Genomic DNA, 57,671 nt, shown 5'->3' on the forward strand with positions numbered 1-57,671 from the left:
TGTTAGGCCTGCCGCCAGCGTTCAATCTGAGCCATGATCAAACTCTTCAATTTAAAAGTTTGATGCTCAATGAATTAAACTTCGTAATGAATTACGTGTTCACTCGTTGAGACTTGGTATTCATTTAGTGTCCGAAGACATTAAGAATCCATGTCACTTTGAGTGCCCACACAGATTGTCTGATAAATTGTTAAAGAGCAGTGCAACGCGGCTTTCGCTCACCGTTGCGAGGTCCCGTATAATACGTTTTCCTCATTCAGAGTCAAGTGATTATTTTCACTTTTCTCTGTCGGCATCCATCTCTGAACCCCGCTAACCCGGCGGCTTGCAAGCCGTTGTTCCGTGTCAGTGGAGGCGCATTATAGGGAGTTCTCAGACGTTGACAACCCCTCTTTAAAAAAAAACGTTCAACCGTCTCTTTTTTGCTCAAAACCGTGCTACAGCGCGAGTTTTTCGAGCGTTTCAAACCCATAACGGCGCAAAACGGGTAAAAGTTGTTCAGTCTCGTTTGTTAGTGCCATACAAAACGCGATATTCGCATCGGCAGATTTGGCATCCGGCGCTTCATGTTCCAGCAGCCAGGCAGTACGACGGGCAATAGCCGCACCGGAATCCACCAGACGCGTTCCCTCCGGCAGTACTTCTAATAATTCTTCCTGTAAGAGCGGGAAATGAGTGCAGCCCAGAACGACGGTATCCGGCGGTTCCGGCATACGCAGCCACGGGCGAAGAATACGACGCAGCTCCTCAAGTGGCACCGTCTTGCCATGCAGCTTCGCTTCAGCCATCTCCACCAGCTCTGCCGAACCGAGCATCGCGATCTGACATTCATTGGCAAAACGATCGATCAATTCACGCGTATAAGGACGCTTCACCGTGCCGCGCGTAGCCAGCAGACCCACAATACCATTCGCAGTCAGGCGCGCAGCAGGCTTTATTGCGGGAACCACGCCCACAACCGGGAACTGAAATTTTGCGCGCAAGGCTGGCAGCGATACCGTGCTTGCCGTATTACAGGCGATGACCGCCAGCGCCAGAGGATAACGCTGCTGTACCGCGGTGACGATTTCAACGACACGCTCAACAATAAAGTCCTCGCTCTTCTCCCCATAAGGGAAAGCGACGTTATCGAAGGCGTAAATATAATGGAGATCCGGCAGGAGATGCCGAATCTCATCATAGACCGAAAGCCCACCGACGCCGGAATCAAATACCAGCACGGTGGGACGCGGATTAGAAGGTGTAGCTGCCAGACAAGGTGTATTCCCGTCCTGCAGTTTGGTAGCCATAAACTGTCTCGTAATCTTTATCGAACAGGTTGGCTATTTTACCACGAACTGTAAGGTGAGAGGTGACAGGATATGAAACTGCGACATCCCACAGGCTTACCCCGCCCATTTTCACGCGTTCTGACGCATACGTGTCTGGATCGATCGCGACATCATAGCGGGTGCCGAGGTAACGGTAAGCGAGGTTCCAGTCGAGATCCCATACCTGCCAGTCAAGCTGATACTTAACCTGCTGCTTAGAACGGCGGGCCAGCACTTCATGAGTTTTGGCGTTACGCGGGTCAACATAATCATAGGAGATCTGGTGTCCAACCGGTCCAGTTTCGAACTGTGCCGTCGCTTCCACACCTTTAATACGCGCTTCGTCAACGTTGTAGTACCGATACGTATGCGGATCGCTGCTGATCAGGTTATCAATATCATTACGATAACCGGTGATACGCCAGTTGACCGGTCCCGTCAGGCCTTCAAAGCCCCCTTCCCACTGTTTACTCTCCTCCGGTTTAAGGTCCGGATTGCCGTAAGAAGCGCTGTGGATCTGGCTCATCGTCGGTGCTTTAAAAGCGGTGCCGTAGGAGGCAATCACGCGATAGCCATCCACAAACTCCCACGCTGCGCTGGTTTGCCACGTGCCATGGTTGCCAAAGTTGGAGTTGTCGTCATTACGCGCCGCCGCTTCCAGCGTCACGCTGTTGAACTGCTGCATCGCAGACGCGAACACGCCGGTATTACGTTGCTCGTAACCTTTTTCCAGGTAACCGGTCCCGGCCTGCGTCTTCTGCTTTTGCCAGTCCAGGCCTGCACCGATATTGCCATGGCCAACTTCTATAATGTTGAGCCATTGGGTGGTGTACTGCTTCACGTCATCCATGGTTGCGGAATCAGCGTAGCGCCCTTTCTTCGGATCATAGTTCTGATCTTTACTGCGGCCGTAACCCGCCACCAGCTGTGACTGGAAAATCCCCTGGCTGTAACGCAAACCGGTATCCCAGTTCTGGCTGTAAAGCTGGCGAGTATCAGGTCGTCCATCCACCATAAAATTGGCGTCGTAATGATCGTAACCATCATACGCGGTGCGGTTGTCATAACCAAAGCCACGGAAGAACCCGCTCACGCTGTCGGTAATTTGCTGTTCCACGGAGCCGTACAGCGATTTACTCATAAAACCATCGCGGTCAGGCTGGCGCGGCGCATCCTGGGCAGCAATATCAAAGCCGCGGGTATAGGTGTAGTTACCCGCCATAGTGATTTTGGTTTTATTCAGCACCTGCTGGAAAGCGCCATCATAGGTCTGGTAGCCCTTAGAGCCGACGCCCGCTGAGATTTCCGCACCCGGCTTATCACGCCCTGTGATGATGTTAATCACGCCGCCAATCGCGTCGGAGCCATACAGCGCAGAACGCGGGCCACGGACGTATTCGATTCGCTGAATCAGCGAGGTTGGGATTTGGCTCAGATCGGGAACATTGCTAATCCCGGCGCTGTTCAACGGTACACCGTCAATCAGGACCAGAACATGACGGGATTCAGTGCCGCGGATAAAGGTAGAAGAGGTGGCACCCAGGCCACCGCTTTGCGCGATATCTACGCCCGGCAGACGTGACATAATCTCCACAACGCTCTTTGCCTGCCAGCGCTCAATATCTTCACGCGTCACCACGGACGTCGGTGCCAGAACTGTTTTTGCCGGTTGTTCAAAACGATTTGCTGTCACCACCAACGAGTCAGCGCTATCCTGCGCCCAGCCCGAAAATGCCGTAACGGACAACGCCGTTAACAGCGATACTTTTTTAATCATTGTTAAAGCATCCACAATATAAGAAGGATGCCGCAGGCCTCATCTATAGCACGCGATGATGAAACCAAATGCGACGTGATCCCGGCAGGTCTTCGGGCTGGGTGGCGTTTTGTGGATGAAGACTTCCCATTTTCACAGTGTCTGCAACTCTCATCCCGCCAGTCTTTACCGCTGCGCGTCAGCTCCAGATTTACACTGGATTCCCTTTTCACTCTCAGGAGACCGGAAACAGAATGCTACAATTAGACACGTATAGATGTCCAGATAGCTATTAGCCATTAAATCTGGACATCCACTGCACAATCCCTACAATCCCCGCGTAATTCTTTATCACTCAGGACGCATCATGACCCCCGAACACCTCCCGACAGAACAGTACGACGCACAGCTGGCAGAGAAAGTTGTCCGCCTGCAAAGTATGATGACGCCTTTCAACGCGCCCGTTCCTGAGGTGTTCCGTTCCCCCGTCAGCCACTACCGTATGCGCGCCGAGTTCCGCATCTGGCACGATGGCGACGACCTGTATCACATCATCTTCGATCAGCAGACTAAATCCCGTATCCGGGTTAACAGCTTCCCGGCGGCGAGTGAGCTGATTAACCAGCTCATGACTCTGATGATTGACGGTGTGCGCAACAACCCGGTGCTGCGCCATAAGCTGTTCCAGATTGACTACCTGACCACCCAAAGCAATCAGGCCATTGTCTCTCTGCTGTACCACAAGGCGCTTAACGACGAGTGGCGCGAGCAGGCAGAAGCGCTGCGCGATGCGCTACGGGCGCAAAACATCAACGTTCACCTGATTGGCCGCGCGACAAAAACCAAAATTATGCTGGATCAGGATTACATTGATGAGCGCCTGTCGGTGGCAGGAAAAGAGATGGTTTACCGTCAGGTAGAGAACAGCTTCACCCAACCTAACGCGGCGATGAACGTGCAAATGCTGGAGTGGGCGCTGAAAGCGACCGAAGGGTCAAAGGGCGATCTGCTTGAGCTGTACTGTGGGAATGGCAACTTCTCGCTGGCACTGGCGCGCAATTTCGAGCGCGTACTGGCGACGGAAATTGCCAAACCGTCCGTTGCGGCCGCGCAGTACAACATTGCCGCCAACCATATCGACAACGTGCAGATTATTCGTATGGCAGCAGAAGAATTTACGCAGGCCATGAACGGCGTGCGCGAATTTAACCGTCTTGAGGGGATCGATCTGAAGAGCTATCAGTGCGAGACGATTTTTGTCGATCCGCCGCGCAGTGGCCTGGACAGCGAAACCGAGAAGATGGTGCAGGCATACCCGCGTATTTTGTACATTTCCTGTAACCCGGAAACGCTGTGCAAAAACCTGGAAACATTAAGCCAGACGCACAAGGTTGAACGTCTGGCGCTGTTCGATCAGTTCCCGTATACGCACCATATGGAGTGCGGTGTTTTACTTACCGCACGGTAATCTGTAGGCCGGATAAGCGTAGCGCCATCCGGCGTTTTTGGCAGGTGGCGCTTCGCTTACCTGCCCTACAAATAATTCCTTACTCTGGTAACTGGCTCTTGCGGCTGCGCATGCGAGAGCCAATCCAGAACACCAGCGCCACAGACAGAACAGCAGGGAAGAAGTTAGAGCCGATATCCGGGTACTCTGCGCGCACCACCGTGCTGTACAGCAACACACCCAGAATAAAGCAGGCAGCGGCCAGACCCGGTAACCCCACCGGCATGGTGCGGTTCAGATAACGCTGGTGCAGGCAGTAAACCGTCAGCACCAGGGCGATAAGCGGGAAAATCGAGAAAGGTACGATGGAGCTAAAAATAGCGGCAAACGTACCATTAATGGATAAGCCAGCGATCAATGCCAGCAACAGCGTCCCTTTATCCTGACCTGACTGTTTCATTACTCACCTTCACTCTTCGGTTTGATGTGCCAGTTTCTCTTGTTCACGGCGATACCAGTAGTACGCTCCTTTGGAGATCATCCTGAGCTGCAATACCAGTCGCTCTTCGAGTTGCTTACGTTGTTCAATGCTGACATCCAGCGCTTCGGCACCTGCACTGAAAACAATCGTCACCATCGCTTCAGCCTGTGCTTCGGTGAACGCACGCGGCATATGGTTTTCGAGTTCAAGATAGTCGGCAAGTTCCGCAATGAAATGCTGAATTTCACGCGCGACAGCGGCACGAAATGCCGCTGACGTTCCTGAACGCTCGCGCAGCAACAGGCGAAACGCGTTGGGGTTATTGCCGATAAATTCCATAAAGGTCGACACGGAGGTACGGATAACGCTACCGCCTTTCGCGATACGCTGCCGCGCCTGGCGCATCAGCTGGCGCAGCATGAGCCCACTCTCGTCGACCATGGTCAGACCCAGTTCATCCACATCACGGAAATGGCGATAGAAGGACGTTGGCGCAATCCCGGCCTCGCGTGCGACTTCACGCAGGCTCAAACTGGCAAAACTCCGCTCAGCACTCAGTTGACTGAATGCAGCTTCCACCAGCGAACGCCGGGTTTTCTCTTTTTGTTGTGCTCTTACGCCCATCACGATAGTTGAATCCTTCCAAAGGTCTGATGGCACTATACCAGAGAATAAAATTAATCTGTTTACCTGGCTTTGTGAATGATTGTTTACGCGCGCTTTGTGCTCCACTGCCGGAAAAAAGCACAACGATAATTGGGTTACCCTGGCAATGATGTTATGATTCTGTTGCTTTTATGTATAAGAACAGGTAAGCCTTGCCATGCCACATTCCTACGATTACGACGCAATAGTTATTGGTTCCGGCCCCGGCGGCGAAGGCGCTGCTATGGGTCTGGTAAAACAGGGAGCCAGAGTAGCGGTCATTGAGCGCTACCATAATGTTGGCGGCGGTTGCACCCACTGGGGCACCATCCCTTCCAAAGCCCTCCGCCACGCCGTTAGCCGCATTATTGAATTTAACCAGAACCCTCTTTACAGCGACCACTCCCGACTTCTTCGTTCCTCTTTTGCCGATATCCTGAATCACGCAGATACCGTTATTAACCAGCAGACACGCATGCGTCAGGGTTTTTACGAGCGTAACCATTGCGAAATTCTTCAGGGTAACGCGCATTTTGTGGATGAACATACGCTGGCGCTGGAGTGTCACGACGGTTCGGTTGAAACCCTCACCGCTGAAAAATTTGTTATCGCCTGTGGTTCCCGCCCGTATCATCCGGCAGACGTGGATTTCTCACACCCACGCATTTACGACAGCGATTCCATCCTCAGCCTGCACCATGAACCACGCCATGTGATTATCTATGGCGCGGGGGTGATCGGGTGTGAATATGCGTCTATCTTCCGCGGAATGGATGTCAAAGTTGATCTGATTAACACCCGCGACCGCCTGCTGGCTTTCCTGGATCAGGAGATGTCAGACTCGCTCTCCTACCACTTCTGGAACAGCGGTGTGGTGATTCGCCACAACGAAGAGTACGAGAAGATCGAAGGCTGCGACGACGGCGTGATCATGCATCTGAAGTCTGGCAAAAAGCTGAAAGCCGACTGCCTGCTGTATGCTAACGGCCGTACCGGTAACACCGATTCACTGGCGCTGGAAAACATCGGTCTGGAGACGGACAGCCGTGGTCAGTTGAAGGTTAACAGCATGTACCAGACTGCCCTGCCGCACGTTTACGCGGTCGGTGACGTGATTGGTTACCCGAGCCTCGCTTCCGCGGCCTATGACCAGGGACGCATTGCGGCGCAGGCGCTGGTAAAAGGCGAAGCGACGGCGCATCTGATCGAAGACATTCCAACGGGGATTTACACCATTCCGGAAATCAGCTCCGTAGGGAAAACCGAGCAGCAGCTGACCTCCATGAAGGTGCCTTACGAGGTGGGTCGCGCCCAGTTTAAACATCTGGCACGGGCACAAATTGTTGGCATGAGCGTGGGAACGCTGAAGATCCTGTTCCATCGTGAGACGAAAGAGATCCTCGGTATTCACTGCTTTGGTGAACGCGCGGCGGAAATCATTCATATCGGCCAGGCGATAATGGAGCAAAAAGGTGGCGGTAACACCATTGAGTACTTCGTTAACACCACCTTTAACTACCCGACCATGGCGGAAGCCTATCGGGTTGCCGCGCTGAACGGTTTAAACCGCCTGTTTTAACGCGTTGTCAAAATGGCCATCCATCGCACCACGGATGGCCTCTGCCAGCTGCTCATAGCGGCTGCGCAGCGGTGACCCCGGACGATAAACCAGACCTATAGTACGACGTGGCTCTGGTTTAATGCACGGCAGGTAAACCACTCCGTCACGTTTACGCTCGCGCGGCACGGCCAGCGCAGGCAGCAACGTAATACCACTTCCCGCCGCCACCATATTACGCAGCGTTTCCAGGCTGGTTGCGCGGAAATGGGTATCTTCATCCGCTCCCGCTTCAAAACAGAAGCCCATCGCCTGATCGCGCAGGCAGTGACCGTCTTCCAGCATCAGCAGCTTTTCACCGGCCAGATCGGCCATCGGCACACGATCGCGGTTCGCCCACGGGTGATCTTCGTAGATCGCCAGCATCATCGGCTCGTCAAACAGCGGCACTTCGATAAAGGCTTCGCTCTCTTTTACCAGCGCCAGAATGGCGCAGTCGAGCTTGCCGCTATCTAACTGTGCCAGCAGCTGATGGGTTTGCGCTTCATGCAGATACATTTCGAGTTTCGGGAACGTCTGGTGCAGCATCGGAATGATGTGCGGCAGAAGGTACGGACCAACGGTTGGGATCAGGCCAATATGCAGCGGGCCGGACATGGTCTCCCCTTGCTGACTTGCCATTTCCTTGAGCACTTTGACCTCGCGCAGCACGGTGCGCGCCTGATCCACCAGCAGCAAACCCGCCTGAGTGAACAGCACTTTACGACTGGTGCGCTCCAGCAGCATCACGCCCAGCTCATCTTCCAGCTTGCGGATCTGACCGCTCAGCGTAGGCTGGCTGACGTGGCAGGAATCTGCCGCACGGCGAAAGTGGCGATGCTCGGCTAACGCTACCAGGTATTCAAGATCACGAATATTCATTATTCATCCTCCGTCGCCACGATAGTTCATGGCGATAGATAGCATAGCAACGAACGATTATCCCTATCAAGCATTCTGTTGAATAATACACCACATAGACGAGGCGGCACGTGTTTGACCCTTGACGTCCCCGCACCGTCAGCGAGTTTCTCTCAAAACTCGAACAACTAAAGCCAACGTGAACTTTTGCGGACCCCGTGGTCCGCTTTTTTTTGCGTAAAAAAGCCCGGCGTTACGCCAGGCTTCGCCTTTCCCCTCACCCTAACCCTCTCCCACGGGGAGAGGGAACCGATCGAGCCCCTCTCCTCGTGGGAGAGGGGTTGGGGTGAGGGCACCAGCCCGCACAAATCAAACCAACCGGTTTTTCGCGTCCGCAATCGCCTGCGCCACCTGCTTCGGCGACACACCGCCTTTCGCCGCACGCTTATCCAGGCATGACTGCAACGACAGAATCGGGTACACATCCTCCCCGATAACCGCACTGAATTTCTGCAGGTCGGCAAGCGCCAGCTCTTCCAGCGGTTTCCCCTGGCGAATCGCTTCCACTACCGCTTCGCCCACAATGTGGTGCGCTTCACGGAACGGTACGCCTTTCGCCACCAGGTAATCCGCCAGTTCGGTCGCGTTTGCATAACCCTGCTGCGCCGCTTCCTGGCAACGAGGACGTTTCACCTGAATGCCGTCCAGCACCAGCGCGCCCATATGCAGGCAGTCCAGCCAGGTGTCGAGCGCGTCGAACAGCCCTTCTTTGTCTTCCTGCATATCTTTGTTGTACGCCAGCGGCAGCCCTTTCAGGGTCATCATCATGCCGGTCAGCGCGCCCTGCACGCGGCCACACTTACCGCGGATCAGCTCCAGCGCATCCGGGTTTTTCTTCTGCGGCATCAGGGAAGAGCCGGATGTCACACGGTCAGACAGCTCAACAAACCCAGCTTCGCCAGAGTTAAAGAAGATCAGGTCTTCGGCAAAACGAGACAGGTGGACCATGCCGATAGAGGCATTCGACAGCAGTTCCAGCACGTGGTCACGGTCAGAGACGCTGTCCAGGCTGTTACGGGTGGCAGAGGCGAAGCCCAGCCAGCCTGCCAGCTGCTCGCGGTCAATTTCATATGCCGTACCCGCCAGCGCACCGCTGCCCAGCGGGCTGACGTCCAGGCGCTTCAGGGTATCCTGCAGGCGGCTTTCGTCACGCGCCAGCATCTCGACATAGGCCAGACACCAGTGCGCAAAGGTCACCGGCTGCGCACGCTGCAAATGGGTATAACCCGGCATCACCGCGTCCTGGTTGTTCTGTGCCGTTTCCACCAGCGCGCTCTGCAGCTGACGGTTAGCCGCCAGCAGCTCCGCGACGGTATCTTTACACCACAGTTTCAGATCGGTCGCGACCTGGTCGTTACGGCTACGGCCGGTGTGCAGCTTTTTACCCAGCTGGCCAACTTTGTCGATCAGTTTGCCTTCTACCCAGCTGTGAATATCTTCGGCATCGCTTTGCAGGATTTGCTGCGGATCCAGACGCACTTCTTCCAGCAGATTATTGAGCGCCTCTTCCAGTTGCAGCTGTTCCTCTGCGGTCAGCACGCCTACCGTCACCAGCGCTTTGGACCAGGCCACAGAGCCGACGATATCCTGTTCGGCCAGGCGATAGTCGAAGCGCAAAGAGTCGTTGAACTGTTTGAACCGTTGATCCGCTGCCTGTGTAAAACGCCCACCCCAAAGTGCCATAACATGCTTCCTTAATATCTTTGAATTTCATTGCCCGGTGGCGCTGCGCTTACCGGGCCTACAAAACATTAAATCGATTACGCAAGAATACGCGTGCCAATCGGCGTGCCGTTAAACAGCGCCGGAAGCTGCTCCGCGTGACGCCAGGAGGCGATATCCACCGGTCGACCGAGCGTACGGGCGGCATCCAGCGCGGCATTCACTTTGACGATCATCCCGTCGGTGATAATCCCCTGGGCGATCAGCTGTTCGGCTTTTGCCGCGGTCATTTCCGCAATGCGCTGGCCTTTGCCGTCCAGAATACCGCTCACATCGGAGAGCAGGATCAGGTCCGCGCCCAGCGTTGCCGCCAGTGCCGTTGCCGCCTGGTCCGCATTCACGTTCATCAGCTCACCCTCTTCGGTCACCCCGATAGAGCTCACTACCGGCAGGAAACCGCCTTCCAGCAGCGTGTTAATCAGCTTAGGCGAACCTGGCTGCGCCAGTCCAACGTGGCCGAGTTCTTCATCGAGCTGGGTCACTTTTACGCTGTCGCCGTCGCCCAGATAGAGGCCAACGGAGGCAATGTGGTGTTTCTTCGCCCAGGACAACAGAGTCTTATTCGCCGTACCTGCCAGCGCACCGGTGATGATGTCAATCTGGTCGGCAGGCGTCACGCGCAGGCCGTTTTTCTTTTTCACCGGCAGGTTGAGCCCTTTCATCAGCTCATCCACCACGCAGCCGCCGCCGTGCACAATCACCAGCGGACGCTGGTGTGATTCGCGATAGTTAACCAGCGCGGTAAACAGACGCTCCAGCGCTTCTTCGCTGTCCAGCAGTACACCACCGAGTTTGATAATTAATGGGTTCATCATCACACCTTAAATAAGAGCCTGCGTTTCCGGGAAACCGAAACGAATATTTGCACACTGCATTGCCTGAGCGGCAGCGCCTTTGAGTAAGTTATCTTCTGCTGCCACCACGATCAGATGCTCGCCCTGCACGGCATAGCCGATGTCGCAGAACGGCAGGCCAACCACGTTTTTCAGCGCGGGCACGCCTTTGTCGTAGAGACGCACCAGCGGTTTATCCGCATACGCCTGAGTAAAGGCCTCGCTCACCTGGTCTTTGGTCACGCCCGGTTTCAGGCGGCAGGTAATGGTTTCGAGGATCCCACGCGGGAAGCTGCCCAGGTGCGGTGTAAAGATGACATTGGCCCCCAGATGGGTAGTGATTTCCGGATGATGGCGGTGATTAAACACGCCATACGGCTGCAGGCTGACTTCACAGAAGCTGTTAGAAATAGCAGCCTTGCGTCCGGCACCGCTGACACCACTGGTGGCGTTGATCACCGGCCACTGGTTCAGATCCAGCAGGCCTGCGTCGATCAGCGGCTTCAAAGAAAGCTGTGCGGCCGTCGGGTAGCAGCCCGGCACAGCAATCAGATCCGCTTCTTTCAGCTTGTCTGCGCTCCACTCCGCCAGCCCATACACGGCTTTTGCAAGCAGGTCCGGGTGCTGATGGGTAAAGCCATAATATTTTTCGTAGAACGCGCCGTCGTTAACACGGAACGCGCCGGAGAGGTCGAACACCACGCAACCGGCCGCCAGGAATTGCGGCGCCAGGTCGTGACTGACCTCGTGCGCGGTGGCCAAAAACACCACGTCGACGCCGTCAGTGAACTCGCTGATGTCAGACATTGGCTGCAGTGGCAAGTCGACAATGCCCTTAAGCCACGGATGCAAATCGGAAATTAACTTTCCTGCATCATTGCTTTGCGCTGACACGGTCAAAGCGGTTATGGTCATATGTGGATGGCGATTCACGTAGCTTACAAGCTCTGCGCCCGCATAACCGCTAGCGCCTACAATCAGCGTATTCAACATCGGGTTCCTTTATGCTCAACGTTAATGTATTTTTATTCACATTTATTGCATGAATATTGATACTATCACGACCTAAGGTGTGTCAACAATGAAAATGAACTTACCGCCATTTATCGAGATTTACCGCGCCCTGATTGCCACACCCTCCATCAGCGCGACCGAAGAAGCGCTGGATCAGAGCAATGAGTCTTTAATCAATCTGCTGGCGGGTTGGTTTAGCGATCTTGGGTTTAACGTTGAGGTTCAGCCCGTACCTGGAACACGCCATAAATTTAACCTGCTCGCCAGTACCGGACACGGCGCAGGCGGACTGCTGCTGGCCGGTCATACCGACACGGTGCCCTTTGACGATGGCCGCTGGACCCGCGACCCGTTTACCCTGACCGAACATGACAACAAGCTTTACGGCCTTGGCACCGCCGACATGAAAGGCTTCTTCGCCTTTATCCTTGACGCGCTGCGTGACGTGGACGTGACAAAACTGAAAAAGCCGCTCTACATTCTGGCGACCGCCGATGAAGAGACCAGCATGGCGGGGGCACGTTACTTCTCAGAAAACACATCGATTCGCCCGGATTGCGCCATCATCGGTGAGCCAACGTCATTACAACCGATCCGTGCGCATAAAGGCCATATCTCCACGGCAGTGCGCGTGATGGGCCAGTCCGGCCACTCCAGCGACCCGGCGCGTGGCGTCAACGCCATTGAGCTGATGCACGACGCCATCGGCCGCATCATGACTCTACGCGACGAACTGAAAGAGCGGTATCACTACGATGCCTTCACCGTGCCGTATCCAACGCTGAACCTCGGGAGCCTGCATGGTGGCGATGCCTCTAACCGTATCTGCGCCTGCTGTGAGCTGCACATGGATATCCGTCCGCTGCCGGGCATGACGCTAAGCGATCTCGACGGCTTGCTGACCGAAGCGCTGGCCCCGGTGAGTGAACGCTGGCCTGGCCGCCTGACGGTGTCTGAACTGCATCCACCGATCCCGGGTTATGAATGTCCTCCGGATCATCAGCTGGTTGAAGTGGTGGAAAAACTGCTCGGCGAGAAAACCGACGTGGTGAACTACTGCACCGAAGCGCCGTTTATTCAGACGCTGTGCCCGACGCTGGTACTTGGCCCAGGCTCCATCAACCAGGCGCACCAGCCGGATGAATACCTGGAAACCCGCTTCATCAAACCCACCCGCGAACTGATTACCCAGGTTGTGCATCACTTCTGCTGGCATTAAAAAATGCCCCTCACCCTAACCCTCTCCCCAGAGGGGAGAGGGAATTTGAACACCCTCTCCCCTTTGGGGAGAGGGCAGAGTGAGGGGAGTAAATCCCGCGATCTCCGTCACATTCCCATAAGCATCTCTTATCTGACGCAATGCGAATTAAATTTCGTAAATTGCCCGCATTTATTCGTTTGCTGAACCGTTTTCGCAGCAATTGACGACGGGGGTTTTACGTGGCTTTATAAAGGGAGATGACAAAATAATGTCCAGAAGATTTTCGCATGGGCATAAACAAAAATGATGGGGTGACTGGGTTTTTATGAACGAACAATATTCCGCGTTGCGTAGTAATGTCAGTATGCTCGGCAAAGTGCTTGGAGATACCATCAAAGATGCGTTGGGGGAAAACATCCTCGACCGCGTTGAAACCATCCGCAAGCTGTCTAAATCTTCCCGTGCCGGTAACGAAGCGAGTCGTCAGGAGCTGCTCACCACCTTGCAGAACCTCTCTAACGATGAGCTGCTGCCCGTTGCACGCGCATTCAGCCAGTTCCTGAACCTGGCAAACACGGCTGAGCAATACCATAGCATTTCGCCAAACGGCGAAGCTGCCAGCAACCCGGAAGTCATTGCCCGTACGCTTCGTAAACTCAAAGACCAGCCAAACCTCAACGAAGCCACCATTAAAAAAGCGGTGGAGTCCCTTTCGCTGGAGCTGGTGCTGACTGCCCACCCAACCGAAATCACCCGTCGCACCCTGATCCACAAAATGGTCGAAGTGAACAACTGTCTGAAACAGTTGGATAACAAAGACATTGCCGACTACGAACGTAACCAGCTGATGCGCCGTCTGCGCCAGCTGATTGCGCAGTCCTGGCACACCGATGAAATTCGTAAGCATCGCCCAAGCCCGGTAGACGAGGCCAAATGGGGCTTTGCGGTGGTGGAAAATAGCCTGTGGGAAGGGGTGCCGAACTACCTGCGTGAGCTGAACGAACAGCTGGAAGCAAACCTGGGCTATCGCCTGCCGGTAGATTTTGTCCCGGTACGCTTTACCTCCTGGATGGGCGGTGACCGCGACGGTAACCCGAACGTGACGGCAGAAATCACCCGCCACGTGCTGCTGCTGAGCCGCTGGAAAGCCACCGATCTGTTCCTGAAAGACATTCAGGTGCTGATCTCCGAGCTGTCGATGGTGGAAGCAACGCCAGAACTGCGCGCGCTGGCCGGTGAAGAAGGTGCCAGCGAGCCGTATCGTTTCCTGATGAAAAAATTGCGTAGCCAGCTGATGGCGACCCAGGCCTGGCTGGAAGCACGCCTGAAAGGCCAGCGCCTGCCGAAACCAGAAGGTCTGCTGAGCCAGAACGAACAGCTCTGGGAACCGCTATACGCCTGCTATAAATCACTACAGGCCTGCGGGATGGGCATCATCGCCAATGGCGAACTGCTCGACACCCTGCGCCGCGTGAAGTGTTTTGGCGTGCCGCTGGTGCGTATCGATGTGCGTCAGGAGAGCACCCGCCATACCGAAGCGCTGGGCGAACTGACCCGTTATCTTGGCATTGGCGACTACGAAAACTGGTCTGAAGCCGACAAACAGGCCTTCCTGATCCGCGAGCTGAACTCCAAGCGTCCTCTGCTGCCGCGCAACTGGGAGCCAAGCAACGAAACCCGCGAAGTTCTCAACACCTGTAAAGCGATCGTGGATGCGCCAAAAGGATCGGTCGCCGCCTATGTGATCTCGATGGCGAAAACCCCGTCCGACGTGCTGGCCGTTCACCTGCTGCTGAAAGAAGCCGGTATCGACTATGCCCTGCCGGTCGCCCCGCTATTTGAAACCCTCGACGACCTGAACAACGCCAATGATGTAATGACCCAGCTGCTGAACATCGACTGGTATCGCGGCTTTATTCAGGGCAAACAGATGGTGATGATCGGCTATTCCGACTCCGCAAAAGATGCGGGCGTGATGGCGGCATCCTGGGCGCAGTATCAGGCGCAGGACGCGCTGATCAAAACCTGCGAGAAAGCCGGTATTGAGCTGACGCTGTTCCACGGTCGCGGTGGCTCCATTGGCCGTGGCGGTGCGCCTGCGCACGCGGCGCTGCTCTCTCAGCCGCCGGGAAGCCTGAAAGGCGGGCTGCGCGTGACCGAACAGGGCGAGATGATCCGCTTCAAATACGGCCTGCCGGAAGTGACCATCAGCAGCCTGTCGCTCTATACCAGTGCGATTCTCGAAGCAAACCTGCTGCCACCGCCGGAGCCGAAAGAATCCTGGTGTCGCATTATGGATGAGCTGTCTGACATCTCGTGCGACCTGTACCGCGGCTACGTGCGTGAAAACAAAGATTTCGTACCTTACTTCCGCTCTGCTACGCCAGAGCAGGAGCTGGGCAAACTGCCGCTGGGTTCACGTCCGGCCAAGCGTCGTCCGACCGGCGGCGTGGAGTCTCTGCGTGCAATCCCGTGGATCTTCGCCTGGACGCAGAACCGTCTGATGCTGCCAGCCTGGCTGGGTGCCGGTGCGGCGCTGCAGAAAGTGGTGGAAGATGGCAAACAGAACGAACTGGAAACCATGTGCCGCGACTGGCCATTCTTCTCTACCCGTCTGGGTATGCTGGAGATGGTCTTCTCGAAAGCTGACCTGTGGCTGGCGGAATACTACGATCAGCGCCTGGTGAAACCAGAGCTGTGGGCGCTGGGTAAAGAGCTGCGCGAACTGCTGGAAGGCGACATCAAAGTGGTGCTGGATATCGCCAACGACTCCCATCTGATGGCCGATCTGCCGTGGATTGCCGAGTCTATCCAGCTGCGTAACATCTATACCGACCCACTGAACGTCCTGCAGGCGGAGCTGCTGCACCGTTCGCGTCTGGCGGAAGAGGAAGGTAAAGATCCGGATCCACGCGTTGAACAAGCGCTGATGGTGACAATTGCGGGCGTTGCAGCGGGTATGCGTAACACCGGCTAATGCTCACTGCCCGGCGGCGCTTCGCTTGCCGGGCCTACGACAGGTAGGCCGGGTAAGCGTCAGCGCCACCCGGCAATACCTCGGTATTTACACCATGCAGCATGATATTACCCACATCCTGACTGACCTGATTAGCGGTACGATGCCGCTGCGTCAGGTTCATTTCGCCAACCCCGCCCTCTGCGCACCCGAACTCGCCCTGCAGGTTGATTTCCCCCGTCTGGAGATCGTGCTCGAAGGCTCGGTGAAAGACCCGGCGGCTTGCGTATTACAGCAGGGTGACGTTTTATACGTCCCGGCTGGCGGCTGGAACGATCCACAATGGCACATGCCCGCGACAACGCTGAGCATCCTGTTTGGCAAACAGCAGCTTGGATTTAGCCTTTTGCACTGGGACGGCGTAGACGTTCGTAACCTTGCAAAACAGCACGTTGCCCGTCGGGGGCCACGCATCGGATCCTTCCTGTTACAGACGCTTCATGAAATGCAGATGCAGCCGCACGAGCAGCAAACAGCGCGACTGATTGTTGCCAGCCTGCTTAGCCACTGCGTCGATTTGTTGGGTAGCCAGATCCAGACCGCCTCCCGAAGTCAGGCGCTGTTTGAAGCTATTCGCGTTTATATCGATGAACATTATGCGACCCCGCTTACCCGGGAATCCGTAGCGCAGGCGTTTTACATCTCTCCGAACTATTTATCGCATCTTTTTCAGAAAACCGGCGCGGTAGGTTTTAATGAGTACCTGACCCACACGCGGCTGGAGCACGCGCGTCAGTTGCTGAAAGGGTATGACTTAAAGGTAAAAGAAGTGGCGCATGCCTGCGGTTTTGTCGACAGTAACTATTTCTGCCGTTTATTCCGTAAAAACACGGAGCGCTCGCCGTCGGAATACCGTCGTCAGTATCACAGCCAGCTAATCGGAAAAGCGGCTAATCCAGAATGACCTGCGTATGCTGCGGTGCGGATACCATTTTTCGTACCGCTGCCATGACCTTTTGCGGGTCCCGCAGGAAAGCATTAATGCCGCATTTCACATAGCGGGCGGATTCGAAGCGTTCGTTGCCCGCCAGCTCAATATCCGTGATAAGTAATACGACATCGGCGCGGCGGATATCGTCCTCCGTCAGCTCACTTTCAATGCCTAACGCTCCTTGCGTCTCAATGCGCACTGACCATTTCTCCTGCTGGCAAATCCGCTCCAGCCGTTCTGCGGCCATGTACGTATGCGCCACGCCGCTCACGCACGCGGTTACCGCCACCAGATGACGCCCTGCTATTACTGTCATTTTTAACCTCCAATGGTGACATGAAACCCTTTATCTTCGGCCATACGGCGCATTGCCGCGACCTCGTCAGCTGTCGGAGGACTCACCTCCCGCATCGACCATTGTTGCCCAAGCAGACGGTATTTTGGTTCACCATAAGAGTGAAACGGTAATAAATGCAGCTGCCGTATCCCTGAAGGTAATAAAAATGCCAGCACGCTCGCCATGTTGGCGTCAGTTAGCGTATAGCCCGGAATAAGCGGCACACGGGGGATGACGTTTATGCCTTCGGCCACCAGCTGCGTAAGGTTTTCCAGCACTCTGGGAAGATTTACTGCCGTCACCGAACGTGCCTGCTCAGGATCCATAATCTTCAGGTCAAACAGTACTTCATCACACTGGCGTGCCAGCGGCAGCAATCGGGACAGGGGCGCATCTCCCGCCGTCTCAATAGCGGTATGAATACCGTAGCGGCGCAAACGCTTAAGCAGCTGCGTCGCAAAGGGTGCCTGCATTAATACTTCCCCACCTGACAGCGTCACCCCGCCTCCCGATGAGCGAAAGAAGACGTCATCCTTCATCACTTCGCGTTCCAGCTCGTCCAGCGTCACGTCGCGTCCGATGCGTTCAAACGCGCCGGACGGGCACTCGTCCGCATCACGCAGGCAGGGAGCGCAGTGCAAACATTTGCTCTCCCGGCGAACCGTCTCTATTTTCGGCGAGATCGACTCAGGATTGGCGCACCACGGGCAACGGTGAGGACAGCCTTTGAAAAAGACTACCGTGCGAATACCTGCTCCGTCGTTCAACGAATAACGCTGAATATTGAAAATACGCGCTACGTCGGCGCGTGTTTCAACGACGTCACAGCTGATGCGCGGTCCGACGGATAATGTCATCCTGGATCTCCTTCGACAGCTCAACAAAGAAGGCGCTGTAGCCAGCAACGCGTACCACCAGCCCGGCAAAATCCTGAGGACGCCGTTGCGCCTCACGCAGGGTTTCCGCGTTGACCACGTTGAACTGGATATGCTGTAACTTAAGCTGCGTAAACGCACGGAGGAAGTCAGCCAGCTTCTGCAACCCGGCATCGCCTTCCAGCGTGGCTGGGGTGAATTTAACGTTTAGCAGCGTACCGTTAGATAACAAATAGTTATCCAGCTTGCTCACCGACTTCAGCACAGCCGTCGGCCCCTGCATATCCTGGCCGAGCATCGGAGAAAGTCCTCCATCCGCCAGCTGTTCGCCCGCCAGGCGACCATCCGGCGTAGCCCCCACGACCGCGCCAAGCGGCACATGGGCAGAGACGGTATACGAGCCAGGCGTGAAGATTCCACCACGCGGGTTGCGGTATTTTTCGACCTCTTTACAGTAATGGCGCAGCAGTTCCGCACTGATATTGTCGACATCGTCGATATCATTACCGTATTTCTCAAAGCGATTGATCAGCCGCGCGCGTACCTTTTCGCCCTCCGGGGTGGCAAAATTCGCTTTTAACACCGCCAGCAGCTCGTCAAAACTTAAGCGCTGCTGTTCAAACACCAGCCCTTTCAGGGCGTGAAGCGAGTCGCTCAAATTAGCAATACCAATCCCCTGCACACCGGAGAAGTTATAGCGCGCGCCACCGTCAGTAATGTCTTTCCCCGTTTCCAGACAGTCGCTGATAAAGGAGGAGAGCAACGGCACGGGTGCCCAGTCGCGATGGCCGATATCGCAAATGTTGCTTCCTTCCACCATCAGTGCAATGTAGTGATTAATCCTGGCGCGTATATGTTCAATTAACCCCTCGTACGTCAGCCCGCTATTGCCTTCGTTCTCCTGCATGGCGATTTCCATTACCTTCAGCAGGTTAAACATGGCGATATCATGCAGGCCGTAAGTTTTCCCTGGAATCGACAGTTCAACGCAGCCGACAACCGCATAGTCACGCGCATCTTCCAGCGACACGCCGCGATTCAAAAAGGCAGGTACTATTACTTCATCGTTAAAAATCTGTGGAATGCCGGTGCCCAGCCGAATAGTCTCCGCTGTTTTCAGCAGGAAAGGCCGGTCGATCAGTTCGTTTACCCGTACGCCGAGGTTAGGCTGGGGAAGCTGAACGCTCTGGTAGGCATCCAGACACAGGAACGAAAGCACGTTCACCGCGCTACGCCCGTTTTCCGTCAGGCCACCCAGCAGCGCGGTATACCCGGTCGGAAACCCGGCAAAATAACGGGCACTGCTGGTCGAGCGCAAGAGCACCACATCGTTACACTTCACCCACAGCGACTCCAGCAACTCTTTCAGAAACGCTGGATCGTCTCCCTGCGTTAACGAGGCCTGATAAAACGGCAGCATATACTGATCAAAACGCCCGATGGAGAGCGAACTGGCGTTAGATTCGTACTGCAAAATGACGTTCATGTACCAGAACAGCTGACACGCCTGCCAGAAGGTTTGCGGCTTATGCTGTGCGTTGTGTCGCGAGATGTCGGCCATTGCCAGCAATTCTTCGCGGCGAGTAGCATCGCTGCTCTGAGCCAGTTCTTCAGCGAGCGCCGCATAACGCAGAATATGGCGCTGGGACGCTTCGAGCAGAATGAGCGCCGCTGCATAGAACGTGTTTTGCGTATCACGAGCGCAGCGTTCACGCATTTCCGCCACCAGCGCGCCCAGCCCGTTATTAAGCAGGCGAGGATAATCAATAATGATATGCCCCTGCCCTTTATCCGTTTGGTTGACGCTAAAAATCTGCGTCCCTACGGCGGCCTTCACCTCCTCCGTCATCTGGCTGTTGATGAAATCCTTCATCGACCGGTTTTCCCAATAGGGATACAGCACCTCACGGTAGGTCTGCTTATCCTCATCGCTGATTTCAAAGCGATCCTGCGGACGGGTGGCGAACTGGTCCAGTTCCTTAAGCAACCAGTAGGGATCCATCTCCGGTGACATAATGCCTGCACGCGGCTTAACGGTGCGGTTTCCGGCAATCAGTTCTTCATCACGAATCGCGATTTCCACATGGTCGAGAATGTGCGCCGTTGCTTTCGCGCGACGGAGAATAACCGGTTCGCCTTCCGTCTGTTGATGGCTGGCTGTATAGAGCAGCGCACGTTCAAGCGAGATCTCGCGAGGGTTGGCAAAGAGCGCATTTTTCAAACGCGGTATACGATTCGTCATGAGGGAACTCCTGTAACGGAAAAAACCAGCCCGCCCCGAAGGGCGGGAGAGCATCAGGCGGTTTGCGCCAGGTGGGCATCGATTTTGTTCATGATGGCGTCGGCACGTTTTACCGCGTCGCTGATATTGACGCGCACGATGGTTTTCCCGGCAAAACGCTCTTCGAATTTAATGCCGATATCTTTAGTCAGGATCACCATATCTGCTGCGGCGATATCCTCTGCCGTCAGTTCGTTCTCAAGACCAATCGACCCCTGCGTTTCTACCTTCACTTCCCAGCCTTTCGCTTTTGCGGCGCTTTCCAGCGCTTCGGCAGCCATATAGGTATGGGCAACGCCAGACGGACATGCGGTTACTGCGATAATTCGGGCCATGTTCTCTTCCTCACTCAGTTAATTTCGAAATCCAGATCCAGGTCATCCTCTTTTTCCTCGATCTGCTTTGTGTTCTTTCGGGCAATACGCTTTAGCACGTTGACGCTGACCGCCGTCACCACTGCACCCACGGCAACCGCCGCGATATAGCCGAGCTTGCCGTCCACCACGGGAAGCACAATTAACCCGCCCCATCCGGCATAGCATTGCGCGCCCGTAACCGCAGCCGTGACCGCGCCGCAGGCGGAGCCCAACATAATGGAAGGAATCACGCGTAGCGGGTCCGCTGCGGCAAACGGAATCGCTCCCTCGGTGACACCCACGCAGCCCATCACCAGCGCCGCTTTACCTGCTTCACGTTCTTCACCGGTAAAATTCTTACGGCCGATAAGCGTTGCCAGGCCTAACCCCAGCGGCGGTATACAAATAGCCACGGCGGCAATTGCAACGACGGTATAGACGCCTTGCGCAACGCAAATCAGCATGAAGGCATAAGCCACTTTGTTGACCGGGCCGCCCATGTCGAACGCCAGCATGAGACCGATAATAATGGCGAGTACCACAATGCTGCCCTGCTGCATGCCTTGCAGCCACTGGGTGAGACCGGTAGTAAGCGCGCCTACAGGCTCGCCCAGTCCCCACATCATGATGCCTGCGGTAATAAACGTGCCGATAATCGGGATGATGAAGATAGGCATAACGGAACGCAGCACTTTCGGCACGGGCAGCTTTTTCAGATACCAGACGACAATGCCACCGAAAATCCCGGCGATAATTGCGCCAAAGAACCCTGCACCGAAGCTGTTGCCCACCCAGGCGGCAATAGCACAGGGAGCAAGCGCGGCGCGTTCTGCAATGGAATAACCAATATAGGCGGCGAGGAATGGCACCATCAGTGTTAAACCCGCCACACCGATGTCAAAGAGCTTTTTCAGATTGGGATCGGTTGCGGCATCGGGCACCGCACCTTTGCCGTATAGCATGACCGAAACCGCCAGCAGAATGCCGCCCGAGACCACAAACGGGATCATGTGCGACACCCCTGTCATCAGATGCTGTCGCGTGTTCTTGAGAATATGCACCAACGCTTTCATATGCCGCTCCAGGCCTTTATCCACAAAGATGTTGTGGCAAACAATAGGCAATCAGGAAGACGGCGGACAGGAGACAAAAAGGCCATTTACTGGATTTTTGTAATATCGGAATGAAAATGCGATCCGCCTCGACATTTCTCATCGACTTCGCATTACGCAAACTGTCACAACTTGTGAGTGAAATCTCAATTTTAAGGTGACATTACATTTGTCCAGTTTTTGGCAGTTTTGTCACATGGCGCGCCTCATCATCACGCTCGTATGCTGTTCCGCATAATTGACGATTAGTTTCAGGAGTGTGTATGGCTCTGGTAGTGGAATTTACCTGTGAATTGCCCAACGGCGTTCACGCGCGTCCTGCAAGTCATGTAGAAACGCTGTGCAGCACGTTTATCTCGCAAATTGAGTGGCATAACCTGCGTACGGATCGTAAAGGCGACGCCAAAAGCGCGCTGGCGCTGATTGGTACCGATACGCTGGCGGGCGATGCCTGCCGCCTGGTGATAAACGGTGAAGACGAGCAGCATGCCCGGCAGCGGCTGGAGCTGTGGCTCAGAGAGGAGTTTCCGCATTGCGACGCGCCGCTTGAAGGGGTAATCAGCACGGAGCTGGATCCCTTGCCTGAATCCCTGACACGCCTGAACCCGACGCTGTTTCGCGCTACTCCGGTATGCAGCGGGAGTGCACATGGCGTCCTGACGTTATTGTCCTCGCTCGATCTCAACGCCCTGACCGATTTACCCGACGCGCAAAGCGTGGAAACTGAGCAGTCGGCGCTGGATAACGGCCTGACGCAGCTGATCGAACACATTGAGCTGCGCGCCCTGGACAGCGACAGCACTGCCAGCGCTATTCTTGAAGCCCACCGCTCGCTGGCTACAGATACCTCGCTGCGTCAGCACCTCCTGTCAGGGGTCAGCCAGGGTCTAAGCTGCGCCCAGGCCATCATCGCCACGGCGAACCATTTCTGCGACACCTTCTCCCGTTCCAGCAGCACCTATTTGCAGGAGCGGGTGCTCGACGTGCGCGACATCTGCTACCAGCTTTTACAACATATCTATGGTGAAGCGCGTTTCCCGGCTCACGGCCAGCTGACGCAGCCGAGCATCTGCCTTGCTGACGATCTGACTCCCGGTCAGTTTCTTGAACTCGATAAAACGCAGCTTAAAGGACTGCTGCTGAAAAGTGGCGGCACCACCTCGCATACCGTGATCCTCGCGCGTTCCTTCAATATTCCAACGCTGGTTGGCGTCAACAGTGAAAGCCTGCTGCAATGGCGCAATCAGCCTGTATTTGTGGACGGCAATGCCGGTGCGGTGGTCGTCAATGGCAGCGACGCCGTAGCGCGTTACTATCAGCAGGAAGCGCGCGTCCAGCAGGCGATACGCAAGCAACAGCGCGTCTGGCTTGACCGTGAAGCCAGAACCGCCGACGGCCTGCGGGTAGAAATTGCCGCCAATATTGCCCACGCGGTGGAGGCCCAGGCAGCATTTGGAAATGGTGCCGAAGGCGTGGGCCTGTTCCGCACCGAAATGCTCTATATGGATCGTGCCAGCGCACCCGGCGAAAACGAGTTATACAACATTTTCTGTCAGGCACTGGAAAGTGCAAATAGCCGTAGCATTATTGTGCGCACTATGGATATCGGCGGCGACAAGCCGGTGGAGTACCTGAATATTCCAGCTGAGAACAATCCCTTCCTCGGCTACCGTGCCGTACGCATATATGAAGAGTATTCTTCACTGTTCACGGCCCAGCTTCGGGCGATCCTTCGCGCCTCTGCCCACGGAAACCTTAAGATCATGATCCCGATGATCTCCTCCATGGAGGAGATCCTGTGGGTAAAAGAGAAGCTCGCCGACGCGAAGCAACAGCTCCGGGCTGAACATATTCCGTTTGATGAGAAAATCCCACTCGGCATTATGCTGGAAGTCCCCTCGGTGATGTTCATCATCGATCAGTGCTGCGAAGAGATTGATTTCTTTAGCATCGGCAGCAATGACCTGACACAGTATCTGCTTGCCGTCGACCGCGACAACGCCAAAGTCACGCGCCATTACAACAGCCTGAACCCCGCCTTCCTGCGGGCGCTGGACTACGCGGTGCAGGCCGTTCACCGTCAGGGTAAGTGGATTGGCCTCTGCGGTGAGTTAGGCGCGAAAGGGTCGGTACTGCCGCTGCTGGTGGGTCTGGGGCTGGACGAACTGAGCATGGGCTCCCCTGCCATTCCTGCCACCAAAGCACGCCTGGCGCAGCTTGATAGCCGCGCCTGTCGCCAGCTGTTGAACCAGGCCATGGCGTGTCGCACCTCGCTTGAAGTAGAACATCTGCTCGCCCAGTTCCGTATGAATCAGCAGGATACGCCACTGGTGACGCCACGCTGTATTTCTCTGGATAACGACTGGAACAGTAAAGAAGAGGTCATGAAAGGCATGACCGATAACCTTTTGCTCGCCGGGCGATGCCGCTATCCGCGCAAGCTGGAAGCCGATTTATGGGCACGCGAAGCCGTATTTTCCACCGGGTTGGGTTTTGGATTCGCCATTCCACACAGCAAATCAGAACACATTGAGCAATCCACTATCAGCGTCGCACGCCTGAAAGCGCCCGTTATGTGGGGTGACGAGGAGGCGCAATTTATCATCATGCTGACGCTGAATAAACACGCTGCTGGCGACCAGCATATGCGTATTTTCTCCCGCCTGGCCCGTCGCATCATGCATAACGATTTTCGCAGTGCTCTGGTTAATGCCAGTTCCCAGGAGGCTATCGCTTCCCTGCTGCAACACGAATTAGAACTCTAAAACGAGGAAAAATAATGGAACTGTATCTCGATACCGCCAACGTGGCAGAAGTAGAACGCCTTGCGCGCGTTTTCCCCCTTGCAGGCGTCACCACCAATCCGAGCATCATTGCCGCCAGCCGTGAGTCAATCTGGGAGGTGCTGCCGCGCCTGCAAAGCGCCATTGGACCGAAAGGCAGGCTATTCGCCCAGACAATGAGCCGCGACGCAGAAGGCATGGTGGCCGAAGCCAAACGCCTGAGCAATGCTATCCCGGATATCGTGGTGAAAATCCCGGTCACCGCCCAGGGGCTTATCGCCATTAAGGCGCTAAAAACAGCGGGCATCACTACGCTGGGTACCGCCGTGTACAGCGCCGCGCAAGGCCTGCTGGCCGCGCTGGCCGGGGCAAAATATGTCGCGCCATACGTAAACCGCGTGGATGCCCAGGGCGGGGACGGCATTCGCATGGTTCAGGAGCTGCAATCCCTGCTGGAACAGCATGCACCGGAGAGCAAGGTGCTGGCAGCCAGCTTCAAAACGCCACGCCAGGCGCTGGACTGCCTGCTCGCCGGATGTGAAGCAATCACGCTTCCCTTAGATGTAGCGCAACAAATGCTCGGCACGCCGGCGATAGAGTCAGCAATAGAGAAGTTCGAGCAGGACTGGAAAAACGCGTTTGGTAACCTCAACCTCTAAGGGAGATATGTTATGGACCGTATCATTCAATCGCCGGGGAAATATATCCAGGGCGCTGATGTTCTCACCCGTCTCGGCGACTATCTGAAACCTCTGGCTACACGCTGGCTGGTTGTTGGCGATAAATTTGTGCTGGGTTTTGCCGAAGAGACCCTGCGCCAGAGTTTTAAAAATGCAGAGCTACATGCCGAAATCGCGCCGTTTGGCGGCGAATGTTCGCAGAATGAGATCGATCGTCTGAAAAAACTGGCCGACAGTGCGGACTGCATGGCGGTGCTGGGCATTGGCGGCGGTAAAACGCTGGATACCGCCAAAGCGCTGGCACATTTTATGGACGTGCCGGTCGCTATCGCCCCGACTATCGCCTCCACCGATGCCCCGTGCAGCGCCCTTTCTGTGATTTACACCGACAGCGGCGAATTTGAACGCTATCTGATGCTGCCGCATAACCCCGATATGGTGATTGTCGACACCAAAGTGGTGGCTGGTGCGCCGCCGCGTCTGCTGGCCGCCGGAATTGGTGATGCCCTTGCCACCTGGTTTGAAGCGCGTGCCTGTTCCCGCAGTGGCGCGACCACCATGGCGGGCGGCAAGTGCACACAGGCCGCGTTAGCGCTTGCCGAGCTGTGCTACAACACGCTGATTGAAGAGGGCGAGAAAGCGATGCTGGCCGCCGAGCAGCACGTAGTAACCCCGGCGCTGGAACGCATTATCGAAGCCAATACCTATCTGAGCGGCGTAGGGTTTGAAAGCGGCGGGCTGGCGGCAGCGCATGCCATTCACAACGGGATGACGGCAGTGCCGGATGCGCATCACTTCTACCACGGTGAAAAAGTGGCGTTTGGTACGCTGACGCAACTGGTGCTGGAAAACGCGCCGGTTGAGGAGATCGAAACCGTCGCGGCGCTTTGCCACAGCGTTGGATTGCCGATCACGCTGGCGCAGCTGAACATCAAAGAAGACATTCCGGCCAAAATGCGCCTGATTGCCGAAGCGTCTTGCGCTGAGGGAGAGACCATTCACAACATGCCGGGTGGCGTGTCGCCGGATCAGGTTTACGCGGCACTGCTGGTTGCCGACCAGTATGGACAGCGTTTCCTGCAGGAGTGGGAGTAACAAAAACGCCGGGTGCGCTATGCGTACCCGGCTCAATGGTTATTTCACGTCAAAACGGTCCAGATCCATCACCTTCGCCCACGCTGCAACGAAGTCGCGAACGAACTTCTCGTGAGCATCACTGCTGGCGTACACCTCTGCCAGCGCGCGAAGGACAGCGTTAGAGCCGAAGACCAGGTCAGCGCGAGTGGCAGTGTATTTCACTTCACCGCTGGTGCGATCGCTTCCGGCAAACAGCTCGTTCGATTCATCGGTCGCCTTCCACTGAGTGTTCATATCCAGCAGATTCACGAAGAAGTCATTGCTCAGCACGCCTTCGCGGTTGGTGAACACACCATTTTTACTGCCGTCGAAATTTGCACCCAGTACGCGCAGGCCGCCGATCAGCACCGTCATTTCTGGTGCGGTTAACGTCAACTGCTGGGCTTTATCAATCAGCAGCGATTCGGTGGTGGAAACATCAACCTGCGCACGATAGTTACGGAAACCGTCAGCAATCGGTTCAAGCAGGTTAAACATATCGATATCCGTCTGATCCTGACGTGCATCCACACGGCCCGGCGTGAACGGTACGGTGACGTAAACGCCTGCCGCTTTCGCCGCCTGCTCAACGCCTACCACACCCGCGAGCACGATGATATCGGCCAGTGAGGCTTTATTGGTGGTGCGCTGAATAGCTTCCAGAGCAGGCAATGCACGTACGGCTGCGGCGTTAACATCCCAGTTGCGCTGAGGCGCAAGCGCCAGACGCGCACCGTTGGCACCGCCACGCTTGTCACCGCCGCGGAAGGTTGAGGCCGATGCCCATGCCACGGAAATCAGTTCGCTCACGGAGAGCCCGGATGCTGCAATTTCCGCCTTCAGGCTCTCAATGTCCTCTTTGGTCGGATTGAATACTGCCTCCGGCAGCGGATCCTGCCAGATCAGATCTTCTTTCGGCACTTCCGGGCCAAGATAACGCGATTTTGGCCCCATATCGCGGTGGGTCAGTTTGAACCACGCGCGGGCGAAGGCTTCGTTGAAAGCCTGCGGATCGTTCAGGAAGCGACGGGAAATTTTTTCGAATTCCGGATCAAAACGCAGCGTCAGGTCGGTAACCAGCATGGTGGGTTTGCGTTTTTTCGACGGGTCGAACGGGTCTGGCATGATCTCAGGCGCGTCCACGGCTTCAAACTGAATCGCACCGGCCGGGCTACGGGTTTGTACCCATTCGTATTTGAACAGGTTCTCGAAGAAGTAGTTGCTCCACTGGGTCGGGGTTTGTGACCAGATGACTTCCAGACCGGAAGTAATGGCGTCAGCGCCAATACCGGTACCGTGCGTGCTGGCCCAGCCCAGGCCCTGCGCTTCAATCGGTGACGCTTCCGGGTCTGTGCCAACGTCCGTTGCTTCACCCGCACCATGGGTTTTACCCAGCGTATGCCCCCCGGCAATCAGCGCCACGGTCTCTTCGTCGTTCATTCCCATGTTACCGAAGGTGGCGCGAATGGCTGCCGCCGCGGACAGCGGTTCACCGCTGGCGTTTGGTCCTTCCGGGTTAACGTAGATCAGCCCCATTTCAGTGGCCGCCAGCGGACGTTTCGCCAGCGCTTCCGGGTCACGATGGGTCAGCCAGGCTTTTTCATCCCCCCAGTTAACGTCGAGATCCGGTTCCCAGACATCTTCACGCCCGGCACCAAAACCAAAGGTACGGAAGCCGGAGTTTTCCAGCGCCACGTTACCCGCAAGAATAAACAGGTCGGCCCAGGAGATTTTTTGACCATATTTTTGCTTGATCGGCCACAGCAGACGGCGAGCTTTATCCAGACTGACGTTATCTGGCCAGGAGTTCAGCGGCGCAAAGCGCTGTTGACCGCGTCCGGCACCGCCGCGTCCGTCAACGGAGCGATAGGTTCCCGCACCGTGCCAGGCCATGCGAATAAACAGGCCCGCATAGCTGCCCCAGTCGGCAGGCCACCACGGTTGAGAGTCGGTTAAGAGTGCTTTGAGATCGCCCTTGAGGGCGGAGTAATCCAGCTTGCTAAATTCTTTGCGGTAGTCGAAGTCTTCACCCAGAGGGTTCGAACGATTGGAATGTTGGTTAAGAAGATCGATGCGGAGTTGTTTTGGCCACCAGTCGCGGCTGCCTGTACCTGCCCCCGCGCTGTGATCGACGCCGCCCTGGTGGAACGGGCATTTGCCGACTGATGCCGCTTTATTGCTCTCGTCTGACGTGCTCATCGCTATGCTCCCTTTTACAGTGTTACCGTTACGATATACACCACTAGCAATAAGATATAGTTGAATTAATCCACAGATTCGATAGCTAATACCTTTTAACTTTTAGCCAGACTAAAAAGCCCTCCATTCAGGAGGGCTTGATGTTTATTACGCCGGGCGAACACCGAGCGTATGACAAATGGCGTAGCTCATTTCCGCGCGGTTCAGCGTGTAGAAGTGGAAATCTTTTACCCCTTCCCGACTTAAAATTTTCACCATGTCCATTGCGATATTGGCACCCACCAGCTTGCGCGTTTCCGGATCATCGTCCAGCCCTTCGTACATTTTGGACATCCACAGCGGAATGCGTACGTTGGTCATATCGGCAAATTTCTTCGCCTGTTTGAAGTTAGAGACCGGCAGAATACCCGGGATGATTTCCACGTCGATACCCGCAGAAACGCAGCGGTCACGGAAGCGCAGGTAGCTTTCCACATCAAAGAAGAACTGAGTAATGGCCCGGTTCGCACCGGCATCCACTTTACGCTTCAGGTTAAGGAGGTCGGCCTGAGCGCTTTTCGCTTCCGGATGCACTTCCGGGTACGCCGCCACGGAGATATCAAAATCGGCAACGTCTTTCAGCAGCGCGACCAGATCCGCCGCATACATTTCCGGCTTACCGCTACCCGGCGGCAGGTCGCCGCGCAGGGCGACGATATGACGAATCCCGTTATTCCAGTAATCCTGGGCGATAGCACGCAGCTCGTCACCGGTGGCGTCGATACAGGTCAGATGCGGCGCCGCTTCCAGACCGGTTCTGTCTTTAATGCCTTTAATAATGCTGTGCGTACGGTCACGCTCGCCGGAGTTCGCGCCGTAGGTCACGGAGACAAATTTCGGTTTCAGGCTGCTCAGGCGATCGATAGAGCTCCAGAGGGTTTGCTCCATTTCACTGGTGCGCGGCGGGAAAAATTCAAAAGAGACGTTAATCTGGCCGTTTACTTCGGCCAGGCTCTGATTCAGGGCTTCCCGCTGGTTGGCGTGAAAAAAGCTCATACCTTACCTCTATCTTTCGCGTGTCGTTGTTTGTTGTGTTGTGAACTTCTATACGTTTAGACGTCCAGATGTAAAAATGACGGAAAAGCGGAGTGACGTCAACAGAAATAATCAACAATAACGGTGAGGAATGCTCAGGGAAGATGAAGGAAATTCATGATGGGGTGAGTGCGGTTGGTTGCCCTCACCCTGGCCCTCTCCCACCGGGAGAGGGAACACGCGGGATTACAGCAACTTAGCGAGACGATTGATGTCCGACTGGATCGCCCCGGCGGTGACATCGCGCCCTGCACCCGGGCCACGGATCACCAGTGGGTTATCGCGGTACCAGCGGCTTTCGATTGCAAAGACGTTATCGCACGGCAGCAGCGCCGCCAGAGGATGTTCAGGACGCACCGCCTCAACCCCCACACGCGCTTTACCGTTGGCCTCGAAACGCGCCACATAGCGCAGCACCAGCCCCATCTCGTTTGCGGCTTCCAGACGTTGCAGCATCTGCTCGTTCAGTTCATCACCGTTTTCAAAGAAGTGGTCAATGGATCCTTCCTCGCAGCCTGCCGGCACCAGCGACTCGACGCGAACAGCGCCGGGTTCAATGTCATAACCGGCTTCACGCGCCAGGATCACCAGCTTACGCATCACATCTTTACCGGAGAGATCGACGCGGGGATCGGGTTCGGTTAGCCCCTGCTGCCACGCCTGATCCACCAGGTCAGTGAACGGTACGGTGCCATCAAACTGCAGGAACAGCCAGGAGAGCGTACCGGAGAAAATACCGCTCAGCGCCAGAATGCTGTCGCCGCTTTCAATCAGATCGCGCACGGTATGGTTAACCGGCAGACCCGCGCCTACGGTGGCGTTATAGAGCCAGTGACGACCGGTTTTTTCGAACGCGTCGTGGATCTGACGGTACTTATCGGTGCTGCTTGCCCCCGCCAGTTTGTTCGCACTGATGACGTGGAAACCGTGGCTGGCGAAATCAAGATACTGATCGGCAAGCTGTTCGCTGGCAGTAACGTCCAGCACCACCAGATCGTCATACGGGTGCGCGCGCATCCACAGGAACAGCGACTCTTCGTCCTGTTCAACCGCTTCATCATTAAAGAAGGCAAGTGCGCGGCTGGCATCCAGCCCCTCGTAGTTCAACAGACTGCGGCGGCTGTCCACCACCCCGGCGAGGATAAATTCAAAGCCGGTACGTGCTGAGAGCGTGACCTGCTCGCGCGCGAACAGCTCCAGCCAGCGAGAACCGATGTTGCCTTTACCGAACAACACCAGGCCGATGCGTTTTTCCGCACGGAACAGAGAGGTATGCAGACCCTGAATCAGGCTCTCAGTTGGCCCTTTACGCAGGACGGCAACGAGGCTGATGCCCTCTTCCGACTGCCAGGTAAATTCAACCGGTTGCCCTTTCAGCTGTTGCCAGAAGCGGTGGCAGTGCAGTGGGTTACGGGTGACGCCCGCGCCCACCATCGCCACCAGCGCCAGCCCCTGACGCAGACGAAGCTCGCCCGGCAGGCCCGCTTCATCCAAAATTTTTAGCGCGCTGTCCGCCACTTCGGCGGTGTAGCAGAACTGCAGCAGTTGACGGTCGTTATGTACGCCAACCGCCAGCGGACGCACCTGAGCACGTTTGAGGATCGTGTCGATATCTTTATGCGCCAGTTTGAAGTCCTGGCCCGCCGGGACCTGGAACTCAATCAGGCAGATGTCGTCGTGGCTGGTGACAATACGCGCCCCCGTACCGGATGCCAGCACGCGTTCGATGCGCGTGGAGCCCTGATCCGGGGTGTAACTGCAGCGCAACTGCAAATCGATATCGCTGCCGGAAACCGGCTGCAGCGTACGCGCGTGCAGAACCGGCGCGGCCAGACGTGCCAGCTCGCTGGCTTCATCCAGGCGCAGCAGCGGCAGCAGGCAGGCGTCTTTCACCTTGCGTGGATCAGCGCTGTAAACACCGGCGACGTCACTCCAGATGGTGACGCGGGACACGCCCGCCAGGGCACCGATTTGCGTCGCCGAGTAGTCAGAGCCGTTACGCCCCAACAGCACGGTTTCCCCGGCATTGCTGCGGCTGATAAAGCCGGTCACCACAATGCGTTTACCCGGATGCTGTACCAGCAACTGTTGCAGCAGCGGGTAGGATAGACCTTCGTCCACCTGTGGCTGTGCGGCGCGTTCGGCACGCAGGAAATCACGCGCGTCGAGCCAGGCAGCCTCAACGCCCAGATGTTGCAGCACGGCGGCCATCAGGCGCGCAGACCACACTTCACCGTGCCCCACCACTTCGGCGTACACCGCATCGGTAATACCGCTGTCCAGCAGGGCGGCCAGACGCTCAAGGTCATGCGTAAAAGCGCTAATCAACCCATCCGCCACGTCTGCAGGCAGCAAACCGGCAATCAGCTCGCTCTGGTAACGGCGTAAGGACTGTTGCACCTGATGCGCAGAGAGGCGATCGGTCTGGCTCAATTTCAGCCAGCTAATCAGCTGGTTGGTGGTGCTGCCCGCCGCGGAGACAACCATCATGTCACCCGGCTGTGAATACTCTGTCATGATCCCTGCAACGCGCAGGTAACACTTCACATCAGCAAGACTACTACCACCAAACTTGTGCAGTTGACGACCCTTCGCCCCTGCCTGCGCTATCACACTCATGATTACCCCTTGGCTGCGACCCGGAAGCCATTTTCCAGATCGGCAATTAAATCTTCAGAATCTTCAATACCGGTTGAGATCCGCAGCAGCGTCTCAGAAATCCCGGCGGCGGCACGTGCCTCTGGTGCCATACCTGCGTGCGTCATGGTTGCGGCGTGGGAGATCAAACTTTCAACCCCACCTAACGATTCCGCCAGCGTAAACAATGACAGCCCGCTCAGGAAGCGACGCAGCGTTTGCTCATCAGCGTCCAGTTCAAAACTTAACATCGCGCCAAACCCTTTCTGCTGACGCGCGGCAATCTCGTGCCCCTGGTTTTCAGGCAGCGACGGGTGATAAAGCTTCTTCACCAGCGGCTGCGTTTTCAGGAAATCGACAATCGCCTGGGCATTGCGCTGCGCCACCTCCATACGCGGCGACAGCGTGCGAATCCCGCGTAACAGCAGATAGCTGTCGAAGGCCCCGGCGGTGACGCCAATGTTATTGGCCCACCATGCCAGTTCAGTGACAACGTCGGGATCTTTTGCAATCACCACGCCTGCGACGACATCAGAATGGCCATTCAGATATTTAGTGCATGAATGCAATACCAGATCTGCACCCAGCGCCAGTGGGTTCTGAAGGGCCGGACTGAGGAACGTATTATCCACTACACTTATCGCTCCCGCATCCCTTGTGAGCTGACAAATTTTCGCAATATCGACAACGCGCAACAATGGATTGCTTGGACTTTCCACCAGCACCAGCTTCGGCTTCTCTGCCAGCGCCTGTTTCAGCGCCTGTTCGTCATTTTGATCGACAAACAACACCCGGTAACAACCGCGTTTTGCCAGGCTATCAAACAGACGATAGCTGCCGCCGTAACAGTCGTGCGGCGCAACCAGCAGATCGCCCGGCTTCAGGAACACGGTAGTCACCAGATGAATGGCAGACATGCCGGTATTGGTTAATACTGCCCCTGCGCCACCTTCCAGTTCCGCCAGCGCGCGCTGGGTAACATCACGCGTAGGGTTGCCACGACGCGAGTAGTCATGCGCACGGGGTTCATTAAATCCGGTGAAATTATAGGTACTGGAAAGATGAATCGGCGGGACAACACAGCCGTACTGCTCGTCATCATTCAATCCGCTACGCACTGCGATGGTGGCCTGTTTACGCGTCATGGTGAAGGCTTCCTGGCTAATTAGGTGAAAAGTCAGGCACCAGAGTAAACATTGAAAGTATGGACGTCAATACATCTGGACATCTAAACTTCTTTGCGTATAGATTGAGCAATGCGCAAATAGCCGTTAAAATTATATGCTTTAGTGCACGCTGCAGCGGCAATATCCGTGCCACGGTATCGTCTCTACGGTAAACTACGCAGGTTTACGGTTCAAAACCGACGGTTACAGGTTTTGCACCTTTAGATTAATGACTGAGAGGATTAAAGGTATCTCATGGCTGAATGGAGCGGCGAATATATCAGCCCATACGCTGAGCACGGTAAGAAGAGTGAGCAAGTAAAGAAAATTACGGTTTCCATTCCTCTGAAGGTGTTGAAGATCCTCACCGATGAACGTACGCGTCGTCAGGTGAACAACCTGCGCCACGCAACCAACAGCGAACTGCTGTGCGAAGCGTTTCTGCATGCGTTTACCGGCCAACCGTTGCCGAACGATGACGACCTGCGCAAAGAGCGTAGCGACGAAATCCCGGAAGAGGCGAAGGTGATCATGCGTGAACTGGGTATCGACCCGGAGACGTGGGAATACTGATAAGCGGATACAAAAAAGGCACCTTGCGGTGCCTTTTTTTCGGGAAACTTATTTAGCGCCCGGGATGCTGAAACGCTTGTTGAAGCGGTCAACACGGCCACCGGTTGCAACGTCACGCTGCTTACCAGTGTAGAACGGGTGGCATTTGCCGCACACGTCCAGGTTCAGATCGTGACCCACGGTAGAGCGGATCTGGATAGAGTTACCGCAAGAGCAGTTTGCAGTAATCATTTCGTATTTCGGGTGAATATCTTTTTTCATGGGAGAACCTCAGTTAAGGCCGCGTCGCTCTTCCAGCCCTAACGCCAGACACCACGCGATGTTGAATGTAAGTTCTTTGGCGTAAAGTACACCAAAGGCGGCGAATCATACAGAATTTGACCAACGTATGCAAACTGATCCGCACGCCGCTTTCACTAATGTGTATACTAACGCGCCACTTTTCAAGTCAGGAAGATTCGATGCCCGTCGCTCACGTTGCCCTGCCCGTTCCGCTTCCACGCACGTTTGACTATCTGCTGCCCGACAGCATGAGCGTTAAAGCGGGCTGTCGCGTGACCGTGCCCTTTGGCAAACAGCAGCGCGTAGGGATCGTCGTCTCCGTCAGCGACAAGAGCGAATTGCCGCTTAACGAACTGAAATCGGTCGTTGAGGTGCTCGACAGCGAGCCCGTTTACTCCACCAGCACCTGGCGACTGCTACTATGGGCGGCGGATTATTATCATCATCCGATTGGCGATGTTCTGTTCCACGCTTTACCGATTATGCTGCGCCAGGGCAAACGCGCCAGCCACGCGCCAATGTGGTACTGGTTTGCGACCGAACAGGGCCAGGCGGTGGACATTAACAGCCTGAAGCGCTCCCAGAAACAACAGCAGGCGCTGGCCGCCCTGCGTCAGGGGAAAATCTGGCGCCATCAGGTCGATGAGCTGGAAGTCAGCGAAACCGCGCTCCAGGCACTACGAAAAAAAGGGCTGAGCGAACTGGCAAGCGAGGCTCCGGCCCTGTATGACTGGCGGGAGCGATTTTCCGTCTCGGGCGATCGCCTGCGCCTGAACACCGAGCAGGCCACCGCCGTGGGGGCGATCCACAGTGCCTCCGGCCATTTCTCCGCCTGGCTACTGGCCGGGGTCACCGGTTCCGGCAAGACAGAAGTCTATCTCAGTGTGCTGGAAAACGTGCTCGCGCAGGGCAAACAGGCGCTGGTGATGGTGCCGGAAATTGGCCTGACGCCGCAAACCATCGCGCGCTTTCGCGAGCGGTTTAATGCGCCGGTTGAGGTGCTGCACTCTGGCCTGAATGACAGCGAACGCCTCAGCGCCTGGCTGAAAGCGAAAAACGGCGAAGCGGCGATCGTGATTGGCACCCGTTCATCACTGTTTACACCGTTCAAAAATCTTGGCGTCATCGTCATTGATGAAGAACACGACAGCTCTTATAAGCAGCAGGAAGGTTGGCGGTATCACGCCCGCGATCTGGCCGTCTATCGCGCGCACAGCGAGCAAATCCCCATTATTCTGGGCTCTGCTACCCCGGCGCTCGAAACGCTGCATAATGTTCGTCAGCGTAAATACCATATGCTGCGCCTGACGCGTCGCGCGGGGAATGCGCGTCCGGCCATTCAACACGTGCTGGACCTGAAAGGTCAGCAGGTGCAGGCGGGGTTAGCACCTGCCCTTATCACCCGGATGCGTCAGCATTTGCAGGCGGGCAATCAGGTTATTTTGTTCCTCAACAGACGCGGCTTTGCCCCGGCACTGCTGTGTCACGACTGCGGCTGGATCGCAGAATGCCCGCGCTGCGACCACTACTACACCTTCCATCAGGCCCAGCGCCATTTGCGCTGCCACCACTGCGACAGCCAGCGCCCGGTGCCGCGTCAGTGCCCGTCGTGCGGGTCAACGCACATCGTGCCGGTCGGTCTGGGCACTGAACAGCTGGAACAGGCCCTGGAGCCGTTCTTCCCGGATGTGCCCATTTCCCGAATCGACAGGGACACCACCAGCCGTAAAGGGGCGCTGGAACAGCAGCTGGCAGAAGTGCATCGCGGTGGCGCGCGCATCCTGATTGGCACCCAGATGCTGGCTAAAGGTCATCACTTCCCGGACGTGACGCTGGTTGCCCTGCTGGATGTCGATGGCGCGCTGTTCTCTGCCGATTTCCGCTCAGCCGAGCGTTTTGCCCAGCTTTATACCCAGGTGGCCGGACGCGCGGGACGCGCCGGGAAACAGGGCGAAGTGGTACTGCAAACGCACCATCCTGAGCATCCGTTGCTGCAAACCCTGCTGCACAAAGGCTATGACGCCTTTGCCGAGCAGGCGCTGGCTGAACGCCAGACCATGCAGCTTCCCCCGTGGACCAGCCACGTGATCATCCGCGCGGAAGATCATAACAACCAGCAGGCGCCGCTTTTCCTGCAGCAGTTGAGAAACCTTCTGCAGGCCAGCCCGCTGGTTGATAATCAACTGTGGATTTTAGGGCCGGTTCCGGCGCTGGCCCCCAAGCGCGGCGGACGTTTTCGCTGGCAGATTTTGCTGCAACACCCTTCGCGCATCCGTTTACAGCACATCGTCAGCGGCACGCTGGCCTTGATCAACACCCTGCCAGAAGCGCGCAAAGTGAAGTGGGTGCTTGACGTTGATCCCATCGAAGGCTGAAGCCGGATCGAAAAATTTAACGTCCCTCACACTTTTTATGAAAATTCTGTAACCGATTCCATTAACTATCTGTAAAAATGGTGGCGTCAGAAGTTCGGTGTTCAGGCGAGGAGAAGACGTTGAAGTCCAGGAAAGAGGTTGCCACGGCGACCATGAAAGACGTTGCCCAGAAAGCACAAGTCTCTACGGCAACCGTGTCCCGCGCATTAATGAACCCGGATAAAGTCTCTCAGGCGACCCGCAACCGGGTAGAACAGGCCGCGCTGGAAGTGGGGTATTTCCCACAGGCGATGGGGCGTAACGTTAAACGTAATGAGTCGCGGACCATCCTGGTGATTGTGCCGGACATCTGCGATCCCTTCTTCAGCGAAATTATTCGCGGCATCGAAGTGACCGCTGCGGAGCAAGGGTATCTGGTGCTCATTGGCGACTGCGCGCACCAGAATCAGCAGGAAAAAACCTTTATCGACCTCATTATCACCAAGCAGATCGACGGCATGCTGCTGCTTGGTTCGCGCCTGCCGTTTGATGCCAGCATTGAAGAGCAGCGCAATTTACCGCCAATGGTGATGGCCAACGAGTTTGCGCCGGAGCTGGAACTGCCAACGGTGCATATTGATAACCTGACCGCCGCGTTCAACGCCGTTAATTACCTGCAGGAGCTGGGGCATAAACGGATTGGCTGCATTGCCGGCCCGGAAGAGATGCCGCTGTGTCACTATCGCCTGCAGGGCTATGTTCAGGCGCTTCGCCGAACCGGCGTGACGGTTGATCCGCACTACATTGCGCGCGGTAATTTTTCCTTCGAAGCCGGTGGTCAGGCGCTGGAAAAACTACTGGCGTTGCCTGAGCCGCCTACCGCAGTGTTCTGCCACAGCGACGTGATGGCGCTTGGGGCATTATCGTATGCGAAACGCCGCGGCCTGCGCATACCGAAAGATTTGTCGATTATCGGTTTCGATAATATTTCGCTTTCAGAATTTTGCGATCCCCCGCTCTCAACCGTTTCGCAGCCACGCTACGACATTGGCCGTGAAGCGATGCTTCTTTTGCTCGATCAGTTGCAGGGTCAAACAGTTAGCAGCGGATCGAGGTTGCTGGACTGCGAACTGATTATTCGTGGTTCTACCCAGGCATTGACTTAAAGTAAATGTCTTTAGGACACCCTTATCTGGTCAAAGCCCCGCCGCTTAAGTAACATGGCGGACTGACGAACGAATAAATACAGCGAAACGATAGTGGCACAACGAGATTATGTACGTCGCGGCCAGCCGGCACCTTCGCGACGCAAAAAGAGTAGCGCAAAGAAAAAGCAACGTAACCTGCCTGCTGTCTCGCCAGCAATGGTCGCTATTGCTGCGGCGGTACTGGTGGCCTTCATCGGCGGCCTGTACTTTATCACGCACCATAAAAAAGAAGAGGCTGAGGCCCTTCAGGGCAACAAAGTGGTTGGAAATGGTCTGCCACCGAAGCCTGAAGAGCGCTGGCGCTATATTAAAGAGCTGGAAAGCCGTCAGCCTGGCGTGCGTGCGCCGACCGAGCCATCCGCCGGTGGCGAGGTGAAAAATGCCGATCAGCTAACGGACGAACAGCGTCAGTTGCTGGCACAGATGCAGGCCGATATGCGCCAGCAGCCTACGCAGCTGAATGAAGTGCCGTGGAATGAACAAACGCCGGCGCAGCGTCAGCAAACGCTGCAACTGCAGCGCCAGCGTCAGGCACAGATTCAGCAGCAACAACAGCAGCAGTGGACGCAAAACCAGCCGGTACAGCAGCCTAAAGCGCAGCCGCGCGTGACGGAACAGCCGTACCAGCAGCCGCAAACGCGAACGGCGCAGTCTCAGCCTGCTCAGCAGCCAAAGGCCCAGACGCAGAAGCAAACGGCTCAACCGTATCAGGATCTGCTGCAAACGCCTGCGCATACCACCGCGCAGCAGCCGAAAACACAGCAGGCCGCGCCGGTCACCAAAGAGACCGAGGCACCGAAGCAAACGGCTGAGAAGAAAGACGAACGCCGCTGGATGGTGCAGTGCGGTTCGTTCAAAGGTGCCGAGCAGGCCGAAACGGTCCGCGCTCAGCTGGCATTTGAAGGATTTGACTCGCGCATTACCACCAATAACGGCTGGAATCGCGTGGTGATTGGCCCGGTCAAAGGCAAAGAAAATGCCGATGGCACCATTTCTCGTTTGAAAGTCGCCGGTCACACAAACTGCATCCGACTTGCTTCCGGGGGTTGAAACCCCCAAATTCCCCCCCATCTATCTTTCTATTCAGCCCTGAGCACAGGCTCAGGGCTTCTGTTTCCCGATTCTGTAACCAGGGGGTCTGCTCGTGACAACAATAGTAAGTGTACGCCGTAACGGCCACGTGGTAATCGCCGGTGATGGCCAGGCCACGCTGGGTAATACCGTAATGAAAGGCAACGTGAAAAAAGTCCGTCGTTTATACAACGACAAAGTGATCGCCGGTTTTGCAGGCGGCACGGCTGATGCTTTCACGCTGTTTGAACTGTTTGAACGTAAACTGGAAATGCACCAGGGTCATCTGGTGAAAGCCGCCGTTGAGCTGGCGAAAGACTGGCGAACCGACCGCATGCTGCGCAAACTCGAAGCGCTGCTGGCCGTGGCCGATGAAACCGCATCGCTGATCATCACCGGTAACGGTGACGTCATTCAGCCAGAAAACGACCTGATTGCCATCGGCTCTGGCGGCCCTTATGCCCAGGCTGCGGCTCGCGCACTGTTGGAGAATACCGACATGAATGCGCGTGATATCGCTGTGAAGGCGTTGGATATTGCAGGTGATATCTGCATCTATACCAACCACAACCACACCATCGAAGAATTGACCTCTAAAGCGTAAGGATCTCCCATGTCTGAAATGACCCCACGCGAAATTGTCAGCGAACTGGACAAACATATTATCGGCCAGGATAACGCCAAGCGTTCCGTGGCTATTGCTCTGCGTAACCGCTGGCGCCGCATGCAGCTCGACGAAGAGCTGCGCCATGAAGTGACGCCAAAAAACATTCTGATGATCGGCCCAACCGGTGTCGGTAAAACCGAAATCGCGCGCCGTCTGGCAAAACTGGCTAACGCGCCGTTCATCAAAGTTGAAGCCACTAAGTTCACCGAAGTGGGCTATGTAGGTAAAGAAGTTGACTCTATCATCCGCGATCTGACCGACTCGGCAATCAAGATGGTTCGCGTTCAGGCGATCGAGAAAAACCGCTATCGCGCGGAAGAGATGGCTGAAGAGCGTATTCTTGACGTGCTGATCCCGCCGGCGAAAAACAACTGGGGCCAGGCTGAACAGCAGGCTGAACCGTCTGCGGCACGTCAGGCATTCCGCAAAAAGCTGCGCGAAGGCCAGCTGGATGACAAAGAGATTGAGATCGATCTCGCCGCCGCGCCAATGGGTGTGGAAATCATGGCACCTCCTGGCATGGAGGAGATGACCAGCCAGCTGCAGTCCATGTTCCAGAACCTGGGCGGTCAGAAACAGAAAGCGCGTAAGCTGAAAATCAAAGATGCGATGAAGCTGCTGATTGAAGAAGAAGCAGCAAAGCTGGTGAACCCGGAAGAGCTGAAGCAGGATGCGATCGACGCGGTTGAGCAGCACGGTATCGTGTTTATCGACGAAATCGATAAGATCTGTAAGCGCGGTAACGCGTCCGGCCCGGACGTCTCCCGTGAAGGCGTGCAGCGCGACCTGCTGCCGCTGGTTGAAGGCTGCACCGTCTCCACCAAGCACGGGATGGTCAAAACGGACCACATCCTGTTTATCGCATCCGGTGCGTTCCAGATTGCCAGCCCGTCTGACCTGATCCCGGAACTGCAGGGTCGTCTGCCTATCCGCGTTGAGCTGCAGGCGCTGACCACTGAAGATTTCGAACGTATCCTGACCGAGCCAAACGCGTCTGTGACCGTACAGTACAAAGCGCTGATGGCGACCGAAGGCGTGAACATTGAGTTCACCGAAGACGGTATCAAACGCATCGCCCAGGCGGCCTGGCAGGTCAACGAAACCACCGAGAACATCGGTGCGCGTCGTCTGCACACGGTGCTGGAACGCCTGATGGAAGATATCTCTTATGATGCGAGCGACCTGAACGGTCAAACCATTACCATTGACGCAGAATATGTGGGTAAACACCTGGATGCGTTAGTGGCAGATGAAGATCTGAGCCGTTTTATCCTATAATCGCGGTTACTGCATTCTCATCACATTTAATGGGGGCTAATGCCCCCATTTTTTTGGCTTAATAACTATGACTGATATCAGCCGTACTCAGGCGTGGCTCGAAAGTCTACGCCCTAAAACCCTTCCTCTGGCCTTTGCCGCGATTATCGTCGGTACCGTCCTTGCCTGGTGGCAGGGGTATTTCAATCCGCTGGTTGCCGTGCTGGCGCTGGTCACCGCCGGTTTGTTGCAGATCCTCTCTAATCTCGCCAACGACTACGGCGATGCGGTTAAAGGTAGCGATAAGCCTGACCGTATCGGCCCTCTGCGCGGGATGCAGAAAGGTGTGATTACGCAGGCACAGATGAAGCGCGCGTTGATTATCACCGTGGTACTGATTTGTTTATCCGGCCTGGCGCTGGTGACGGTCGCCTCGAAAACCACCAGTGATTTCATTGGTTTTCTGGTGCTGGGCCTGCTCGCTATTATCGCCGCCATTACCTATACCGTCGGCACGCGCCCTTACGGTTATATCGGCCTGGGTGATATTTCCGTGCTGGTATTTTTTGGCTGGCTGAGCGTGATGGGCAGCTGGTACTTACAGGCGCATACGCTTATCCCTGCCCTGTTCCTGCCCGCCACCGCCTGCGGTCTGCTGGCAACGGCGGTACTTAATATCAACAACCTGCGCGATATCGACAGCGACCGTGAGAACGGCAAAAACACGCTGGCCGTGCGTCTGGGGCCGGTTAACGCGCGTCGCTATCATGCCTGCCTGCTGATGGGCGCCCTGCTCTGCCTCGCGCTGTTCAACCTGATCTCGCTGCATAGTCTCTGGGGCTGGCTGTTTGTGCTCGCCGCGCCGCTGCTGATTAAACAGGCCCGCTTTGTGATGCGTGAGCTCAGCCCGGCAGCCATGCCACCGATGCTTGAGCGCACGGTAAAAGGCGCATTGCTCACTAACCTGTTGTTCGTGATAGGGATTGTCCTGAGCCAGACGCTGAGTTAACTGACAAATATCAATTAACAATTGATGATTTTGCCAACAACGCATTTCGCACGATATACTGAACACATTCGCAGCAACAGAGCGTTAAACCTATGAAATACGATACCTCCGAGCTTTGTGACATCTACCAGGAAGATGTCAACGTCGTTGAACCGCTGTTCTCCAACTTTGGTGGACGGTCTTCGTTTGGCGGACAAATCATCACGGTGAAATGTTTCGAGGATAACGGGTTGCTGTACGATCTGCTCGAACAGAACGGTCGTGGTCGCGTGCTGCTGGTTGATGGCGGCGGCTCCGTACGTCGTGCATTGATTGACGCAGAACTGGCCGGAATTGCCGTGCAAAATGAATGGGAAGGCATTGTGGTCTACGGTTCAGTCCGCCAGGTGGACGATCTGGAAGACCTCGATATCGGCATTCAGGCGATTGCCGCCATTCCGGTAGGCGCCGCAGGTGAAGGCATTGGTGAAAGCGATATCCGCGTCAATTTCGGCGGCGTGACCTTCTTCTCCGGCGACCATCTCTATGCCGATAACACCGGCATTATCCTCTCCGAAGATCCGCTGGATATTGAGTAGTAAACAGTAAGCGAGCGCCATAAAAAAACCGCCAACAGCAATGTGGCGGTTTTTTTGTCCCTCGGGATTCGCGGTCCGTTGGGAAGGCTTGCAGGCTAATACCAAGGATCTTCATCATACTCTCGTCCAAACCTTGGGCAACCCCTCAGAAGCTTTATAAAATCCTAATTCTTTATGAATAACTTAACACCACGGTTGCTGCTTATTATGATGCAGCGTCCCTTTCCGCCATCTCGCAAGTGGGCATCGGTCCAGGGAAAGGTGTATTCACAACCGTAAAACAGGCTAATACCAGGGCTTGTGTCCACCGACTTATCACCGGTGGTGAACGGTGGAGCGGTTAGCTGCAGGGACCGCATAATGAAACGCTATTTATGTATCGCGTTCATTGTCGCCAGCGTACTCGTTGTGAAGAGTGATGAACCCAATGTGTTCTTTGCTTTTGCTACGACAGCGCAGGACAAGTAGCGTTAAGGCCGCCTTGGGCGGCCTTTTTTATGGTTATTACCCATTCGCGATAACCATAAAAAAGCCGGGTGGCGGCTTCGCCTTACCCGGACTACTCAGTTCAATCCCAGGGGAATTAAACCTCTTCCATACGTCCCAGCAGCGCCTGCAGACGTTCCTGCCAGCCGTTCTGCTGTTCACGCAGCTGGTTGTTTTCGCGCTCCAGTTCTTCACGGCCGTGCTGAGCTGTCTGCACTTCTTGCGCCAGGCTGTTGTTCTTTTCTTTCAGCTCTTCAATTTCCATCTGCAGCAGCGTGATGGTGTCAATCGCCTGCTGTACTTTCGATTCCAGTTTCTCAAACACTTCTAAAGACATGATCCTACCTCTCCTGAATTGCAAGGCGACGCTTTAACGTAAACGCGCACAACATCTATGCCGATTGTATGAAGCCCCGTCGCCCCTGTCCAGCGACACACCGCCCAGATCGCGGTTTGCAACACTTTTCGGCCTCGTCCTGGTGCGTTCGCGGCAATTACCCCTAAGTTGTTAACTCATTAGTTAATGAAATGATTCAGCTCACACTCTCGCGCTGATGCAAAAATGCGCTTTATGGCGCGTAAACGCTCATTTTATTGACGCAGACCACACATTTTGATTTCGATATTTCTCGTTTTTGCTCGTTAACGATAAATTAACACTATGTCTACAGGACATCATGGCTGTCACGGGCGGCCATGCTAACAATAAACATCAATCTCTTCAGGATTCCGATTATGAGTCAGACATCAACCTTAAAAGGCCAGTGCATTGCCGAGTTCCTTGGTACCGGGTTGTTGATATTCTTCGGAGTGGGCTGTGTTGCTGCACTGAAAGTGGCGGGTGCCAGTTTTGGTCAGTGGGAAATCAGTATTATCTGGGGTCTGGGTGTGGCGATGGCCATCTACCTGACTGCAGGGGTTTCTGGCGCACATCTTAACCCGGCGGTGACCATCGCACTGTGGCTGTTCGCGTGCTTCGACGGACGCAAAGTTGTTCCTTTCATTATTTCTCAATTTGCCGGCGCGTTTTGCGCAGCGGCGTTAGTTTACGGGCTTTATTACAATCTTTTCATCGACTTCGAACAGACGCATCATATGGTGCGCGGCAGCGTCGAAAGTCTGGATCTGGCAGGTATCTTCTCTACATATCCAAACCCGCATATCAATTTTGTGCAGGCGTTCGCAGTTGAAATGGTGATTACCGCTATTCTGATGGGCGTTATCCTGGCGCTGACCGACGACGGAAACGGCATTCCGCGCGGCCCGCTGGCACCTCTGCTGATTGGCCTGCTGATTGCGGTGATCGGCGCATCCATGGGCCCGCTGACCGGCTTCGCGATGAACCCGGCGCGTGATATCGGACCAAAAGCGTTCGCCTTTATCGCTGGCTGGGGCGACGTGGCCTTCACCGGTGGCAAAGACATTCCTTACTTCCTGGTTCCGCTGTTTGCGCCGGTTGTCGGGGCTGCGCTGGGTGCGTTTAGCTATCGCAAATTAATTGGTCGCCACTTACCGTGCGACACCTGTGTGGACGAGGAGAAAGAGACGACTTCTACCGCACAACAAAAAGCTTCGCTGTAATCTGACTACGGGACTTACACCATGACCGAAAAAAAATATATCGTTGCGCTCGACCAGGGCACCACCAGCTCCCGCGCTGTCGTAATGGATCATGACGCGAACATTGTCAGCGTGTCACAGCGTGAATTTGAGCAAATCTATCCTCGTCCAGGCTGGGTAGAGCACGATCCGATGGAGATCTGGGCATCGCAAAGCTCCACGCTGGTCGAAGTGCTGGCGAAAGCCGATATCAGTTCTGATGAAATAGCCGCGATTGGTATTACCAACCAGCGTGAAACGACAATCGTCTGGGAACGTGAAACCGGCAAGCCAATTTATAACGCCATCGTCTGGCAGTGTCGTCGTACGTCAGAGATTTGCGAACAGCTGAAGCGCGACGGTATGGAAGAGTACGTCCGCAGCGCCACGGGCCTGGTGGTTGACCCGTATTTCTCGGGTACCAAAGTGAAGTGGATCCTTGACCACGTGGAAGGTTCACGTGAGCGTGCAAAACGCGGCGAACTGCTGTTCGGTACCGTCGATACCTGGCTTATCTGGAAGATGACCCAGGGTCGCGTTCACGTCACGGACTACACCAACGCCTCGCGTACCATGCTGTTCAACATCAACACGCTGGAGTGGGATGACAAGATGCTGGACGCGCTGGATATTCCACGCGCTATGCTGCCAGAAGTACGTAAATCTTCTGAAGTGTACGGTCAGACCAACATCGGTGGTAAAGGCGGCACGCGTATTCCTATCGCCGGTATCGCCGGTGACCAGCAGGCGGCGCTGTTCGGCCAGCTGTGTGTTAAAGAAGGGATGGCGAAAAACACCTACGGTACCGGCTGCTTTATGCTGATGAACACCGGCGAGAAAGCGGTGAAATCAGAAAACGGTCTGCTGACCACCATCGCCTGCGGCCCACGCGGTGAAGTGAACTATGCGCTGGAAGGTGCGGTGTTCATGGCGGGTGCATCCATCCAGTGGCTGCGCGACGAAATGAAGCTTATCAGCGATGCGTTCGACTCCGAGTACTTCGCCACCAAAGTGAAGGATACCAACGGTGTGTACGTGGTACCTGCATTTACCGGTCTGGGCGCACCGTACTGGGATCCGTATGCACGCGGCGCGATTTTCGGCCTGACGCGTGGTGTGAATTCTAACCACATTATTCGCGCCACCCTGGAATCTATCGCTTACCAGACGCGCGACGTACTGGAAGCGATGCAGGCTGACTCCGGCATCCGTCTGCACGCTCTGCGCGTGGACGGCGGTGCGGTCGCGAACAACTTCCTGATGCAGTTCCAGTCCGACATTCTGGGCACCCGCGTGGAACGCCCGGAAGTGCGCGAAGTGACCGCGCTGGGTGCGGCGTACCTTGCGGGTCTGGCGGTCGGCTTCTGGCAGAATCTGGACGAGCTGCAGGAAAAAGCGGTTATCGAACGTGAATTCCGCCCTGGCATCGAAACCACCGAGCGTAACTACCGCTACAGCGGCTGGAAGAAAGCGGTGAAACGCGCCCTGGCGTGGGAAGAGCACGACGAATAATACACAGTTCACCCCCTCACCCCGGCCCTCTCCCCAAAGGGGAGAGGGTGTTTTTAGTCCCCTCGCCCCTTTGGGGAGAGGGTTAGGGTGAGGGGCCATTCAGACCGCACCATCCCCACTCTGTGATAAACTTCGTGCAATTCCTTTTGATTGCACGAGTACCTCATGAAACGTGAACTTGCTATCGAGTTTTCCCGCGTTACCGAAGCCGCTGCCCTGGCAGGCTATAAATGGCTTGGCCGTGGCGACAAAAATACCGCCGACGGTGCGGCTGTCCATGCCATGCGCATTGTCCTCAATCAGGTCAATATTGACGGCACTATTGTGATCGGCGAAGGCGAGATCGACGAAGCGCCAATGCTCTACATCGGTGAAAAAGTGGGTACCGGCAAAGGCGATGCCGTGGATATCGCCGTCGACCCGATCGAAGGCACACGCATGACGGCGATGGGTCAGGCCAACGCGCTGGCCGTTCTGGCCGTGGGTGATAAAGGCTGCTTCCTCAACGCACCGGATATGTACATGGAAAAGCTGATTGTCGGTCCAGGCGCGAAAGGCGCCATCGACCTCAGCCTGCCGCTGGAAGAGAACCTGCGTAATGTCGCCAGCGCGCTGAACAAGCCGCTGAGCGAACTCACCGTCACCATTCTGGCGAAACCACGTCACGACGCTACCATCGCGCAGATGCAAAAGCTGGGTGTACGCGTGTTTGCCATCCCGGATGGCGACGTGGCGGCCTCCATTCTGACCTGCATGCCAGACAGTGAAGTGGATGTCCTGTACGGTATTGGCGGCGCGCCGGAAGGCGTGGTCTCTGCTGCGGTGATCCGCGCGCTGGATGGCGACATGCAGGCCCGCCTGTTGCCCCGTCATGAGGTCAAAGGCGACAACGAAGAGAATCGCCGCATTGGCGAAGATGAGCTGGCGCGCTGTGAGGCAATGGGTATCGAAGCCAATAAAGTCCTCGCACTTCACGAAATGGCCCGCAGCGACAACGTTGTTTTCTCCGCGACCGGCATCACCAAAGGCGATCTGCTGGATGGCATCACCCGCAAAGGCAACATGGCGACCACGGAAACGCTGCTGATCCGCGGTAAATCGCGCACCATTCGTCGCATTCAGTCAATTCACTATCTCGATCGTAAAGACCCGGACGTACAGACGCACATTCTGTAAAACCGTTTGATCGATAGAGCTTTCCAGCCCGAATGGGCTGGATATCTTCATCACAAATACGGAAGATAGATCCGAGAAACAGCACAGGAGAAGATCATGGCGGACTGGGTAACAGGTAAAGTCACTAAGATAAAATTCTGGACCGATGCGCTATTTAGTCTCACCGTGCACGCCCCCATCCATCCGTTTACGGCCGGACAGTTTGCCAAACTGGGGCTGGATATCGACGGCGAACGCGTGCAGCGCGCTTACTCGTACGTCAACGCGCCCGATAATCCGGATCTCGAGTTCTATCTGGTTACCGTCCCGGACGGCAAACTCAGCCCGCGCCTGGCGGCGCTTAAACCCGGTGATGATGTCCAGATTGTGAGTGACGCAGCAGGTTTCTTCGTGCTGGACGAAATTCCGGACTGCGAAACCCTGTGGATGCTGGCAACCGGCACGGCCATCGGCCCCTATCTCTCCATTCTGCAGTACGGCAAAGACCTGGAGCGGTTTAAAAACATCGTGCTGGTGCATGCCGCGCGTTACGCCGTAGACTTAAGCTATCTGCCGCAGATGCAGGAGCTGGAGCGGCAGTATGCCGGAAAGCTGAAAATCCAGACCGTGGTGAGCCGGGAAACGGCAGCAGGTTCGCTGACCGGCCGCGTGCCGGCATTAATTGAGAGTGGAGCCCTGGAAGAAGCCGTTGGCTTGCCGATGCGTGCCGAAACCAGCCACGTGATGCTGTGTGGTAACCCGCAGATGGTACGGGACACTCAGCAGCTTCTGAAAGATACCCGGCAGATGACGAAACACCTTCGCCGCCGACCGGGTCATATGACCGCCGAACACTACTGGTGATCAGCGGTATTTCACCTCAAGAGTGTCTTTACCGTATTTGTTTTCGCTCTGGGTGCCGATGAACGCACCCAGATCGATAACCATCATCACAAAGATAATGGTCGGTAGCAGTCTGCCCACCACCCAGGGGAGGATGGACGGAAGTATTGACCAGTTCCCGGCGACCAGCATCCACGCCAGAATAATCAGAAAAGCCCATGCACCGGAACGACCGCGATCGTGCAGGCGTTTCACCACCACGGCCGCGGTTGGCCACAGTAAACAAACCAGCGCAAACGCCGCGGTTTGCGTGCTCAGCCATGCGTTATAGGCCACAAAAAACAGAAGCAGCATGGCGATAATCCACGTCGCCATCCAGATCCAGAAATCACGGCGTCCAATACGCCCTTTGAATGAAAACAACCACTGCTGTATGGTCATGTAAGGTTCCTTATTATCATATCGTGCGCATTTTACCCTGGAGTTGTGACCTTTTGACAAGCCGACCAGATATCGATTTAATCATGAGCACTTACGGCCAGGGACAATGTTGATGAAAAATTCGGCACACCTTCTTTTCCTGTGTTTCGCGATGCTGAGCGCCGGTCTCCCCCTGCACGCCGCCGAACCCCCTGCTCCGACAACCGCGCCCTACCTTCTGGCGGGTGCGCCATCGTTCGATCAGTCCATCAGTCAGTTTCGTGAAACGTTTAACAAAACCAATCCAACGCTGCCGCTGGATGAATTTCGCGCCATTGATGGCGCACGCGATACTCCAAACCTGACCCGTGCCGCCAGCAAGATTAACGAAAATCTGTACGCTTCCACTGCGCTGGAGCGCGGTACGCTAAAAATCAAAAGTATGCAGATCACCTGGCTGCCGATTCAGGGGCCAGAGCAGAAAGCCGCGAAGGCGAAGGCGCTGGAGTACATGAGCGCGGTGCTGCAGGCGTTTACGCCCGCACTGACGAAAAAACAGAGCCAACAAAAGCTGCAAAAACTGCTGGTTGCGGGTAAAAACAAGCGCTATTACACCGAAACCGAAGGCGCGGTGCGCTATGTGGTGGCGGATAACGGCGAAAAAGGCCTGACCTTCGCTGTTGAACCGATTAAGCTGGCACTATCTGACACACTCGGAGGGGCGAATTAATGACAAAAAGCAAAGCCTTTCGAGGGAAAATCTCTATACTGATTCACAGACCATGCTGCCCGTCAGGGTGGCCATATTCCTTAATTCGCTTATTTAGCGTGGAGAATTGAAATGCGACATCCTTTAGTGATGGGTAACTGGAAACTGAACGGCAGCCGCCACATGGTAAACGAACTGGTTGCGAACCTGCGTAAAGAGCTGGCTGGCGTGACTGGCTGCGCGGTTGCTATCGCTCCGCCGGATATGTACCTGGATCTGGCTAAACGTGCCGCTGACGGCAGCCACATCATTCTGGGCGCACAGAACGTTGACGTTAACCTGTCTGGCGCATTCACCGGTGAAACCTCCGCTGAAATGCTGAAAGATATCGGCGCCAAATACATCATCATCGGCCACTCTGAGCGTCGCACCTACCACAAAGAATCCGACGAGTTCATCGCGAAGAAATTTGCGGTGCTGAAAGAGCAGGGTCTGATCCCGGTTCTGTGCATCGGTGAAACCGAAGCAGAAAACGAAGCAGGCAAAACGGAAGAAGTGTGCGCACGTCAGATCGACGCTGTGCTGAAAACGCAGGGCGCGGCAGCATTCGAAGGCGCGGTTATCGCTTACGAGCCAGTCTGGGCGATCGGTACCGGCAAATCTGCAACCCCAGCGCAGGCTCAGGCGGTTCACAAATTCATCCGTGACCACATTGCGAAAGCCGACGCGAAAGTGGCAGAGCAGGTCATCATCCAGTACGGCGGTTCCGTAAATGCCTCTAACGCGGCAGAACTGTTCACCCAGCCAGACATCGATGGCGCGCTGGTTGGCGGTGCATCCCTGAAAGCTGACGCTTTCGCGGTAATCGTTAAAGCAGCAGAAGCGGCTAAGCAGGCGTAATGCTGTTGTGGCGGGTGGCGCTTGCGCTTACCCGCCCTACAAAATCGCTACAAACGACCTAAAACGCTAAACCACAGATAATCCAGCGGCAGCAGCAACAGATACGTGGCAATTGCCAGCGCCAGACAGAGCACCATCCCCGCCCTTGCAGGCACCTTTCCTAAGCCCATCGCCACCACTATCGGCGACGCCTGATACGGCAGCAGCGGCGTGGAATAGCCCAGCACCTGAATCATGATGACAGACAATAGCGGAAAGCCCGTCGCCTCTGAAAAATTCTGCGCCAGCGTGGTATAGAGCGCCGGAACACCGTTAGCCGTCATAATAAAGTTCAGTGCCGTGGTGATCCCGGTCAGCGCCAGGAAACTGGTGAACGGTCTGTCGGCGTCCAGCGGCATTATCTTCAGCAACGCCTCCCCCACCGCCGGACCGATACCGGTTTGCGTCACCACAATGGCCAAACCGAGGATGCCTGCCACATAAATACAGGTGCGCATATTCACCCCCGCCGAGAACTCTTCTCCGGTGATAAAACCTACGCGTGGCAGCATCACAATGACCGATGCCGCGAGTCCGGTCCATGCCGGCCCCACACCGTGCCAACTCTCCGTCACCCACATTCCCAATACCACCGCCAGCAGCCCGGCAAGGCGTTTTTCATCTCGCCCCATCGATTCAGCGGGTGCCAGATCCCTGGGCGGCTTCGGGCTGCCGGGGAATAACCAGCAGATTAAACCAATCAGAATCAACCCTTTGAGAATACCGAGCACGGGCGTGTGCAGCAGCAGATAAGGCACGTAGTTCAGATGAATACCGTATGATCCCTCTGCCGCGCCGCTCATCACCAGATTGGGAACGTTGGCAGGCAGGATGGTGGCCGAAAGCTGGAAGGTGCCGAAACCAACGGCCAGCGCCAGGCCAAACCAGGCGCGCGACCCGTCGGCAATACCGGCACGTTTTGCCATCGCGGCCACGATAGGCATCAGCAGCGCGATACGCCCCATGTTCGACGGCATCACAAACGCCAGGGCATAACTCAGCAGAACCACGCTGGCCACCATCAGCATCCAGGAGTCGGTAAGCCGGGCGGAGAGCGCCCGTGCAGCCCTGTCAGCCAGACCGGTTTTCCGGATTGCCACACCAAGCACAAAGCCGCTGAACACCAGCCAGAAGGCAGACGAGGCAAAGCCGCCAAAAATGACCTCCGGCGGGGCAATTCTGGCGGTCATCGCTGCCGTGAAGAACAGCAGCGCGGTAATGAATTCCGGCAATAGCGACGTCGCCCATAACACAATGGTGACGCCGACGATCGCTGAGGGCACAAACAGAGGGTGGGTTAACCAGAGCGACATGCCTGTCTCCTGTCGTTTTTTTCAGCAAGTCTACGGCGACAGGCAGGACGAGTAAACGCTATTTATGGTGGGGTCACTTCAGGATATCGCATTGATGATCCTGCAATTCCTCAGCCGACGCGCGGTTAAGCATCAGCAAATTACGTTCGGTTGCCAGCAACACAAACGAGCCATCCGACTGCTGGGCCATCGCCAGCGCGAAGCGCCCCATATGGTCACGCGCTTCCGGCAGCTCTTCCGCCAGCATCATAAACGGACTCCGCTGCACCAGCTCGTTCTCCGTCACCCGGCGAGCGAGATATTCATGTCCTTCCAGTCCACCGGGAAGGGGCAGCCATTGGGTGCTGATTTGCCCCTGCGCGGCATTGAGCTTCTCGCGCACGTCCGGGCGCAGGCAGGAGATGTGGATATGGAAATGATTCTGCGTGCGGCCCGTGGGTGAGTTGATGGTCAATGAAATTGCGCTGTCTGGCACCTCGGATCCGTGCTTCATGCTCATAAAGCTACGGGCCTGCCATGCCAGCCAGAAGAAGTTCGGTGTTTGAGGCTTTGTCAGAAGTGGGCTTTCGGTGCCGTTGATGCGGTAGGTGGGCATCAATAAGTACTGCAGCGGACCGTTGCGATCCTTGAACACCACATAGCCCGCGTCAGGTTTCACCTGTGCACACGGCGCCGGATTGCGGTGCTGGATCTGATTCGGCACACACTGGTCCAGCACGATGTGACGCAACGCATTCGGATTACCTGCTTTCATCCAGTACACGCCACCCGCGGCAAGGGCGATAACAATCAGAATCAGTAAGATAATTTTTTTCACAATGCGTTCCCTGTTTTCAGTAGAGGCCAAAGAGTAACGCAAAATGATGACCAAATAAAAAACCCGGCGGATTTCTCACACCGGGTCACCGTGTCGTTCGTTACAAAAGCCTAGCGTTTGCTGATCTGATCGAATGTACCGCCGTTAGAGAAGTGGTCTTTCTGGGCTTTTGTCCAGCCGCCAAACTCATCATCAATGGTGAAGAGCTTCAGTTTGGGGAAAACGCTGTCGTATTTCTTCGCAACTGCCGGATCGCGTGGGCGATAGAAGTTTTTCGCCGCAATTTCCTGGCCTTCTGGCGAATAGAGATACTTCAGGTAGGCTTCCGCCACCGCTTTGGTCCCTTTCTTATCGACCACTTTATCCACCACAGAAACGGTCGGCTCGGCGAGAATAGATTCGCTCGGGGTCACGATCTCAAATTTGTCTTTACCCAGTTCGTTGGTTGCCAGCAGGGCTTCGTTTTCCCACGCAATCAGCACATCGCCAATGCCGCGCTCTACGAAGGTGTTGGTGGCGCCACGCGCGCCGGAGTCGAGCACTTCAACGTTTTTATACAGCGCTTTGACGAACTCCTGAGCCTTGGCCTGATCGCCATTGTTGTGATGCAGGGCATAGCCCCAGGCTGCCAGGTAATTCCAGCGTGCGCCGCCGGAGCTTTTCGGGTTCGGCGTGATGACCGATACGCCAGGTTTAACCAGGTCGTTCCAGTCATGGATCTGTTTCGGGTTGCCTTTACGCACCAGGAAAACGATGGTCGAAGTATATGGCGCGGAGTTATCCGGCAGGCGTTTGATCCAGTTTTTGTCGATGCGGCCACGTTCGGCAATTGCGTCCACATCGTAGGCCAGCGCCAGAGTCACCACATCCGCTTCAATGCCGTTGATGACGGAGGTCGCCTGCTTACCAGAGCCGCCGTGAGACTGGCGAACCACCACGTTGTCGCCCGTTTCCTGTTTCCAGTGTGCCGCAAAGGCTTTGTTGTACTGCTCGTACAGCTCACGCGTCGGGTCGTATGACACGTTCAGTAACTGGATGTCCTTAGCCAGAACGCTGGTCGATGCCAGCAATAATGTTAAACCCACGCCCCAATTATTCATCGCCCAGCTCTCATATGTAGTGTTTTGATGAATGCAGCGTGCCAGAAACGGAATTGATGATTAAAGAATAAAAAAAGATTGGCTATAACTTTGAGGAATAAAAAAGTGGATGAGTGGCCTGATGCCCTCACCCCAACCCTCTCCCACGGGAGAGGGCGCAACCATAAAAAACGGCAACCCTGGGGTTACCGTTTTGCATTTACCTTGCCGCCACCCGGCACAATACAAACACCGATCAGTACAGTTTTTTCGCGCAGTCCAGCCAGTCACCTTTGAACGGACGCTTCATGTTTTCGATGGCGTCGATGATGTCATGGTGAACCAGTTTTTCGTTCTGAATACCGACGCAACGACCGCCGTGACCCTGCAGCAACAGTTCAATGGCGTACGCCCCCATGCGGGAAGCCAGGATACGGTCGTATGGACCCGGGGAACCACCACGCTGGATGTGACCCAGAACGGTCGCGCGGGTTTCGCGTTTGGTTTCTGCTTCGATGTACTTCGCCAGCTCATCAACGTCACAGATATGCTCGGTGATCGCGACGATGGCGTGTTTCTTACCTTTGGCGATACCGGCTTTGATTTCTGCAACCAGATCTTCACGGCTGAATTCCACTTCCGGAACCACGACGAACTCACAACCGCCCGCGATAGCCGCAGCCAGGGTCAGGTCACCACAGTAACGGCCCATCACTTCAACGATGGAGATACGCTGGTGAGAAGAAGAGGTGTCACGCAGACGGTCAATCGCTTCCACAACGGTACCCAGGGCGGTGAAGTAACCGATGGTGTAGTCAGTACCTTTGATGTCGTTGTCGATGGTGCCAGGCAGACCGATGCACGGGAAGCCCATTTCAGTCAGACGTTTTGCACCCATGTACGAACCATCACCACCGATAACAACCAGTGCGTCGAGGCCGCGTTTTTTCATGTTCTCGATAGCCACTTCACGCACGTGTTCGTCGCGGAATTCCGGGAAGCGCGCAGAACCGAGGAAAGTACCACCGCGGTTGATCATGTCAGATACGCTGTAACGGTCGAGCTGAACCATACGGTCTTCATACAGACCCAGATAACCATCATAGATACCAAAAACTTCCAGACCTTCCGTCAGCGCTGCACGAACAACCCCACGAATTGCCGCGTTCATGCCCGGCGCATCACCGCCGCTTGTCAACACACCGATTTTCTTAATCATGACTACCTCTGAACTTAGGAATGCAAAATTGAAATCTGTTGCCGGAAGAAACTTGTCGACCAACGAATACTGCAAATAGTATATCAACCACTTCCAGCTGAATTGATTCAGGTCAGACCAAATGGCGGTAATTTATACACAAAATGCTGGCCTGGCTCACTTTTTTACAACGAATTACGAAAGCCCAACATAACCGGGTACAACCGAGCAGGGATCCTGGTGAATAATGACGTCTGACCCAGGAAAACGCTGCAAAATCGCCTGCTCCACCTGCTCAGCAATAACGTGAGCCTGAACCAATGGCAGGTTGTCTTCCATTTCTATGTGAATCTGAATAAAGCGGGTCGGCCCTGACTGCCGCGTACGAAGATCGTGAGCACCACTGACACCCGGCCAGGAGGTCACGATAGTATAAATTTCATCGCGTTCTGCGTCGGGGAGCGCACGGTCAAGAAGCGATTGCACCGCGTCATACCCCATCCGCAAAGCGCTGTATAAAATATAGATGCCAATCCCTAACGCAAATAACGCATCGGCCCGATGCCAGCCATACCAGGCCAGACCGAGCGCAATAAGAATAGCGCCATTCATCATAACATCAGACTGATAATGAAGCATATCCGCCCGTACAGCCTGACTTTGCGTTTTTCGAACCACCCAGCGCTGGAACGTTACAAGAACAAGGGTGCATATAAGTGCAGCCACCGTCACCACCACGCCCACGCCGGGATCGTTCATGGGTGATGGCGAAACAAGATGCTGAATGCCGGTTAAAAACAGAAACAGCGCAGAGCCGGAAATAAACATACTTTGCGCCAGCGCCGCCAGCGATTCGGCTTTGCCGTGCCCGAAGGTGTGCTCTTCATCCGCCGGTTGCAGCGAGTAACGCACCACCAGCAGGTTGGTCAGCGAGGCGGCAATATCCATCAACGAGTCCACCAGCGCCGCCAGAATACTGACCGAGCCCGTGTACCACCACGCGAATATTTTGATGACCAGTAAGCTTGAGGCCACGACCGTCGCGGCAATGGCGGCCCGGCTGACCAGTCTTCCATAGGATTGATTCATAAATACTCCTGTCATGCCATGCCGCTAGTATAACGGAAGGTTACGGAGTCAAAGGATGAATAAACGGTTAACACATCAGAATGAAGGGCAAAAAAAACCCCCACATCATGTGGGGGAAGACAGGGATGGTGTCTATGGCAAGGAAAACAGGGTTTACTGGTTACTACGGGTACTGCTATTGCTACTGAAAAGCGTCGTTTCTGAGCTTCGCTGCATCCGTGCAACCTTACGCAATTGGTCCATACGTTGCTGATGTTTCTGGTTCAAAACCGCTTGCTGCTCGGGCGACAACAGGTGGAACATCTGGTTGCGAACCTTCGCCATCTCTACCTGGCGGGCAACCTGCTCCTGTGCCATTTTTTCTGCCTGAGCACGTACAGCGTTTTCGTCAAAATTTTCTGCGGTGACAAGGCGATGCATTGTCTCCATTTCGCTAACATTAACAGGGGGCTGATCGTGTCGTGCCCTCTGCATCAGATCTCGCATCTGTTGACGCTGATGTTCGGTTAAACTTATGCCGTCAAACATATGGCTTTGGCTGCTGTGCTGCGCGATGCCCTCTTGTGAGGACGCGTTATCGCCGATGATAGCTACAGCGGCCTGGCTAAACGCACTGAACGCCAGCGTTGAGGCCATGACGGCAGCGGTAACTTTGCGCATCACTTGCTCCCAAAATCTTTCATGTCGCGATTCAACGAGAGACAGTCTACGATTCAGGCTGCAAACATGCGTCAGGGGGTGTAAAACAACGTAAAGTCATGGATTAGATAGCCTTGATGTCGTAATTTCTGCCTCGGAGGTATTTAAACAATGAATAAAATCCTGTTAGTTGATGATGACCGAGAGCTCACATCTCTTTTAAAGGAGTTGCTCGACATGGAAGGTTTCAACGTTCTGGTCGCCCATGATGGCGAGCAGGCGCTGAGTCTCCTTGACGACAGCATCGATCTACTTTTGCTCGACGTCATGATGCCGAAGAAAAACGGCATTGATACGCTGAAAGAGCTTCGCCAGACACACCAGACCCCCGTTATCATGCTGACCGCACGCGGCAGCGAACTAGACCGTGTACTCGGCCTTGAGCTGGGTGCGGATGACTATCTACCGAAGCCGTTCAACGACCGCGAACTGGTCGCCCGTATTCGCGCTATCCTGCGTCGTTCCCACTGGAGCGAACAGCAGCAGAATACTGACAACAGTTCACCGACGCTGGAAGTGGACTCCCTGAGCCTCAATCCGGGTCGTCAGGAAGCAAGCTTTGACGGTGAAACGCTGGAGCTGACCGGTACCGAGTTCACCCTGCTGTATCTGCTGGCGCAGCACCTCGGCCAGGTGGTATCGCGTGAACACTTAAGCCAGGAAGTACTGGGTAAACGCCTCACGCCGTTTGACCGCGCCATCGATATGCATATCTCGAACCTGCGCCGCAAACTGCCGGAGCGTAAAGACGGTCATCCGTGGTTTAAAACCCTGCGTGGTCGCGGCTATCTGATGGTTTCCGCTTCATGATAGGAAGCTTAACCGCCCGCATCTTCGCCATCTTCTGGCTGACGCTGGCACTGGTTTTAATGCTGGTTTTGATGTTGCCAAAACTCGACTCACGCCAGATGACGGAGCTTCTCGACAGCGAGCAACGTCAGGGCGTGATGATCGAGCAGCACGTAGAAGCCGAGCTGGCAAACGATCCGCCAAACGATTTGATGTGGTGGCGCAGACTGTTTCGCGCTATCGACAAATGGGCACCTCCCGGACAACGCCTGCTGCTGGTGACCAGCGAAGGCCGCGTGATTGGCGCGGATCGCAATGAAATGCAGATCATCCGCAACTTTATTGGCCAGGCGGATAACGCCGATCATCCGCAGAAGAAAAAATATGGTCGGGTTGAGATGGTGGGCCCTTTCTCAGTCAGGGATGGGGAAGATAACTACCAGCTTTATTTGATTCGCCCGGCGAGCAATTCCCAGTCCGATTTTATCAACCTGCTGTTTGACCGTCCGCTTCTGCTGCTGATTGTGACGATGCT

General features: G+C 55.5%; 50 protein-coding genes and 1 riboswitch (1 of these 51 running past the window's edge). Of the genes, 24 read left to right on the forward strand and 26 right to left on the reverse strand.

What is annotated here, in order from left to right; genetic code table 11:
* Positions 1-437: 437 nt before the first annotated feature.
* Positions 438-1,289 (reverse strand): glutamate racemase, encoded by an 852-nt coding sequence (gene murI, locus PUZ33_RS13525; RefSeq protein WP_032618543.1) that lies wholly within the window; start codon positions 1,287-1,289, stop codon positions 438-440.
* Positions 1,234-3,087: a TonB-dependent vitamin B12 receptor BtuB gene (btuB, locus tag PUZ33_RS13530; protein ID WP_058680519.1), complete on the reverse strand. Its 1,854-nt coding sequence runs from the start codon at positions 3,085-3,087 to the stop codon at positions 1,234-1,236. The genes murI and btuB overlap by 56 nt, the downstream gene beginning before the upstream one ends.
* Positions 3,088-3,153: 66 nt before the next feature.
* Positions 3,154-3,329: riboswitch (cobalamin riboswitch) on the reverse strand.
* Positions 3,330-3,433: 104 nt separating this feature from the next.
* Between btuB and trmA the strand changes: the two genes are divergently transcribed.
* Entirely contained in the window at positions 3,434-4,534 is a 1,101-nt protein-coding gene (gene trmA, locus PUZ33_RS13535; RefSeq protein ID WP_040020274.1) for a tRNA (uridine(54)-C5)-methyltransferase TrmA, read from the forward strand.
* 79 nt (positions 4,535-4,613) lie between these two features.
* Here the strand turns inward: trmA and PUZ33_RS13540 are convergent, their stop codons facing one another.
* Positions 4,614-4,973 carry a YijD family membrane protein gene (locus PUZ33_RS13540; protein ID WP_008501783.1) on the reverse strand — a complete coding sequence of 120 codons (360 nt, stop codon included), beginning with the start codon at positions 4,971-4,973 and terminating at the stop codon, positions 4,614-4,616.
* Between the two features lie 9 nt (positions 4,974-4,982).
* Complete coding sequence (fabR, locus tag PUZ33_RS13545; protein WP_008501784.1) at positions 4,983-5,621, reverse strand: HTH-type transcriptional repressor FabR; 639 nt, start codon at positions 5,619-5,621, stop codon at positions 4,983-4,985.
* A 196-nt stretch (positions 5,622-5,817) separates the two neighbouring features.
* On the opposite strand from fabR, the gene sthA reads away from it, so the two are divergent.
* The gene (gene sthA / locus PUZ33_RS13550; protein WP_014833741.1) at positions 5,818-7,218 is read left to right on the forward strand and encodes a Si-specific NAD(P)(+) transhydrogenase; all 1,401 of its coding nucleotides are present in this window, start codon (positions 5,818-5,820) and stop codon (positions 7,216-7,218) included.
* Here the strand turns inward: sthA and oxyR are convergent.
* From oxyR to argC, 4 genes are all read right to left on the reverse strand, one after another.
* Entirely contained in the window at positions 7,201-8,118 is a 918-nt protein-coding gene (oxyR, locus tag PUZ33_RS13555; RefSeq protein ID WP_014833742.1) for a DNA-binding transcriptional regulator OxyR, read from the reverse strand. The two genes, sthA and oxyR, sit on opposite strands and share 18 nt — an antisense overlap.
* A 348-nt stretch (positions 8,119-8,466) precedes the next feature.
* Positions 8,467-9,840: an argininosuccinate lyase gene (argH, locus tag PUZ33_RS13560; RefSeq protein WP_058680518.1), complete on the reverse strand. Its 1,374-nt coding sequence runs from the start codon at positions 9,838-9,840 to the stop codon at positions 8,467-8,469.
* A gap of 77 nt (positions 9,841-9,917) precedes the next feature.
* The gene (gene argB, locus PUZ33_RS13565; RefSeq protein ID WP_020686923.1) at positions 9,918-10,694 is read right to left on the reverse strand and encodes an acetylglutamate kinase; all 777 of its coding nucleotides are present in this window, start codon (positions 10,692-10,694) and stop codon (positions 9,918-9,920) included.
* 6 nt (positions 10,695-10,700) lie between these two features.
* A complete protein-coding gene (gene argC, locus PUZ33_RS13570; RefSeq protein WP_029882883.1) occupies positions 10,701-11,705 on the reverse strand; it encodes an N-acetyl-gamma-glutamyl-phosphate reductase in 1,005 nt (334 codons plus the stop codon).
* Between the two features lie 88 nt (positions 11,706-11,793).
* On the opposite strand from argC, the gene argE reads away from it, so the two are divergent.
* The 3 genes from argE (at position 11,794) to PUZ33_RS13585 (ending at position 16,847) form a co-directional block, all read left to right on the forward strand.
* The gene (gene argE / locus PUZ33_RS13575; protein WP_013099301.1) at positions 11,794-12,945 is read left to right on the forward strand and encodes an acetylornithine deacetylase; all 1,152 of its coding nucleotides are present in this window, start codon (positions 11,794-11,796) and stop codon (positions 12,943-12,945) included.
* A 307-nt stretch (positions 12,946-13,252) separates the two neighbouring features.
* Complete coding sequence (gene ppc / locus PUZ33_RS13580; RefSeq protein ID WP_058680517.1) at positions 13,253-15,904, forward strand: phosphoenolpyruvate carboxylase; 2,652 nt, start codon at positions 13,253-13,255, stop codon at positions 15,902-15,904.
* A gap of 94 nt (positions 15,905-15,998) precedes the next feature.
* Positions 15,999-16,847, forward strand: coding sequence for a helix-turn-helix transcriptional regulator (locus tag PUZ33_RS13585; RefSeq protein ID WP_058680516.1), 849 nt, complete (start codon positions 15,999-16,001; stop codon positions 16,845-16,847).
* On the opposite strand, the gene PUZ33_RS13590 is transcribed toward PUZ33_RS13585, so the two are convergent.
* From PUZ33_RS13590 to PUZ33_RS13610, 5 genes are read right to left on the reverse strand one after another with little or no spacing between them, the layout of a single operon-like run.
* Positions 16,834-17,190 (reverse strand): PTS fructose-like transporter subunit IIB, encoded by a 357-nt coding sequence (locus PUZ33_RS13590; protein ID WP_029882885.1) that lies wholly within the window; start codon positions 17,188-17,190, stop codon positions 16,834-16,836. The genes PUZ33_RS13585 and PUZ33_RS13590 overlap by 14 nt on opposite strands.
* A gap of 2 nt (positions 17,191-17,192) precedes the next feature.
* Positions 17,193-18,068 (reverse strand): [formate-C-acetyltransferase]-activating enzyme, encoded by an 876-nt coding sequence (locus PUZ33_RS13595; RefSeq protein ID WP_058680515.1) that lies wholly within the window; start codon positions 18,066-18,068, stop codon positions 17,193-17,195.
* Positions 18,034-20,328 carry a formate C-acetyltransferase gene (locus tag PUZ33_RS13600; protein ID WP_058680514.1) on the reverse strand — a complete coding sequence of 765 codons (2,295 nt, stop codon included), beginning with the start codon at positions 20,326-20,328 and terminating at the stop codon, positions 18,034-18,036. The genes PUZ33_RS13595 and PUZ33_RS13600 overlap by 35 nt, the downstream gene beginning before the upstream one ends.
* A gap of 53 nt (positions 20,329-20,381) precedes the next feature.
* The gene (locus tag PUZ33_RS13605; protein ID WP_029882888.1) at positions 20,382-20,702 is read right to left on the reverse strand and encodes a PTS fructose-like transporter subunit IIB; all 321 of its coding nucleotides are present in this window, start codon (positions 20,700-20,702) and stop codon (positions 20,382-20,384) included.
* A 14-nt stretch (positions 20,703-20,716) separates the two neighbouring features.
* The gene (locus PUZ33_RS13610; RefSeq protein ID WP_058680513.1) at positions 20,717-21,796 is read right to left on the reverse strand and encodes a PTS fructose transporter subunit EIIC; all 1,080 of its coding nucleotides are present in this window, start codon (positions 21,794-21,796) and stop codon (positions 20,717-20,719) included.
* A 302-nt stretch (positions 21,797-22,098) separates the two neighbouring features.
* Between PUZ33_RS13610 and ptsP the strand changes: the two genes are divergently transcribed.
* Genes ptsP through gldA form a run of 3 tightly spaced genes read left to right on the forward strand, consistent with a single transcriptional unit; the run spans position 22,099 to position 26,393 of the window.
* Positions 22,099-24,600, forward strand: a complete 2,502-nt coding sequence (ptsP, locus tag PUZ33_RS13615; protein ID WP_252107753.1) for a phosphoenolpyruvate--protein phosphotransferase — start codon at positions 22,099-22,101, stop codon at positions 24,598-24,600.
* A 14-nt stretch (positions 24,601-24,614) separates the two neighbouring features.
* Positions 24,615-25,277 (forward strand): fructose-6-phosphate aldolase, encoded by a 663-nt coding sequence (gene fsa, locus PUZ33_RS13620; protein ID WP_058680511.1) that lies wholly within the window; start codon positions 24,615-24,617, stop codon positions 25,275-25,277.
* A 12-nt stretch (positions 25,278-25,289) separates the two neighbouring features.
* Positions 25,290-26,393, forward strand: a complete 1,104-nt coding sequence (gldA, locus tag PUZ33_RS13625; RefSeq protein ID WP_058680510.1) for a bifunctional L-1,2-propanediol dehydrogenase/glycerol dehydrogenase — start codon at positions 25,290-25,292, stop codon at positions 26,391-26,393.
* A gap of 39 nt (positions 26,394-26,432) precedes the next feature.
* On the opposite strand, the gene katG is transcribed toward gldA, so the two are convergent.
* From katG to metB, 4 genes are all read right to left on the reverse strand, one after another.
* Positions 26,433-28,613 carry a catalase/peroxidase HPI gene (gene katG / locus PUZ33_RS13630; protein WP_058680509.1) on the reverse strand — a complete coding sequence of 727 codons (2,181 nt, stop codon included), beginning with the start codon at positions 28,611-28,613 and terminating at the stop codon, positions 26,433-26,435.
* 147 nt (positions 28,614-28,760) lie between these two features.
* Positions 28,761-29,648: a methylenetetrahydrofolate reductase gene (metF, locus tag PUZ33_RS13635; protein WP_013099307.1), complete on the reverse strand. Its 888-nt coding sequence runs from the start codon at positions 29,646-29,648 to the stop codon at positions 28,761-28,763.
* A 225-nt stretch (positions 29,649-29,873) separates the two neighbouring features.
* Positions 29,874-32,306, reverse strand: a complete 2,433-nt coding sequence (locus PUZ33_RS13640; RefSeq protein ID WP_038420815.1) for a bifunctional aspartate kinase/homoserine dehydrogenase II — start codon at positions 32,304-32,306, stop codon at positions 29,874-29,876.
* A gap of 2 nt (positions 32,307-32,308) precedes the next feature.
* Complete coding sequence (gene metB / locus PUZ33_RS13645) at positions 32,309-33,469, reverse strand: cystathionine gamma-synthase (protein WP_058680508.1); 1,161 nt, start codon at positions 33,467-33,469, stop codon at positions 32,309-32,311.
* A 276-nt stretch (positions 33,470-33,745) separates the two neighbouring features.
* Here metB and metJ point away from each other — a divergent pair, with 276 nt between their 5' ends.
* Positions 33,746-34,063 carry a met regulon transcriptional regulator MetJ gene (gene metJ, locus PUZ33_RS13650; protein ID WP_003862042.1) on the forward strand — a complete coding sequence of 106 codons (318 nt, stop codon included), beginning with the start codon at positions 33,746-33,748 and terminating at the stop codon, positions 34,061-34,063.
* 48 nt (positions 34,064-34,111) lie between these two features.
* Here metJ and rpmE read toward each other — a convergent pair whose 3' ends face one another.
* Positions 34,112-34,324 (reverse strand): 50S ribosomal protein L31, encoded by a 213-nt coding sequence (rpmE, locus tag PUZ33_RS13655; protein WP_003862040.1) that lies wholly within the window; start codon positions 34,322-34,324, stop codon positions 34,112-34,114.
* Positions 34,325-34,524: 200 nt separating this feature from the next.
* Here rpmE and priA point away from each other — a divergent pair, with 200 nt between their 5' ends.
* The 7 genes from priA to rraA all read left to right on the forward strand — a co-directional run bounded on the left by priA (position 34,525) and on the right by rraA (position 42,489).
* The gene (priA, locus tag PUZ33_RS13660) at positions 34,525-36,720 is read left to right on the forward strand and encodes a primosomal protein N' (RefSeq protein ID WP_058680507.1); all 2,196 of its coding nucleotides are present in this window, start codon (positions 34,525-34,527) and stop codon (positions 36,718-36,720) included.
* A 119-nt stretch (positions 36,721-36,839) separates the two neighbouring features.
* A complete protein-coding gene (cytR, locus tag PUZ33_RS13665; protein WP_013099311.1) occupies positions 36,840-37,865 on the forward strand; it encodes a DNA-binding transcriptional regulator CytR in 1,026 nt (341 codons plus the stop codon).
* A gap of 93 nt (positions 37,866-37,958) precedes the next feature.
* Positions 37,959-38,957: a cell division protein FtsN gene (gene ftsN, locus PUZ33_RS13670; protein ID WP_045294665.1), complete on the forward strand. Its 999-nt coding sequence runs from the start codon at positions 37,959-37,961 to the stop codon at positions 38,955-38,957.
* 94 nt (positions 38,958-39,051) lie between these two features.
* Positions 39,052-39,582: an ATP-dependent protease subunit HslV gene (gene hslV / locus PUZ33_RS13675; protein ID WP_008501802.1), complete on the forward strand. Its 531-nt coding sequence runs from the start codon at positions 39,052-39,054 to the stop codon at positions 39,580-39,582.
* Between the two features lie 9 nt (positions 39,583-39,591).
* Positions 39,592-40,923, forward strand: coding sequence for an HslU--HslV peptidase ATPase subunit (gene hslU, locus PUZ33_RS13680; protein WP_013099313.1), 1,332 nt, complete (start codon positions 39,592-39,594; stop codon positions 40,921-40,923).
* Positions 40,924-40,990: 67 nt separating this feature from the next.
* On the forward strand, positions 40,991-41,911 hold the full coding sequence (gene menA, locus PUZ33_RS13685; protein ID WP_013099314.1) for a 1,4-dihydroxy-2-naphthoate polyprenyltransferase: 921 nt from the start codon (positions 40,991-40,993) through the stop codon (positions 41,909-41,911).
* A gap of 92 nt (positions 41,912-42,003) precedes the next feature.
* Positions 42,004-42,489 carry a ribonuclease E activity regulator RraA gene (gene rraA / locus PUZ33_RS13690; protein WP_013099315.1) on the forward strand — a complete coding sequence of 162 codons (486 nt, stop codon included), beginning with the start codon at positions 42,004-42,006 and terminating at the stop codon, positions 42,487-42,489.
* A gap of 583 nt (positions 42,490-43,072) precedes the next feature.
* Here rraA and zapB read toward each other — a convergent pair.
* A complete protein-coding gene (zapB, locus tag PUZ33_RS13695; RefSeq protein ID WP_013099316.1) occupies positions 43,073-43,312 on the reverse strand; it encodes a septal ring assembly protein ZapB in 240 nt (79 codons plus the stop codon).
* Positions 43,313-43,710: 398 nt separating this feature from the next.
* Here zapB and PUZ33_RS13700 point away from each other — a divergent pair, with 398 nt between their 5' ends.
* The 4 genes from PUZ33_RS13700 to fpr all read left to right on the forward strand — a co-directional run bounded on the left by PUZ33_RS13700 (position 43,711) and on the right by fpr (position 48,105).
* Entirely contained in the window at positions 43,711-44,556 is an 846-nt protein-coding gene (locus tag PUZ33_RS13700; protein WP_013099317.1) for an MIP/aquaporin family protein, read from the forward strand.
* Between the two features lie 21 nt (positions 44,557-44,577).
* The gene (gene glpK, locus PUZ33_RS13705) at positions 44,578-46,086 is read left to right on the forward strand and encodes a glycerol kinase GlpK (RefSeq protein ID WP_020686906.1); all 1,509 of its coding nucleotides are present in this window, start codon (positions 44,578-44,580) and stop codon (positions 46,084-46,086) included.
* 165 nt (positions 46,087-46,251) lie between these two features.
* Complete coding sequence (gene glpX / locus PUZ33_RS13710; RefSeq protein ID WP_013099319.1) at positions 46,252-47,262, forward strand: class II fructose-bisphosphatase; 1,011 nt, start codon at positions 46,252-46,254, stop codon at positions 47,260-47,262.
* 96 nt (positions 47,263-47,358) lie between these two features.
* Positions 47,359-48,105 (forward strand): ferredoxin--NADP(+) reductase, encoded by a 747-nt coding sequence (fpr, locus tag PUZ33_RS13715; RefSeq protein ID WP_058680505.1) that lies wholly within the window; start codon positions 47,359-47,361, stop codon positions 48,103-48,105.
* On the opposite strand, the gene PUZ33_RS13720 is transcribed toward fpr, so the two are convergent.
* A complete protein-coding gene (locus PUZ33_RS13720) occupies positions 48,106-48,525 on the reverse strand; it encodes a DUF805 domain-containing protein (protein ID WP_020686904.1) in 420 nt (139 codons plus the stop codon). It abuts the gene before it with no gap.
* A gap of 112 nt (positions 48,526-48,637) precedes the next feature.
* Between PUZ33_RS13720 and PUZ33_RS13725 the strand changes: the two genes are divergently transcribed.
* Together PUZ33_RS13725 and tpiA are read left to right on the forward strand one after the other, a co-directional pair.
* Positions 48,638-49,234, forward strand: coding sequence for a DUF1454 family protein (locus PUZ33_RS13725; RefSeq protein WP_020686903.1), 597 nt, complete (start codon positions 48,638-48,640; stop codon positions 49,232-49,234).
* A 111-nt stretch (positions 49,235-49,345) separates the two neighbouring features.
* Positions 49,346-50,113: a triose-phosphate isomerase gene (gene tpiA, locus PUZ33_RS13730; protein ID WP_003862019.1), complete on the forward strand. Its 768-nt coding sequence runs from the start codon at positions 49,346-49,348 to the stop codon at positions 50,111-50,113.
* Positions 50,114-50,160: 47 nt separating this feature from the next.
* Here the strand turns inward: tpiA and PUZ33_RS13735 are convergent, their stop codons facing one another.
* The 6 genes from PUZ33_RS13735 to cpxP form a co-directional block, all read right to left on the reverse strand.
* Positions 50,161-51,465, reverse strand: coding sequence for an SLC13 family permease (locus PUZ33_RS13735; RefSeq protein WP_058680504.1), 1,305 nt, complete (start codon positions 51,463-51,465; stop codon positions 50,161-50,163).
* 73 nt (positions 51,466-51,538) lie between these two features.
* Complete coding sequence (locus tag PUZ33_RS13740) at positions 51,539-52,282, reverse strand: CDP-diacylglycerol diphosphatase (RefSeq protein WP_020686902.1); 744 nt, start codon at positions 52,280-52,282, stop codon at positions 51,539-51,541.
* A 110-nt stretch (positions 52,283-52,392) separates the two neighbouring features.
* The gene (locus PUZ33_RS13745; protein ID WP_058680503.1) at positions 52,393-53,382 is read right to left on the reverse strand and encodes a sulfate ABC transporter substrate-binding protein; all 990 of its coding nucleotides are present in this window, start codon (positions 53,380-53,382) and stop codon (positions 52,393-52,395) included.
* Positions 53,383-53,617: 235 nt separating this feature from the next.
* Positions 53,618-54,580, reverse strand: coding sequence for a 6-phosphofructokinase (gene pfkA, locus PUZ33_RS13750; protein ID WP_013099327.1), 963 nt, complete (start codon positions 54,578-54,580; stop codon positions 53,618-53,620).
* A 174-nt stretch (positions 54,581-54,754) separates the two neighbouring features.
* The gene (gene fieF, locus PUZ33_RS13755; RefSeq protein WP_013099328.1) at positions 54,755-55,648 is read right to left on the reverse strand and encodes a CDF family cation-efflux transporter FieF; all 894 of its coding nucleotides are present in this window, start codon (positions 55,646-55,648) and stop codon (positions 54,755-54,757) included.
* Positions 55,649-55,801: 153 nt separating this feature from the next.
* On the reverse strand, positions 55,802-56,308 hold the full coding sequence (gene cpxP / locus PUZ33_RS13760; RefSeq protein WP_013099329.1) for a cell-envelope stress modulator CpxP: 507 nt from the start codon (positions 56,306-56,308) through the stop codon (positions 55,802-55,804).
* Positions 56,309-56,458: 150 nt separating this feature from the next.
* Between cpxP and cpxR the strand changes: the two genes are divergently transcribed.
* Both cpxR and cpxA read left to right on the forward strand, forming a co-directional pair.
* Positions 56,459-57,157 (forward strand): envelope stress response regulator transcription factor CpxR, encoded by a 699-nt coding sequence (cpxR, locus tag PUZ33_RS13765; protein WP_003862004.1) that lies wholly within the window; start codon positions 56,459-56,461, stop codon positions 57,155-57,157.
* On the forward strand, positions 57,154-57,671 hold the 5' end (the start) of the coding sequence (cpxA, locus tag PUZ33_RS13770) for an envelope stress sensor histidine kinase CpxA (RefSeq protein ID WP_047023906.1). It continues 856 nt past the right edge of the window; only the first 518 of its 1,374 coding nucleotides appear in the window; it begins with the start codon at positions 57,154-57,156; its stop codon lies beyond the right edge, outside the window. Before cpxR ends, cpxA begins: the two co-directional genes overlap by 4 nt.

This window comes from Enterobacter cloacae complex sp. 2022EL-00981, from assembly GCF_028737495.1.
In the GTDB taxonomy this organism is placed as follows: domain Bacteria; phylum Pseudomonadota; class Gammaproteobacteria; order Enterobacterales; family Enterobacteriaceae; genus Enterobacter; species Enterobacter cloacae.

Coding starts and splice junctions, on each gene's coding strand:
- PUZ33_RS13735 (WP_058680504.1), bottom strand. CDS start 51,465: ATGTCGCTCTGGTTAACCCACCCTCTGTTTGTGCCCTCAGCGATCGTC.
- argB (WP_020686923.1), bottom strand. CDS start 10,694: ATGATGAACCCATTAATTATCAAACTCGGTGGTGTACTGCTGGACAGC.
- PUZ33_RS13595 (WP_058680515.1), bottom strand. CDS start 18,068: ATGACATTATCCGTCGGACCGCGCATCAGCTGTGACGTCGTTGAAACA.
- fpr (WP_058680505.1), top strand. CDS start 47,359: ATGGCGGACTGGGTAACAGGTAAAGTCACTAAGATAAAATTCTGGACC.
- ptsP (WP_252107753.1), top strand. CDS start 22,099: ATGGCTCTGGTAGTGGAATTTACCTGTGAATTGCCCAACGGCGTTCAC.
- rpmE (WP_003862040.1), bottom strand. CDS start 34,324: ATGAAAAAAGATATTCACCCGAAATACGAAATGATTACTGCAAACTGC.
- trmA (WP_040020274.1), top strand. CDS start 3,434: ATGACCCCCGAACACCTCCCGACAGAACAGTACGACGCACAGCTGGCA.
- argH (WP_058680518.1), bottom strand. CDS start 9,840: ATGGCACTTTGGGGTGGGCGTTTTACACAGGCAGCGGATCAACGGTTC.
- fieF (WP_013099328.1), bottom strand. CDS start 55,648: ATGAATCAATCCTATGGAAGACTGGTCAGCCGGGCCGCCATTGCCGCG.
- PUZ33_RS13585 (WP_058680516.1), top strand. CDS start 15,999: ATGCAGCATGATATTACCCACATCCTGACTGACCTGATTAGCGGTACG.
- menA (WP_013099314.1), top strand. CDS start 40,991: ATGACTGATATCAGCCGTACTCAGGCGTGGCTCGAAAGTCTACGCCCT.
- fsa (WP_058680511.1), top strand. CDS start 24,615: ATGGAACTGTATCTCGATACCGCCAACGTGGCAGAAGTAGAACGCCTT.
- PUZ33_RS13600 (WP_058680514.1), bottom strand. CDS start 20,328: ATGACGAATCGTATACCGCGTTTGAAAAATGCGCTCTTTGCCAACCCT.
- oxyR (WP_014833742.1), bottom strand. CDS start 8,118: ATGAATATTCGTGATCTTGAATACCTGGTAGCGTTAGCCGAGCATCGC.
- btuB (WP_058680519.1), bottom strand. CDS start 3,087: ATGATTAAAAAAGTATCGCTGTTAACGGCGTTGTCCGTTACGGCATTT.
- PUZ33_RS13640 (WP_038420815.1), bottom strand. CDS start 32,306: ATGAGTGTGATAGCGCAGGCAGGGGCGAAGGGTCGTCAACTGCACAAG.
- argE (WP_013099301.1), top strand. CDS start 11,794: ATGAAAATGAACTTACCGCCATTTATCGAGATTTACCGCGCCCTGATT.
- PUZ33_RS13700 (WP_013099317.1), top strand. CDS start 43,711: ATGAGTCAGACATCAACCTTAAAAGGCCAGTGCATTGCCGAGTTCCTT.
- gldA (WP_058680510.1), top strand. CDS start 25,290: ATGGACCGTATCATTCAATCGCCGGGGAAATATATCCAGGGCGCTGAT.
- PUZ33_RS13610 (WP_058680513.1), bottom strand. CDS start 21,796: ATGAAAGCGTTGGTGCATATTCTCAAGAACACGCGACAGCATCTGATG.
- ppc (WP_058680517.1), top strand. CDS start 13,253: ATGAACGAACAATATTCCGCGTTGCGTAGTAATGTCAGTATGCTCGGC.
- cpxR (WP_003862004.1), top strand. CDS start 56,459: ATGAATAAAATCCTGTTAGTTGATGATGACCGAGAGCTCACATCTCTT.
- pfkA (WP_013099327.1), bottom strand. CDS start 54,580: ATGATTAAGAAAATCGGTGTGTTGACAAGCGGCGGTGATGCGCCGGGC.
- argC (WP_029882883.1), bottom strand. CDS start 11,705: ATGTTGAATACGCTGATTGTAGGCGCTAGCGGTTATGCGGGCGCAGAG.
- katG (WP_058680509.1), bottom strand. CDS start 28,613: ATGAGCACGTCAGACGAGAGCAATAAAGCGGCATCAGTCGGCAAATGC.
- PUZ33_RS13720 (WP_020686904.1), bottom strand. CDS start 48,525: ATGACCATACAGCAGTGGTTGTTTTCATTCAAAGGGCGTATTGGACGC.
- rraA (WP_013099315.1), top strand. CDS start 42,004: ATGAAATACGATACCTCCGAGCTTTGTGACATCTACCAGGAAGATGTC.
- PUZ33_RS13605 (WP_029882888.1), bottom strand. CDS start 20,702: ATGGCCCGAATTATCGCAGTAACCGCATGTCCGTCTGGCGTTGCCCAT.
- PUZ33_RS13745 (WP_058680503.1), bottom strand. CDS start 53,382: ATGAATAATTGGGGCGTGGGTTTAACATTATTGCTGGCATCGACCAGC.
- priA (WP_058680507.1), top strand. CDS start 34,525: ATGCCCGTCGCTCACGTTGCCCTGCCCGTTCCGCTTCCACGCACGTTT.
- PUZ33_RS13725 (WP_020686903.1), top strand. CDS start 48,638: ATGAAAAATTCGGCACACCTTCTTTTCCTGTGTTTCGCGATGCTGAGC.
- murI (WP_032618543.1), bottom strand. CDS start 1,289: ATGGCTACCAAACTGCAGGACGGGAATACACCTTGTCTGGCAGCTACA.
- metJ (WP_003862042.1), top strand. CDS start 33,746: ATGGCTGAATGGAGCGGCGAATATATCAGCCCATACGCTGAGCACGGT.
- glpX (WP_013099319.1), top strand. CDS start 46,252: ATGAAACGTGAACTTGCTATCGAGTTTTCCCGCGTTACCGAAGCCGCT.
- cpxP (WP_013099329.1), bottom strand. CDS start 56,308: ATGCGCAAAGTTACCGCTGCCGTCATGGCCTCAACGCTGGCGTTCAGT.
- metF (WP_013099307.1), bottom strand. CDS start 29,648: ATGAGCTTTTTTCACGCCAACCAGCGGGAAGCCCTGAATCAGAGCCTG.
- metB (WP_058680508.1), bottom strand. CDS start 33,469: ATGACGCGTAAACAGGCCACCATCGCAGTGCGTAGCGGATTGAATGAT.
- sthA (WP_014833741.1), top strand. CDS start 5,818: ATGCCACATTCCTACGATTACGACGCAATAGTTATTGGTTCCGGCCCC.
- glpK (WP_020686906.1), top strand. CDS start 44,578: ATGACCGAAAAAAAATATATCGTTGCGCTCGACCAGGGCACCACCAGC.
- hslU (WP_013099313.1), top strand. CDS start 39,592: ATGTCTGAAATGACCCCACGCGAAATTGTCAGCGAACTGGACAAACAT.
- tpiA (WP_003862019.1), top strand. CDS start 49,346: ATGCGACATCCTTTAGTGATGGGTAACTGGAAACTGAACGGCAGCCGC.
- PUZ33_RS13590 (WP_029882885.1), bottom strand. CDS start 17,190: ATGACAGTAATAGCAGGGCGTCATCTGGTGGCGGTAACCGCGTGCGTG.
- PUZ33_RS13540 (WP_008501783.1), bottom strand. CDS start 4,973: ATGAAACAGTCAGGTCAGGATAAAGGGACGCTGTTGCTGGCATTGATC.
- zapB (WP_013099316.1), bottom strand. CDS start 43,312: ATGTCTTTAGAAGTGTTTGAGAAACTGGAATCGAAAGTACAGCAGGCG.